The organism is Clostridium sp. (assembly GCF_018372875.1).
GTDB lineage: Bacteria > Bacillota > Clostridia > Clostridiales > Clostridiaceae > Clostridium.
This window is the reverse complement of the sequence record NZ_JAHAIF010000025.1, coordinates 1-57,671: the sequence shown is the minus strand read 5'-3', so window position 1 is coordinate 57,671 and position 57,671 is coordinate 1. Positions and strand designations below refer to the sequence as shown.

63 protein-coding genes (1 of these 63 running past the window's edge) are annotated in these 57,671 nt (G+C 30.4%); 6 read left to right on the top strand and 57 right to left on the bottom strand.

Annotation, left to right across the window (positions count from 1 at the left end):
* From yqfC to gpr, 19 genes are all read right to left on the bottom strand, one after another.
* Positions 1-202, bottom strand: the 5' portion of a protein-coding gene (yqfC, locus tag KIB46_RS09735) for a sporulation protein YqfC (RefSeq protein WP_156563266.1). The gene continues 86 nt to the left of window position 1, outside the view; 202 of the gene's 288 nt are visible here — the first part of the coding sequence; it begins with the start codon at positions 200-202; its stop codon lies beyond the left edge, outside the window.
* Positions 203-389: 187 nt separating this feature from the next.
* Positions 390-842: a GatB/YqeY domain-containing protein gene (locus tag KIB46_RS09730; RefSeq protein ID WP_049177228.1), complete on the bottom strand. Its 453-nt coding sequence runs from the start codon at positions 840-842 to the stop codon at positions 390-392.
* A gap of 30 nt (positions 843-872) precedes the next feature.
* Positions 873-1,049: a 30S ribosomal protein S21 gene (gene rpsU, locus KIB46_RS09725; RefSeq protein ID WP_027099580.1), complete on the bottom strand. Its 177-nt coding sequence runs from the start codon at positions 1,047-1,049 to the stop codon at positions 873-875.
* Positions 1,050-1,170: 121 nt separating this feature from the next.
* Positions 1,171-1,515 carry a histidine triad nucleotide-binding protein gene (locus KIB46_RS09720; protein WP_049177229.1) on the bottom strand — a complete coding sequence of 115 codons (345 nt, stop codon included), beginning with the start codon at positions 1,513-1,515 and terminating at the stop codon, positions 1,171-1,173.
* A 28-nt stretch (positions 1,516-1,543) separates the two neighbouring features.
* Positions 1,544-2,851, bottom strand: a complete 1,308-nt coding sequence (gene mtaB, locus KIB46_RS09715) for a tRNA (N(6)-L-threonylcarbamoyladenosine(37)-C(2))-methylthiotransferase MtaB (RefSeq protein ID WP_156563267.1) — start codon at positions 2,849-2,851, stop codon at positions 1,544-1,546.
* Positions 2,851-3,612, bottom strand: coding sequence for an RsmE family RNA methyltransferase (locus tag KIB46_RS09710; RefSeq protein ID WP_291671561.1), 762 nt, complete (start codon positions 3,610-3,612; stop codon positions 2,851-2,853). Before KIB46_RS09710 ends, mtaB begins: the two co-directional genes overlap by 1 nt.
* A 16-nt stretch (positions 3,613-3,628) precedes the next feature.
* On the bottom strand, positions 3,629-4,570 hold the full coding sequence (prmA, locus tag KIB46_RS09705) for a 50S ribosomal protein L11 methyltransferase (RefSeq protein ID WP_156563269.1): 942 nt from the start codon (positions 4,568-4,570) through the stop codon (positions 3,629-3,631).
* A gap of 123 nt (positions 4,571-4,693) precedes the next feature.
* A complete protein-coding gene (locus KIB46_RS09700) occupies positions 4,694-6,238 on the bottom strand; it encodes a nitrite/sulfite reductase (RefSeq protein ID WP_291671560.1) in 1,545 nt (514 codons plus the stop codon).
* Between the two features lie 162 nt (positions 6,239-6,400).
* A complete protein-coding gene (gene dnaJ / locus KIB46_RS09695) occupies positions 6,401-7,528 on the bottom strand; it encodes a molecular chaperone DnaJ (RefSeq protein ID WP_156563271.1) in 1,128 nt (375 codons plus the stop codon).
* A gap of 99 nt (positions 7,529-7,627) precedes the next feature.
* Positions 7,628-9,487 carry a molecular chaperone DnaK gene (dnaK, locus tag KIB46_RS09690; RefSeq protein ID WP_156563272.1) on the bottom strand — a complete coding sequence of 620 codons (1,860 nt, stop codon included), beginning with the start codon at positions 9,485-9,487 and terminating at the stop codon, positions 7,628-7,630.
* A gap of 64 nt (positions 9,488-9,551) precedes the next feature.
* Entirely contained in the window at positions 9,552-10,166 is a 615-nt protein-coding gene (grpE, locus tag KIB46_RS09685) for a nucleotide exchange factor GrpE (RefSeq protein ID WP_156563273.1), read from the bottom strand.
* A gap of 29 nt (positions 10,167-10,195) precedes the next feature.
* On the bottom strand, positions 10,196-11,227 hold the full coding sequence (gene hrcA / locus KIB46_RS09680) for a heat-inducible transcriptional repressor HrcA (RefSeq protein ID WP_156563274.1): 1,032 nt from the start codon (positions 11,225-11,227) through the stop codon (positions 10,196-10,198).
* Positions 11,228-11,400: 173 nt separating this feature from the next.
* The gene (hemW, locus tag KIB46_RS09675) at positions 11,401-12,525 is read right to left on the bottom strand and encodes a radical SAM family heme chaperone HemW (protein WP_291671559.1); all 1,125 of its coding nucleotides are present in this window, start codon (positions 12,523-12,525) and stop codon (positions 11,401-11,403) included.
* 55 nt (positions 12,526-12,580) lie between these two features.
* Positions 12,581-13,018 carry a hypothetical protein gene (locus KIB46_RS09670; RefSeq protein WP_156563276.1) on the bottom strand — a complete coding sequence of 146 codons (438 nt, stop codon included), beginning with the start codon at positions 13,016-13,018 and terminating at the stop codon, positions 12,581-12,583.
* 83 nt (positions 13,019-13,101) lie between these two features.
* On the bottom strand, positions 13,102-13,371 hold the full coding sequence (locus KIB46_RS09665; RefSeq protein WP_156563277.1) for a hypothetical protein: 270 nt from the start codon (positions 13,369-13,371) through the stop codon (positions 13,102-13,104).
* Between the two features lie 221 nt (positions 13,372-13,592).
* Positions 13,593-15,398 carry a translation elongation factor 4 gene (gene lepA, locus KIB46_RS09660; protein WP_156563278.1) on the bottom strand — a complete coding sequence of 602 codons (1,806 nt, stop codon included), beginning with the start codon at positions 15,396-15,398 and terminating at the stop codon, positions 13,593-13,595.
* Between the two features lie 127 nt (positions 15,399-15,525).
* The gene (locus KIB46_RS09655; RefSeq protein ID WP_291671558.1) at positions 15,526-15,852 is read right to left on the bottom strand and encodes a hypothetical protein; all 327 of its coding nucleotides are present in this window, start codon (positions 15,850-15,852) and stop codon (positions 15,526-15,528) included.
* A gap of 64 nt (positions 15,853-15,916) precedes the next feature.
* Positions 15,917-16,966: a stage II sporulation protein P gene (locus tag KIB46_RS09650; RefSeq protein WP_156563279.1), complete on the bottom strand. Its 1,050-nt coding sequence runs from the start codon at positions 16,964-16,966 to the stop codon at positions 15,917-15,919.
* 79 nt (positions 16,967-17,045) lie between these two features.
* Positions 17,046-18,020 carry a GPR endopeptidase gene (gene gpr, locus KIB46_RS09645; protein WP_156563280.1) on the bottom strand — a complete coding sequence of 325 codons (975 nt, stop codon included), beginning with the start codon at positions 18,018-18,020 and terminating at the stop codon, positions 17,046-17,048.
* Between the two features lie 173 nt (positions 18,021-18,193).
* On the opposite strand from gpr, the gene rpsT reads away from it, so the two are divergent.
* Positions 18,194-18,457 (top strand): 30S ribosomal protein S20, encoded by a 264-nt coding sequence (gene rpsT / locus KIB46_RS09640; protein ID WP_156563281.1) that lies wholly within the window; start codon positions 18,194-18,196, stop codon positions 18,455-18,457.
* Between the two features lie 76 nt (positions 18,458-18,533).
* Here the strand turns inward: rpsT and holA are convergent, their stop codons facing one another.
* From holA to spoVAC, 6 genes are all read right to left on the bottom strand, one after another.
* Positions 18,534-19,568: a DNA polymerase III subunit delta gene (holA, locus tag KIB46_RS09635; RefSeq protein ID WP_291671557.1), complete on the bottom strand. Its 1,035-nt coding sequence runs from the start codon at positions 19,566-19,568 to the stop codon at positions 18,534-18,536.
* Between the two features lie 26 nt (positions 19,569-19,594).
* Positions 19,595-21,295, bottom strand: a complete 1,701-nt coding sequence (locus KIB46_RS09630; protein WP_291671556.1) for a ComEC/Rec2 family competence protein — start codon at positions 21,293-21,295, stop codon at positions 19,595-19,597.
* A 15-nt stretch (positions 21,296-21,310) separates the two neighbouring features.
* Positions 21,311-23,800: an HAD-IC family P-type ATPase gene (locus KIB46_RS09625; protein ID WP_291671555.1), complete on the bottom strand. Its 2,490-nt coding sequence runs from the start codon at positions 23,798-23,800 to the stop codon at positions 21,311-21,313.
* A gap of 107 nt (positions 23,801-23,907) precedes the next feature.
* The gene (spoVAE, locus tag KIB46_RS09620; RefSeq protein ID WP_291671554.1) at positions 23,908-24,264 is read right to left on the bottom strand and encodes a stage V sporulation protein AE; all 357 of its coding nucleotides are present in this window, start codon (positions 24,262-24,264) and stop codon (positions 23,908-23,910) included.
* 14 nt (positions 24,265-24,278) lie between these two features.
* The gene (gene spoVAD / locus KIB46_RS09615; RefSeq protein WP_156563286.1) at positions 24,279-25,304 is read right to left on the bottom strand and encodes a stage V sporulation protein AD; all 1,026 of its coding nucleotides are present in this window, start codon (positions 25,302-25,304) and stop codon (positions 24,279-24,281) included.
* 15 nt (positions 25,305-25,319) lie between these two features.
* Positions 25,320-25,772, bottom strand: coding sequence for a stage V sporulation protein AC (gene spoVAC, locus KIB46_RS09610; RefSeq protein WP_156563287.1), 453 nt, complete (start codon positions 25,770-25,772; stop codon positions 25,320-25,322).
* Positions 25,773-25,963: 191 nt separating this feature from the next.
* Here spoVAC and KIB46_RS09605 point away from each other — a divergent pair, with 191 nt between their 5' ends.
* Positions 25,964-27,118 carry a 3D domain-containing protein gene (locus KIB46_RS09605; protein WP_291671553.1) on the top strand — a complete coding sequence of 385 codons (1,155 nt, stop codon included), beginning with the start codon at positions 25,964-25,966 and terminating at the stop codon, positions 27,116-27,118.
* 196 nt (positions 27,119-27,314) lie between these two features.
* Here the strand turns inward: KIB46_RS09605 and sigF are convergent, their stop codons facing one another.
* From sigF to KIB46_RS09570, 7 genes are all read right to left on the bottom strand, one after another.
* Positions 27,315-28,070, bottom strand: a complete 756-nt coding sequence (gene sigF / locus KIB46_RS09600) for an RNA polymerase sporulation sigma factor SigF (protein ID WP_027099555.1) — start codon at positions 28,068-28,070, stop codon at positions 27,315-27,317.
* An 11-nt stretch (positions 28,071-28,081) separates the two neighbouring features.
* On the bottom strand, positions 28,082-28,513 hold the full coding sequence (spoIIAB, locus tag KIB46_RS09595) for an anti-sigma F factor (protein WP_027099554.1): 432 nt from the start codon (positions 28,511-28,513) through the stop codon (positions 28,082-28,084).
* A 13-nt stretch (positions 28,514-28,526) separates the two neighbouring features.
* Positions 28,527-28,862 carry an anti-sigma F factor antagonist gene (gene spoIIAA, locus KIB46_RS09590; RefSeq protein ID WP_156563288.1) on the bottom strand — a complete coding sequence of 112 codons (336 nt, stop codon included), beginning with the start codon at positions 28,860-28,862 and terminating at the stop codon, positions 28,527-28,529.
* Positions 28,863-29,180: 318 nt separating this feature from the next.
* Positions 29,181-31,481: an AAA family ATPase gene (locus tag KIB46_RS09585; RefSeq protein WP_291671552.1), complete on the bottom strand. Its 2,301-nt coding sequence runs from the start codon at positions 31,479-31,481 to the stop codon at positions 29,181-29,183.
* Between the two features lie 132 nt (positions 31,482-31,613).
* Entirely contained in the window at positions 31,614-32,780 is a 1,167-nt protein-coding gene (gene trpB / locus KIB46_RS09580; protein ID WP_291671551.1) for a tryptophan synthase subunit beta, read from the bottom strand.
* Between the two features lie 539 nt (positions 32,781-33,319).
* Positions 33,320-34,366, bottom strand: a complete 1,047-nt coding sequence (locus KIB46_RS09575; protein WP_291671550.1) for a DNA polymerase IV — start codon at positions 34,364-34,366, stop codon at positions 33,320-33,322.
* Between the two features lie 9 nt (positions 34,367-34,375).
* Complete coding sequence (locus KIB46_RS09570; protein ID WP_156563292.1) at positions 34,376-35,326, bottom strand: DUF4003 family protein; 951 nt, start codon at positions 35,324-35,326, stop codon at positions 34,376-34,378.
* Between the two features lie 205 nt (positions 35,327-35,531).
* On the opposite strand from KIB46_RS09570, the gene KIB46_RS09565 reads away from it, so the two are divergent.
* Positions 35,532-35,687, top strand: a complete 156-nt coding sequence (locus KIB46_RS09565) for a hypothetical protein (protein WP_291671549.1) — start codon at positions 35,532-35,534, stop codon at positions 35,685-35,687.
* Here KIB46_RS09565 and KIB46_RS09560 read toward each other — a convergent pair.
* The 19 genes from KIB46_RS09560 to KIB46_RS09470 form a co-directional block, all read right to left on the bottom strand.
* Complete coding sequence (locus KIB46_RS09560; RefSeq protein WP_291671548.1) at positions 35,684-36,205, bottom strand: GNAT family protein; 522 nt, start codon at positions 36,203-36,205, stop codon at positions 35,684-35,686. The two genes, KIB46_RS09565 and KIB46_RS09560, sit on opposite strands and share 4 nt — an antisense overlap.
* A 277-nt stretch (positions 36,206-36,482) precedes the next feature.
* Positions 36,483-36,929: a 4Fe-4S binding protein gene (locus tag KIB46_RS09555; RefSeq protein ID WP_291671547.1), complete on the bottom strand. Its 447-nt coding sequence runs from the start codon at positions 36,927-36,929 to the stop codon at positions 36,483-36,485.
* Positions 36,929-37,366 (bottom strand): NADH-quinone oxidoreductase subunit NuoB, encoded by a 438-nt coding sequence (nuoB, locus tag KIB46_RS09550; protein WP_080351778.1) that lies wholly within the window; start codon positions 37,364-37,366, stop codon positions 36,929-36,931. The genes KIB46_RS09555 and nuoB overlap by 1 nt, the downstream gene beginning before the upstream one ends.
* Before the next feature lie 14 nt (positions 37,367-37,380).
* Positions 37,381-38,361, bottom strand: coding sequence for a complex I subunit 1 family protein (locus tag KIB46_RS09545; RefSeq protein WP_291671546.1), 981 nt, complete (start codon positions 38,359-38,361; stop codon positions 37,381-37,383).
* Positions 38,362-38,374: 13 nt separating this feature from the next.
* On the bottom strand, positions 38,375-40,318 hold the full coding sequence (locus KIB46_RS09540) for a proton-conducting transporter membrane subunit (RefSeq protein ID WP_291671545.1): 1,944 nt from the start codon (positions 40,316-40,318) through the stop codon (positions 38,375-38,377).
* Entirely contained in the window at positions 40,315-40,659 is a 345-nt protein-coding gene (locus tag KIB46_RS09535; RefSeq protein WP_291671544.1) for a sodium:proton antiporter, read from the bottom strand. Before KIB46_RS09535 ends, KIB46_RS09540 begins: the two co-directional genes overlap by 4 nt.
* Positions 40,649-41,116: an MnhB domain-containing protein gene (locus tag KIB46_RS09530; RefSeq protein ID WP_291671543.1), complete on the bottom strand. Its 468-nt coding sequence runs from the start codon at positions 41,114-41,116 to the stop codon at positions 40,649-40,651. The genes KIB46_RS09535 and KIB46_RS09530 overlap by 11 nt, the downstream gene beginning before the upstream one ends.
* Positions 41,103-41,393, bottom strand: a complete 291-nt coding sequence (mbhE, locus tag KIB46_RS09525) for a hydrogen gas-evolving membrane-bound hydrogenase subunit E (RefSeq protein ID WP_291671542.1) — start codon at positions 41,391-41,393, stop codon at positions 41,103-41,105. The genes KIB46_RS09530 and mbhE overlap by 14 nt, the downstream gene beginning before the upstream one ends.
* Positions 41,390-41,656, bottom strand: a complete 267-nt coding sequence (locus tag KIB46_RS09520; protein ID WP_291671541.1) for a hydrogenase subunit MbhD domain-containing protein — start codon at positions 41,654-41,656, stop codon at positions 41,390-41,392. Before KIB46_RS09520 ends, mbhE begins: the two co-directional genes overlap by 4 nt.
* Positions 41,649-41,996: a monovalent cation/H(+) antiporter subunit G gene (gene mnhG / locus KIB46_RS09515; protein WP_049177267.1), complete on the bottom strand. Its 348-nt coding sequence runs from the start codon at positions 41,994-41,996 to the stop codon at positions 41,649-41,651. Before mnhG ends, KIB46_RS09520 begins: the two co-directional genes overlap by 8 nt.
* Positions 41,993-42,256, bottom strand: coding sequence for a monovalent cation/H+ antiporter complex subunit F (locus KIB46_RS09510; protein ID WP_156563301.1), 264 nt, complete (start codon positions 42,254-42,256; stop codon positions 41,993-41,995). Before KIB46_RS09510 ends, mnhG begins: the two co-directional genes overlap by 4 nt.
* Positions 42,256-42,786, bottom strand: a complete 531-nt coding sequence (locus KIB46_RS09505) for a Na+/H+ antiporter subunit E (RefSeq protein WP_291671540.1) — start codon at positions 42,784-42,786, stop codon at positions 42,256-42,258. The genes KIB46_RS09510 and KIB46_RS09505 overlap by 1 nt, the downstream gene beginning before the upstream one ends.
* An 11-nt stretch (positions 42,787-42,797) precedes the next feature.
* Positions 42,798-43,448: a hydrogenase nickel incorporation protein HypB gene (gene hypB, locus KIB46_RS09500; RefSeq protein ID WP_291671539.1), complete on the bottom strand. Its 651-nt coding sequence runs from the start codon at positions 43,446-43,448 to the stop codon at positions 42,798-42,800.
* Position 43,449: 1 nt separating this feature from the next.
* Complete coding sequence (gene hypA, locus KIB46_RS09495) at positions 43,450-43,791, bottom strand: hydrogenase maturation nickel metallochaperone HypA (RefSeq protein ID WP_156563303.1); 342 nt, start codon at positions 43,789-43,791, stop codon at positions 43,450-43,452.
* On the bottom strand, positions 43,792-44,874 hold the full coding sequence (locus KIB46_RS09490; RefSeq protein ID WP_156563304.1) for a nickel-dependent hydrogenase large subunit: 1,083 nt from the start codon (positions 44,872-44,874) through the stop codon (positions 43,792-43,794).
* Between the two features lie 14 nt (positions 44,875-44,888).
* Positions 44,889-45,269 (bottom strand): NADH-quinone oxidoreductase subunit C, encoded by a 381-nt coding sequence (locus tag KIB46_RS09485; RefSeq protein ID WP_156563305.1) that lies wholly within the window; start codon positions 45,267-45,269, stop codon positions 44,889-44,891.
* Between the two features lie 16 nt (positions 45,270-45,285).
* Entirely contained in the window at positions 45,286-46,287 is a 1,002-nt protein-coding gene (gene hypE / locus KIB46_RS09480; RefSeq protein WP_291671538.1) for a hydrogenase expression/formation protein HypE, read from the bottom strand.
* A gap of 14 nt (positions 46,288-46,301) precedes the next feature.
* A complete protein-coding gene (gene hypD / locus KIB46_RS09475; protein ID WP_156563307.1) occupies positions 46,302-47,372 on the bottom strand; it encodes a hydrogenase formation protein HypD in 1,071 nt (356 codons plus the stop codon).
* Positions 47,369-47,602, bottom strand: a complete 234-nt coding sequence (locus tag KIB46_RS09470) for a HypC/HybG/HupF family hydrogenase formation chaperone (protein ID WP_156563308.1) — start codon at positions 47,600-47,602, stop codon at positions 47,369-47,371. Before KIB46_RS09470 ends, hypD begins: the two co-directional genes overlap by 4 nt.
* Positions 47,603-47,832: 230 nt before the next feature.
* Between KIB46_RS09470 and KIB46_RS09465 the strand changes: the two genes are divergently transcribed.
* Together KIB46_RS09465 and KIB46_RS09460 are read left to right on the top strand one after the other, a co-directional pair.
* On the top strand, positions 47,833-48,246 hold the full coding sequence (locus tag KIB46_RS09465; protein WP_291671537.1) for a hypothetical protein: 414 nt from the start codon (positions 47,833-47,835) through the stop codon (positions 48,244-48,246).
* A 68-nt stretch (positions 48,247-48,314) separates the two neighbouring features.
* Complete coding sequence (locus KIB46_RS09460; RefSeq protein WP_156563310.1) at positions 48,315-49,589, top strand: DUF4317 domain-containing protein; 1,275 nt, start codon at positions 48,315-48,317, stop codon at positions 49,587-49,589.
* A gap of 84 nt (positions 49,590-49,673) precedes the next feature.
* Here KIB46_RS09460 and KIB46_RS09455 read toward each other — a convergent pair whose 3' ends face one another.
* The gene (locus KIB46_RS09455; protein WP_291671536.1) at positions 49,674-52,223 is read right to left on the bottom strand and encodes a calcium-translocating P-type ATPase, PMCA-type; all 2,550 of its coding nucleotides are present in this window, start codon (positions 52,221-52,223) and stop codon (positions 49,674-49,676) included.
* A gap of 311 nt (positions 52,224-52,534) precedes the next feature.
* Between KIB46_RS09455 and KIB46_RS09450 the strand changes: the two genes are divergently transcribed.
* Positions 52,535-54,178, top strand: coding sequence for a putative manganese-dependent inorganic diphosphatase (locus KIB46_RS09450; RefSeq protein WP_291671535.1), 1,644 nt, complete (start codon positions 52,535-52,537; stop codon positions 54,176-54,178).
* A gap of 228 nt (positions 54,179-54,406) precedes the next feature.
* On the opposite strand, the gene KIB46_RS09445 is transcribed toward KIB46_RS09450, so the two are convergent.
* The 5 genes from KIB46_RS09445 to KIB46_RS09425 are packed head-to-tail and all read right to left on the bottom strand — an operon-like array spanning position 54,407 to position 57,343.
* Positions 54,407-55,177 carry a flagellar hook-basal body complex protein gene (locus KIB46_RS09445; protein ID WP_291671534.1) on the bottom strand — a complete coding sequence of 257 codons (771 nt, stop codon included), beginning with the start codon at positions 55,175-55,177 and terminating at the stop codon, positions 54,407-54,409.
* Positions 55,178-55,189: 12 nt separating this feature from the next.
* Complete coding sequence (locus KIB46_RS09440; protein ID WP_291671533.1) at positions 55,190-55,957, bottom strand: flagellar hook-basal body complex protein; 768 nt, start codon at positions 55,955-55,957, stop codon at positions 55,190-55,192.
* Positions 55,950-56,093 (bottom strand): hypothetical protein, encoded by a 144-nt coding sequence (locus KIB46_RS09435; protein WP_291671532.1) that lies wholly within the window; start codon positions 56,091-56,093, stop codon positions 55,950-55,952. Before KIB46_RS09435 ends, KIB46_RS09440 begins: the two co-directional genes overlap by 8 nt.
* Positions 56,094-56,152: 59 nt before the next feature.
* The gene (locus tag KIB46_RS09430; protein ID WP_156563315.1) at positions 56,153-56,602 is read right to left on the bottom strand and encodes a hypothetical protein; all 450 of its coding nucleotides are present in this window, start codon (positions 56,600-56,602) and stop codon (positions 56,153-56,155) included.
* Positions 56,603-56,617: 15 nt separating this feature from the next.
* On the bottom strand, positions 56,618-57,343 hold the full coding sequence (locus KIB46_RS09425; protein WP_156563316.1) for a FliA/WhiG family RNA polymerase sigma factor: 726 nt from the start codon (positions 57,341-57,343) through the stop codon (positions 56,618-56,620).
* Between the last annotated feature and the right edge of the window lie 328 nt (positions 57,344-57,671).

Sequence of the window (57,671 nt, the reverse complement as noted above, 5' to 3'; positions counted from 1 at the left end):
CACTTCCCTCTATATTTATATTGCCAACTTTAGAATTTACTTTAATTAGATTTTTCTCAAAATTAGATATCCCTTTATGATTTTCTATAATTATTTCTTTGTTCCCTGTAATAATTATCTTAGGAATATCCATTACTATTTCTGCTGGCAAATCAAATTTATCTACTAACATTTCTCTACCTTTATTTATTTTTTCCTCCACCTCTAATCCCCCATTTTTTATATTTCTATCATTGTAATTTATGATTAAAACATAAAAAAAAGAACAATTAGAATATGTAAATCCATATAGGCAGAATAAAAAATAGAGTTTAAAGCTAATATTAGCCTTAAACTCTATTTTAATGACTCATACAAAACAATAAAAAGAACTCGAAGAGTTCTTCTTATTATTTATTAGTTAAATATTCTTTTACTATTTGACTAACAAGCTTGCCATCTGCTCTACCTAATGTCTTAGGTCTAACAATTGACATAACTTTTCCCATGTCTTTAATGCTACTAGCGCCCGCTTCAATAGCTGATTCTTCAATAATTTGCCTTATTTCCCCTTCACTTAACTGCTGAGGAAGGTAATTTAACAAAATTTCTATCTCAGCTTTTGACTGATCAACCAAATCCTGTCTATTTCCCTTTTCAAACTCAAGCATTGCTTCTCTTCTTTGCTTGACTTCTTTAGCTAATATTTCTATAGCTAGCGCATCATCCGCTGTTATTCCATCAGTCTTTTCAACTAATAAAATCGCAGACTTTGCTGTACTTATAACGTTAGCTTTAAATTTATCTTTAGCCTTTAAAGCAGTTTTCCAATCTTCTTGAAGTCTTTCTTTTACTGTTGGCATATACACATACCTTCTTTCAAAAAGAACGTTCTATTTGAACTTTCTCTTTCTAGCAGCTTCTGATTTCTTCTTTTTCTTAACGCTTGGCTTTTCGTAGTGTTCTCTCTTTCTTACTTCTGAAAGAACTCCAGCTCTTGCACATTTTCTCTTAAATCTTCTTAACGCATTTTCAAGAGTTTCGTTTTCTCCAACTTTGATTTCTGACATTAATTATCCCTCCCTCCGCTAGCTAAAATTCTAAATTCAACTCAGCTACGGGCTTAATAACACATGCTATATTATACAATAGTAAGGTTGCTCGTGTCAATAATTCTTAAAAATTTAACTATTAGCCTGGAGGCCAATTTAAACTTCTGCCTCCAAGAACATGAAAATGCATATGATGTACAGTTTGACCTCCATCATTACCTGTATTATTTACAATTCTGTAGCCTTTTTCCGCAATACCTAGCTCACTAACTAGTTTATTAATTACTAAGAAAATATGTGCGACCACAGATGCATTTTCTTCATTTAAGGCATTAGCACTTTCTATATGCTCCTTAGGTATTACTAAGAAGTGTATAGGTGCTTCTGGACTTATATCATAAAAAGCATATACCTTTTCATCTTCATATACTTTTTTACTTGGTATTTCACCCTTTATGATTTTACAAAAAATACAATCTTCCATAAATTCACCCCTTTCTAATAGTAACTTTTTATTTTACAAGAGTAGCTACAGCATAATCTCCTAAAGCTTCTTCTATCTTGCAATTTACTATTTGACCTTTTAAGTTTTCTTCTATACCTTTAACTTCAACCTTAACATAGTTTCTAGTATATCCTTCATATACATCATCTTTCCCTTTTACTGGCTGTTCTATAAGTACATCCATAACTCTACCAACAATAGATTTAGTAAAGTCACCTTCATTTTTATTATTTAATTCTATAAGAGCTTTACTTCTTTTATCCTTAACTGTTCCATCTAATTGATTTGGCATAGTTGCCGCCTTTGTACCTTCTCTTGGGCTATATTTAAACACATGAGTTTTTGTAAGCTTTATTCTCTTTAAGAACTCATAAGTTTCATTAAATTCTTCTTCTGTTTCTCCAGGGAATCCAACTATAACATCAGTTGTAATAGAAACATCTTTAATATTTTCTCTTAAAATATTAACTATTCTTTCATACTCTTCAGCTGTGTACCTTCTATTCATTCTCTTTAACGTAGCATTACATCCACTTTGAAGAGAAAGGTGGAACTGAGGACATAATTTCTTCATATTCTTAATTTTTTCAATTACTTCTGGAGTAAAGAAAGCTGGCTCTATAGACCCTATTCTTACTCTTTCAATACCATCTAGTTTTTCTATCTCTTCTAATAAATCAACTAAAGTGATTTCACCATCTAAATCTAATCCATATGATGCAGTATGAATTCCTGATAATATTATTTCCTTAAATCCATGTTCTGATAACTTATTTATTTCATCAAGAACTTGTCTTGGTTCCTTCGAACATACCGATCCCCTAGAATAAGGTATTATACAGTATGCACAGAATCTATTACATCCATCTTGGATTTTTAGGAATGCTCTTGTCTTATCTTGGTATTCTTCTATGTTTAATTCCTCAAATTTCTTATTTCTTAGTACACTTTCAACATATATTTGTGCTGCTTGTTCATCTCTAGCTTTATTTACGTAATAAACTACATCACCTTTATTTCTAGTTCCAAGAACAACATCAACACCATCTATTGCTGAAACTTCCTTTGGTGCTATTTGTGAATAACACCCTACAACAGCTATTATAGCATCTGGATTAAGTCTTCTAGCTCTACTTATAATTTGTCTAGATTTCTTATCTCCCATATTTGTTACTGTACACGTATTTATAACATAGACATCAGCAACTTCTGTAAACTCTGTCACCTCATATCCTTCTCTTATAAACTTTTCTGCCATAGCTTCTGATTCATAATGATTAACTCTACATCCTAATGTAGAAAATGCAACCTTCATTAAACATTTCCTCCTAAATCACCTAACTCATATTGCACTAAAGCAGTTGCTGTAAATCCAGCTGTTTCCGTTCTTAGAATTCTACTTCCTAGCGTAATAATATAGGCACCTTTTTCTTTTAGTCTTTCAATTTCTTCTTCCTCAAAACCACCTTCTGGTCCAACCATTATACCGATCTTTTTAACATTATCTAATCTTCCACTATCCCTTAAATCCTTTATTACACCTTTAATTCCAAAGTTTTCGGCATTCTCATAAGGAACCAAGAATAAATCTAATTCCTCTAATTCCCCTAAAACATCATCAAATGATATTGGCTCATCTACCGTTGGAATAAGGCTTCTCTTACTTTGCTTTGCAGCTTCAAGAGCTATTCTATTAAGTCTATCAAGCTTCTTAAACTCTCCCTTAAGCTTAACATCTACTCTATCAGTAATAGTTGGTACAAACTTTGATATTCCAAGTTCAGTACCCTTTTGAACTATAAGGTCCATCTTTTGTGACTTAGGAAGACCTTGATATAAATAAATTTCTATAGGACTTTCATTATTTACATCTAACTTTTCTAGTATATCTATAATAACTTCAGTCTTTGAAATACTTTTTATTTTCCCAAGGAATTCATCACCTATGCAGTTATTTAAAACTACTTCTTCCCCCTCACTTAACCTTAAAACCTTATATATATGTTTAACATCATCACCTAATATTTTTCCTTCATTAGAATTAATATTTTCAGCAGGTGTGAAAAACTTATGCATATACTTCTCTCCTTAACTACTTAAGTTTTGCTATTATGCAGTTCCATTCCCCATCCTTGTTAACTTTAATAACTTCAAAACCGCATTCTTCTAACTTATTAGTAACCATTTCTACTCTATCATGGATAATCCCTGATGTTATAAAGTAACCATTTGGCTTAATTACTCTACTTACATCTTCAGTTAATATACAGATAATTTCTGCTATAATATTAGCTACAACTATATCAGCCTTACCATCAATAACTTCAATTAAATTTCCATGTAGAATCTCAATATTATCTATGTTATTGAACCCTACATTTTCTTTTGCTGATTCTACTGCTACTGGATCTAAATCAACCCCCACTGCAAGTTTTGCACCAAGCTTAGCTGCTGCAATGGCAAGTATTCCAGAACCACAACCAACATCAAATACAGTGCTGTCCTTTTGAACATACTTTTCTAAAGCTTGAATACACATTCTTGTAGTTTCATGTTCACCTGTTCCAAATGCCATTCCCGGATCTAATTCAACTACTAATTCTTCATCTTTTGCTTCATATTCTTCCCATATTGGTTTAACAACTATTTTCTCCCCTACCTTTGAAGGCTTATAGTACTTCTTCCAGTTGTTTGCCCAATCTTCTTCATACATTTTTTCAACTTCTACTTTACCTTCACCTACATCAATTCCTAAAGCTTTAATCTCTTCAACCTTTTCATTAATATAAGCTATTATTTCATCTATATTATCTTCTTCTGAAAAATACCCTTTAACAACTGCAAATTTACCCTTGTGTTCTAGTACATTTATATCTGCAAAGTCCCATGTTAATGGTCCTTGTTCTCTACCTAATATATCTTCTGGATCCTCTATAGCAACGCCCTTACAATCTAGTCCGTAGAATATACCAGAAATCGGCTCTAAAGCCTCACTTTTGGTAATTACTCTAACCTCTATCCAAGTTCCTTCCAAAAAAATCAATCCTTTCACTTATACTTTGACTAATATAATATTTTACACTTTACATTTCAGTTATGTCAAGGAATCCCTTATATTAACAAAGGGTTGTATCAACTTGGATACAACCCTTATATTTTATACTAAATATTTATTTACTAAGTTCATAAATTCATCTTCTTTTATGTAATCTTCAAACTTAATATTATCCTCTTCAAGTTTCATAGCTAACTCATATAAGAATTCTGGTATTCTTTCAGGTAACATATCTCCCTTAAATTCACCTAGCCTTACATTTTCCACTGTAAAATCTCCGTTTATAAACAATCCAAAAACCTCTTTTACAGCATCATCTACTCTCTTCTTCTTACCTGTAAAACCTATTTTTCCTATTTCATGCACTCCACATGAATTTGTACAACCAGAAATATATACTCTTGGCATTAAATCTGAAGAATAATCTTTATCTTTAAAGTAGTCCATTATATTAAACAATAACCCTTGGCTATTACCTATTCCTATTTGACATGTTGGAACACCTATACATGCCACGCTATGATATATTTCAGCTTCTCCCCCCATCTTCTTAGTAATATTCAATAAGGTTTCCGCCTCTTTTCCATTTAAGTTTCTAAAGTACACTCCCTCAGTCATGGCAAGTCTTGCTTCTACACCCTCAAAGTTAGCTATAGTATCTAAAATTTCTTTAAGATACTCTAATTTTAATTGTCCTCCTACTGGATGTAAATATACAGTATAAAGACCATCTTGTTTTTGCTCTATTAATCTCTTATCTTTAACTTCTGTTTTTATTCCTTCTTTTTTTATCTCAGTATGATGAAGATTTAATTCTAATCCACCTTTTTCTTTCTCAGCTTTTGTATAAAGCTTAAATTGATTAACAAACTCTTCATCACCCATTCTATCAGCTATATATCTAATTCTAGCTTTAGCTCTATTTTTATAGTCACCTTCTGCTATAAAAAGATTAGTCATTCCTTCAATATAGTAAAGAACATCCTTAGCTTCTATCAATTCATCTACTTCTATAGCTTTTCTTGGATTATTTCCAAGACCTCCACCTATATAAACTTTAAAATATTCTTTTCCATCCTTCTTTACTGCAACAAAACCTAAGTCTTGTACAGTGCAATGAGCTGTATCCTTATAAGAATTAGAAAAAGATACTTTTAACTTTCTAGGCAACTTATATGTATAAATCTTCTTTAAAAAATGATTACCAACAGCTAATGCATATGGAGTTGGATCAAATTCTTCTTCCTTATCAACACCTGCTAATGGTGAAAGAGCTACATTTCTTGGAAAGTTTCCTCCAGCTCCTCTAGTAAATAAATTCACTTCCAAGCCTTCCTTCATTAAATCACAAGCACCATCTAATGTTAATCCATGCAACTGTATCGCTTGACGTGTTGTAAAATGAATCCCACCAAGATTATGTTTTTTAGCATATTCATATATTAACTTCAATTCATCTGAATGAGTTACCCCTGAAGGTATTCTAAATCTTATCATAAACTCTTTTCCACCACGGTGTGCATACATCCCCATACCACCTGATTCATGTTTAAATTGCATAAGATTCAATTCCCCATTTAAAAATTGATGTCCAACCTTTCTAAATTCTTCAATTTCATCTAGGAGTATTTCCTTTAAACTGTTCACTTCTCCACCTCATATCATAATTTTTTCTTATGTTTCTATATAATCTATTCTATATTCATAGTTTTTCCCAGTCCAATAGGAATTATTTATACTACATATAGGAAAATTGTTATAAGAAAAAAAGACTGCGAAAAAAAATATTATTTTTTCACAGTCTTTTCCTTATTTATTAAATAAATTAAATCCTTTTTTGTGAGACTTATGCTCCCCTTCAACAGCTTCACCAGTTGCTTCCATAAAGGCAACTAAAGCCTCTTTTGCTTTATCACTTAAATTCTTAGGAATATCAACTACAACCTTAACATATTGATCCCCTCTACCTGATGAATTAACTCTAGGAACTCCTTTTCCTTTAAGTCTAAATAAAGTTCCTGATTGTGTTCCAGGAGGAACTGTGTACTTAACGTCTCCATCAACAGTTGGAACCTTTATTTCTGTTCCAAGTGCAGCTTTAGCCATAGATATGTGAGTATCTACATATATATCATTACCCTTTCTAGTAAATTGCTTAGAAGGAGCAACTCTTATCTTAATATATAAATCTCCTGGCGAACCACCATTTTGACCATGCTCACCTTGGCCTCTAAGTGGCATTACATTACCTGTATCTACACCTGCTGGTACCTTAACAGTAATCTTTCTATTCTTTCTAACATGACCTTTTCCACGACATGTATGACATGGAGTATCTATAACTTTACCTTTTCCTCCACACTTATCACATGTAGTAGTACTTACAAAACTTCCTAGCGGAGTTTGTCTTTGTACCCTTACTTGACCTGAACCTCCACAAGTTGGACATGTGTTAGCACTTGTTCCAGGTTCAGCTCCTGAACCATGACATTCTTCACAGTTTTCACTTCTTGTAATTGAAATCTCTTTTTCAGTTCCAAATACAGCTTCCTCAAATGTTAAACTTAAGGTATATTCAATGTCATTTCCTCTTACCGGACCATTTCTTCTTCTACCTGATCCACCACCACCAAAGAATGTATCAAATATATCTCCAAAGCCTCCCATCTCAGAGAAGTCAAAGCCACCAAATCCACCTGCACCGAATCCTGCTCCTGGATCAATTGTTCCAAATTGATCATATTGAGCTTTCTTTTCAGGATCAGAAAGCACTTGATAAGCTTCGTTTATTTCTTTAAACTTTTGTTCAGCTTCCGTATCCCCTTGATTTTTGTCAGGATGGTATTTTATAGCTAGCTTTCTAAAGGCTCTTTTTATTTCATCGTCACTAGCACCCTTTTGAAGACCTAGGACTTCGTAGTAGTCTCTACTTGCCATCTATTTTTTCACCCACCTAATTTTTATTAACTTTAGAAAAGGGAAGACGACTTCTGCCTTCCCTCTCCTATTATATAAGATTTATATTAATTGTGACAACTATTTATCTTCGTCTACTTTAAAATCAGCATCTACAACATTGTCATCATGTGGAGCTGCTCCTGCACCTGGGTTTCCTCCCATATTGTTTGGATCAAATCCAGCACCTGCTGCTCCATTTGCATTAGCATCTGCATAAATCTTAGAAGATACAGCATAGAATTCTTGAGTTAATTCATCCATTGCCTTCTTGATAGCTTCTAAATCTTCACCATCTTTAATCTTCTTAACTTCTTCTAATTTAGCTTCAATCTTAGCCTTGTCTTCAGCAGATACCTTATCTCCAAGTTCATTTAATGTCTTTTCAGTTTGGTAAACAACTTGATCTGCATTGTTATGAACTTCTATCTTTTCTTTTCTCTTCTTATCTTCTTCAGCGAACTTTTCAGCTTCCTTAACAGCTCTATCTACTTCATCATCACTTAAATTAGTTGAAGCAGTGATTGTAATGTTAGCTTCCTTACCAGTTCCCTTATCTACAGCTGATACTTTAACAATACCATTTGCATCTATATCAAAAGTAACTTCAATTTGAGGGATTCCTCTTGGAGCTGGAGCAATTCCTGATAGAGTAAATCTACCTAAAGTCTTGTTATCAGCTGCCATTTGTCTTTCACCTTGAACAATGTGAATTTCAACTGAAGTTTGACCATCTGCTGCTGTTGAGAACACTTGGCTCTTTCTCGCAGGGATAGTTGTATTTCTTTCTATTAATGGAGTAGCAACTCCACCTAAAGTCTCAATACCTAAAGTTAATGGAGTAACGTCTAATAATAATACGTCCTTAACTTCACCTGTTAAAACACCTGCTTGAATAGCTGCACCTATAGCAACACATTCATCTGGGTTAACTCCCTTTGAAGGATCTTTTCCTGTAAAGCTCTTAACTGCTTCTTGAACAGCTGGAATTCTTGTAGAACCACCAACTAAAATTACTTTATCAACTTGATTCATTGAAAGACCTGCATCAGATAATGCTTTCTTCATTGGCTCAATTGATCTTTGAACTAGATCATGAGTTAATTCATTGAATTTAGCTCTAGTTAAGTTCATATCTATATGCTTTGGACCAGTTGCATCAGCAGTTATGAATGGTAAGTTAATATTTGTTTGAGTTGAAGATGATAACTCAATCTTAGCCTTTTCAGCTGCTTCTTTTAATCTTTGAAGAGCCATCTTGTCATTTCTTAAATCTATACCATTTTCAGCTTTGAATGTTTCAGCAATGTAGTCCATAACCTTGTTATCAAAGTCATCTCCACCTAGCTTAGTATCACCATTTGTTGATAATACTTCGAATACACCATCACCAAGTTCAAGGATAGATACATCGAAAGTACCTCCACCTAGGTCATATACTAATATCTTTTCATTCTTATCAGTTTTATCTAAACCATATGCTAATGATGCAGCAGTAGGTTCATTTATGATTCTTAAAACTTCAAGACCTGCTATCTTACCAGCATCTTTTGTCGCTTGTCTTTCAGCATCGTTAAAGTAAGCAGGTACTGTAATAACTGCTTGAGAAACAGTTTCTCCTAAATAAGCTTCTGCATCAGCTTTGATTTTTTGAAGAATCATAGCTGAAATTTCTTGTGGTGAATAATCTTTACCATCTATATTAGTTTTATGATTAGTTCCCATTTCTCTCTTAATTGATATTATTGTTTTATCTGGGTTTGTAATCGCCTGTCTTTTAGCTACTTGCCCAACTAATCTTTCTCCATTTGCTTGGAATGAAACTACTGATGGAGTAGTTCTAGCTCCTTCTGAGTTAGCGATAACGACTGGTTCTCCACCTTCCATTACTGCTACACATGAGTTTGTAGTACCTAAGTCAATACCTATAATTTTTCCCATAATTTATTCCTCCTCAAACATAGATAAAATCTAGTTTTTATTTCTTATATATTAAAATTTTTAATTAGTTAGCTACTTTAACTACAGTATGTCTAATTACCTTGTCGCCTCTTTTGTATCCCTTCATAAATACTTCAGCAACTACATTTGTTTCTAAAGATTCATCTTCAATATGCATTACTGCTTGGTGTAAATTAGGATCAAATTCTCCTGAAGCATCTATTTCTTCTACACCTAATTTATCAAATGAACTTTGAAGACCCTTTATTGTCATTTCAATACCTTTTTTAAGATCTTCTACACTTCCATCAGCTGCTAATGCTCTTTCTAAGTTATCAACAACTGGTAATATTTCTTTTATTACATCTGCACAAGAATCTGTATAAATACCTTCTTTTTCTTTAGCAGTTCTTTTTCTATAGTTTTCATATTCAGCAGTAACTCTAAGAAGTCTATCTTTTAAAGCCTCTACTTCATTATTAAGTCTTTTAACTTCATCCTTATTTTTTCTAAGCATAGCTAATTCATCCTCTTCACTTTCTCCATTAGTGCTTTCTTCTTGAGCTACTTCTTCATTTTCTAATATTTCTTCAACAACATCTTCATTAACTACTTCTTCATTTATTTCCTCAGTAGTTTCTTTTAAATCTTCTTGAACATTCTTATTTGTTTCTTCCATTATAAACTCTACACCTCTTCTCGTTATTTTTAATCTAAACTTTGGCCTTTTAACATATCATTAAGTTCTTTCATTACTTGAGCCATTATTGAAATTACCCTTGAATAGTTAATCCTTTGTGGACCTATAAGTCCTATTGTACCAATTGGTCTATCTCCTAAAGAGTATTCTGCTGATATTACACTACAATTTTTTGCTCCTGGTATATAATTTTCATCACCAATTTTTATTGTAATATCGCCTTTTGGTTCAATAAGCTCAACTACATAATCTTTATTATAAAGAAGATTTAATATCTCCTTAGCGTTTTCTATATCATTGTATTCTTGATAGTTAAATATATTTGTTGTCCCTTCCATAAATATTTCAGATGAATTTTCTTCTTTTAAACTATCATATAAGGCTGTTACTATTGCATTAAATAAATCATCATATCCAACAAAATCCTTTTTTAAGTTATTTATTACCTCTAAGTTAATTTCATCTATTGTAAGATTTTGTAATCTTGAATTTATGACTTTATTTATGGTTTGCAACTCTTCAACTGAAGGAACTTTAGCTACTTTTATTCTATGATTTTTAATTACTCCACTATCAGTTACAATAACAGAAACTAAATTAAACTCATCTACCATTAATAATTGAACTGACTTAATATAGCTTTGTCTAACGGATGGTGTTTGTACTACACAGGTAAGATTAGTTAATTCAGAAAGTAAAGTACTTGCTTGTTTTACAATTTTGTCTACTTCTAGCATTGCACAATCAATAAGATATTTTTTAATCCTTAACTCTTCATCAATGGAAAGCTTTGACCTTTGCATTAAGTTATCAACATATAATCTATAACCTTTGCTAGATGGTACTCTTCCTGCTGATGTATGAGGTTGCTCTAAATATCCCATATCCTCTAAATCTGACATTTCATTTCTTATTGTTGCTGAACCAACACCTAAATCATACCTTTTTGCTATTGTTCTAGATCCCACTGGCTCACCAGTATTAATATAATCATTTATAATGGCTTCTAAAATTCTAATCTTTCTATCATCAATAGCCATAACCTCACCTCGTATTGTTAGCACTCACTAAGTTTGAGTGCTAATGACTATATTTAAAATATATTATTTCTTTATTCCTTTGTCAATTTTAAATACTTCTCACCTTTCTCTATTTTCTTGAAAAAACCATGATTATTTCACTTTATTTCTATTTTTCTTTAGTTTTCTAAATATTACAATATCATATCACTCATAACCATATTAGAAAGTTCTATACCTTTATCAGTCAAATATATTCTTCCTCTTTTTCTTTCTAATAATCCCTTGTTTATATTACCTTCAATAACATCTTTATAGATATCATCTACATTTGTATTAAATCTTCTTTTAAACTCTTCCTCTTCAATACCACAATTCATTCTTAATCCCATAAACATAAATTCTTCTATGTCATCATTTTTAGTATTTATAATCTCTTCATCTACTATACTTTCACCATTACCTATTCTTTTTATATACTCTCGCAAATCATCTATATTCTTTATTCTCTTTCCATCTATATACGAACTAGAAGATGCTCCCACTCCAATATATTCATCACACATCCAATACACTTCATTATGTAAACATTCCTTACCTTCTTTTGCATAATTAGAAATTTCATATTGATGATACCCATTCTCTATAAGGATATCTTTGCATTTCTTATACATCTCTCTCTCTTCTTCCTCTGAGGGAAGCTTTAACTTATCTTCGTTATATAATTTATAAAAAGGTGTTCCTTCTTCAATAATTAAACTGTAGGCTGATATGTGTTCTGGGTTTAACTTTGCCACTTCTTCTAAACTCTCTGTCCAATCCTTAACACTTTGATTTGGCAATCCAAACATCATATCTATATTTATATTATTAAAGCCTACACTTCTAGCTAATTTATAATTATCTTTAAAAGCTTCAAAAGTATGTATTCTTCCAATTCCTTTTAACAAATTATTTTTTGTAGTTTGTAACCCAAAACTTAATCTATTAATTCCTCCATCCTTCATAATATTAAACTTTTCTTCTGATACAGTGCCTGGATTACATTCTATTGTTTTTTCTGCATTTTCAACAAAATTTATATTTTTTATCACCTTCATTAATTCACGTAAATTTTCTTCATTTAAATATGAAGGCGTTCCTCCTCCAATAAATAAACTTCTTACTTTGTAGCCTTTTATTTTCTCTTTTAATTCAATTAATAAAGCCTCTATATAATCACTCATTAAATCATCTTTTCTTGCATATGATGGAAAGTCACAATAAAAGCACTTTTGCTTGCAAAAAGGTATATGAATATATAATGCTACTTCTTTCATAAATTAATTCCTCCCAAAACAAAAAGGGGCACTTTAATAGCACCCCTTGAATTTATTATAGTAACGCTTCTGCTTCCTCTTTTAACAATTTTATTTTGCTTTCAGCTTCTACAACCGAAAAATCATAAATTTCTTTGAAGTTAAAGAAATAATTTGCAAAGGCTATTTTTTTATCTCTTCTAATATCTAAACTAACAGCTATCTTATCAAGAAAATCTATTTCCTTATCTCCATATTCTCCATCAACTAATGCTAGCCCAACTAATTCAAAATAAATTATAGATTTAATTCTATTTTTAGATTTTTTTAATACATTGATAATTTCCTCATAAGATAAATTTTTAATATCTTCTTCTTTTAAATTTAATTCATCTAAGTATTCATCTATTAATCTTTTTTCTTCCTTAGCAAATGTTTCATCCACTTTAGCAAATTGAGTTACTAAGCTTAAAAAAGCATTAGATTCTTCTGTATTTAATTCACTTAAAAACATAATAATCCTCCTATTAACTTCCCATTATTATCTTAAATCTATTTTATATGATAATTACTTTATTTGCAAAAATAATTATAGTCTTATTTTTCTTTTAGGTCTATATCTATAGTATTGTGTATCAAAACATCTCTATAAACATTTATTATTTCAGTATTTATTTCTTCATCTCCTAATCTAATATACATACATGAATGATCACCATGAATTGCTAAATAACTATCAACTACTCTGCCAGTTAAAGTTACAGGTATAATCTCTCCATTTTTTCTTCTTAAAGTTCCTGTAGTATAACCTTCTCTTCTTAACTTCTTTGGTTTTATCTTAGTGTCTCTCATTAAAGCATCTAACATTATCATCCCTCCAATAAATTTTATTTCTTTAAATTATATTGAGAAGATAATATTTTAATTACAAAAGCAATCCAGCCATAATTAAATTATTTTTTTCTAACATCCCATTATATTATTTATATTATTTTTATTATTTTTATTTTAAAAGAATATATATTCTTTTAAAAAATATATTCCGGTAAAGAAAAAAACTCAAGCTTAGATCGCTTGAGTTTTCATTATTAATCAACTTTTAATACAGCCATGAATGCTTCTTGTGGAACTTCAACAGATCCAACCTGTCTCATTCTCTTCTTACCTTCTTTTTGCTTTTCAAGAAGCTTCTTCTTTCTTGAGATATCTCCACCATAACACTTAGCTAATACGTCTTTTCTCATTGCCTTTACAGTTTCTCTAGCAATAATCTTAGAACCTACAGCTGCTTGTATTGGAACCTCAAACATTTGTCTTGGAATTATTTCTTTAAGCTTTTCTGCAATTCCTCTTCCCTTATGATAAGCTCTTTCCTTTGGAACTATCATTGATAAGGCATCAACAACATCTCCATTTAATAATATATCAAGCTTAACAAGTTCTGTTTGAACATATCCCTTAAATTCATAATCAAGAGAAGCATAACCTCTTGTTCTTGATTTTAATGTATCAAAGAAATCATACACAATTTCATTTAAAGGCATGTCATAAGTTATTACGGCTCTTGTTTCCTCCATATATTGCATATCAATATATGTTCCTCTTCTTTCTTGACAAAGTTCCATAACTGCACCTACATAATCTGTTGGTGTAATAATAGAAGCCTTTACTACTGGTTCTTCCATATAATCAATTTCAGTTGGTTCAGGAAGATTTGTAGGGTTTGTAATATCTAAAACTTCTCCGTCAGTTTTTATTACCTTATAAATAACTGATGGTGCTGTTGTAATAATATCTAAATTAAATTCTCTTTCTATTCTTTCTTGGATTATTTCCATGTGTAGTAATCCAAGAAAACCACATCTAAAACCAAATCCAAGTGCTATAGAAGTTTCTGGTTCAAAATTTAATGCAGCATCATTTATTTGAAGCTTTTCTAATGCTTCCTTTAATTCATCATACTTAGCTCCATCAACAGGGTATATTCCTGAGTAAACCATTGGAACTGCTGGCTTATATCCTGGTAATGCTTCAGCTGTTGGTCTATCTGCATAAGTTATAGTGTCACCAACTCTAGCGTCTCTAACATTTTTAATAGAAGCTGTAACATATCCAACATCACCAGCTTTCAATTCTCCAATTGGGAATAGTCTTGGAGTGAATACCCCCACCTCAACTACATCATACACCTTATCTGTAGCCATTAACTTAATTTTAGTTCCAGGCTTAACAACTCCATCAAGAATTCTTACATAACAAACTACACCTTTATAGCTATCATAGTAAGAATCAAATATAAGTGCTTTTAAAGGAGCATCTTCATCCCCTTCTGGTGCTGGTAATCTTTCAACAATTTCTTCTAAAACCTTATCGATATTTAATCCAGTTTTAGCTGATATCATCGGAGCATTTTCTGCTTCAATTCCTATTACATCTTCAATTTCTTGTTTAACTTCATCAGCTCTTGATGAAGGTAAATCTATCTTATTAATTACTGGTGCTATTTCTAAATCATTATCTAATGCTAAATAGCAGTTAGCTAATGTTTGTGCTTGTATCCCTTGGGTTGCATCTACCACTAGCAAAGCACCTTCACAGGCTGCTAAACTTCTAGATACTTCGTATGTAAAGTCTACGTGACCTGGAGTATCTATAAGATTTAGGATATACTCATTCCCATCATCTCTTCTATAAACAAGTCTAGCTGCTTGTGATTTAATTGTAATTCCTCTTTCTCTTTCAAGTTCCATATTATCAAGAACTTGAGCTTCCATCTCCCTTTGTGTAAGAGTTCCTGTAGCTTCTAAAAGTCTATCTGCTAAAGTAGACTTACCATGGTCTATATGGGCTACTATTGAAAAGTTTCTTATATATTGTTTTCTATCATTATTCATATATTAAAACTGTCTTATATAGACAGTTACTTCACCCCCATTATAAGAATCAGCTAAATTATAACATAAACCACTTACTGTATGTCAATAAAAATAGAATTTATGGGGTTTATCCATTATTTGCTTACTAATTAAACAAATCTTCTACTTTAGAAAAAACTCCCTTAGCAAAGTTTATTAAATTTGATTCTGATTTTATAATGAAATCCTTTTCTCCCAATCTAACCATTGTTTCTTCATCTTCTTCAATATATATTTTTACAGGTGATTTATCTTGAATGAAATTAGAAAAATCCTCACCAAATTCTTCACTAACTAATTTATAATTATCGTTTGTATTTCCTAAAGGAGATAAAGCTTTTGTGTTTAATATATTAATCTTTATTAAAGCAATTAAAGTAACACAAAATAATACTATTAAAAATATTGTTCTAAACACTTTCTTTTTACGCAAAAAGAGCACCCCCAAAGATAATTTTATATCTTTAATGATGCTCATTAAGAATATTTTTATACATCTATTTCCTATTTAAATGTTCAGCTATTAATCTCGCAATATACTTAGCTGTGTTCATTGCCTCTTGTGTAGTATTTACATTAGCTCCACATTCTATTAATAAAGAACCATCTGATAATCCAAGATTAGGACCACATTTTGCTTTTTTATAATCTGTCCTTTGTCTTAACAAACCAGGAAATAGCTCGTTAGCTTTTGCTTCAAACTCATCCACTAATGCTTTATTAGCAGCATATCTACCACTATTTTGACCTAGTACAAACATTATTTTAGCAACATCTTCATTATTAATATTTGCAGTTACTGTCTTTTTTTGTGGACCACCATCTCTATGCAAATCTATAATCAAATCAAAATCTCCATACTTTTGTAAGTAAGACTTAACTGTATTTCCTGCCACCTCATAGCAGGTAGTAAAAGATAGATAATGATTAGTCTTATCATGTATTACTGAAATTCCATAATCATTTTCTAAAATCCTAGTTAATTCTTCACCAACACCTACTACGTTCTTACTGTTATCTACTGTATCACTAGGTCCATCTGAATACCCTTCAGTTGTATGAGTATGGTATATTAAAACTCTAGGTTTTGAATGATCTATATTTGTTTTTAAACTTTCATCATAAACTCCACTTACCTTTGACTCAGTTGGCTCTACCTTTGAAACTGATTCATCATTTAATAAAAATGGATTTACTGTTATAGATGCAATACTGGCATCTTGTTCACTAAAACCTTGCTTAAAAAAGCTTATTTCATTGTTTATTATTCCAAAATGGCTTAAATTGTTTAGTCCTAAAGCTTCCAAGCATACATTTTTTAAAGTCATACTGCTTTCATGATAATCAGATTCGTCGTAAGCCTGTTCCTCAAGCAGAGGTAATCCAAAATTTAGCATTTGCACATATGCATAGCCCCCTCTTTCACTACTAGATATTAGAACCTTATATACTCTAAATGCAAATAAGGTAATACAAGCTAATAAAACTACTATACCAATATTTATTTTAGGCCCTATCCCTGGTTTCTTTATTCCTTTTTTATACATCTCTTTCTAACCCCCTAGCCTTAAATATTATTACTTTAATATTTATATGAGGGTTTTACATAATTATTATTGTTTTATTCTAATTTAAAAATTTATTTATATCTTCCACTGTCATATTAGGTTGCAGTGCTATATTAATTCCATTCGATATAATTTTTGATAAAGAATCTATCATTAAATCAATCTCTTTTGGTGTAACTACTAAATCTCCCACAAAAGGTTCTAACACCTCTCTTATTAATGCCCCTTTTTCATTTCTATCAATATTTTTAAGCATATTAAAGAACTCTTTTCCTTCTTCTGCTTGACTTATAAAGTTATCTAATACTAAATCTATAGTATCATTAGCTATAGTTGATGCATGCACTACTGTAGGAACACCTATTGCTATCACCTTAACACCTAAAGTTTCTTCATTTATTTTCATTCTATTATTTCCAACCCCAGCTCCTGGAGATATTCCTGCATCACTTATTTGTATGGTCTTATTTACTCTTTCTACCTTTCTAGAGGCTAGTGCATCAATACAAAGTACCAAATCTGGCTTTATCTTTTCCACCAAAGACTTAATTATTTCTCCTGTTTCAATCCCTGTCACTCCTAACACACCAGGTGCTATAGCTGCTACAGGAATAACACTATCATCAATAGCCTCTGGCATAACTGTCTTTAAATGCCTTGTTACCATAATTCCTTCTACAACCTTTGGCCCTAAAGCATCAGGTGTTACCTGCCAATTTCCAAGTCCTACAACTAATGCTGTTTCATTCTCCTTTATTCCTGCTAGATTTTTCAAAGTTACTCCAAGTACCTTTGAAACACCATCCATAAGCTCTCCATCATAAGCTGTATACTCTGGAATATCTAAAGTTATATAAGTTCCTATAGGTTTTCCCATTTTGTTTGATCCATCTTCATTGGTAATTTTCACCGTAGTCACTATAGTTCCTTCCATATCTTCTTCTGTTACAATAACACCATCAATATCCGATTTATTCTGCTCTTTATAAAAATCTCTAGATTCAATAGCTAAGTCTGTTCTTACATTTAACATTACTCCACCTCATCACAATAATAGTCTCATTTGTATTTTTCCGTTTTACATAAATTTAATACTTGAATATAGAAACTTTCAATGCTATAATATGGTGTGTTGAATATGACTCGTACGCAGATTTCCCCAAAAACTGCAGAGGCCCTATAAAATTTAGAGGGGGTGAATTAAGAATGGCAAACATTAAATCAGCAAAGAAGAGAATTAAAGTTACTCAAACTAAGACTTTACAAAACAGAATGGTTAAGTCAGCGTTAAAGACTACTATAAAGAAGTTCGAAGCTGCTGTTCAAGCTAACAATGTTGAAGAAGCTAAAACTTCATTTGTAGGTGTTACTAAGGCTATAGATATGGCTGCTCAAAAGGGAGTTATCCATAAGAACATGGCTGCTAGAAAGAAGTCAAGATTAGCTGCAAAGTTAAACGCTATGGCGTAATTGTATAAACCGACCTAATTAGGTCGGTTATTTACTTTTTATAAGAAAAAAGTATTGTATAAATCCTACAATACTTTTATTTTTTTACCATTAATGTATTTAATAATAACAGTTCAAGTTCCATAGTTTTATCTATTCCACTACTTTTTAATCTGTTTTCAGTTTCTATACACAATTTAAGTAGTCCTTCTAACTGTCTTATTGAGAACTTAGAACTCAAATTAATAAGCTTCTCACATACAAATGCAGGAACTCTTAGTTCAGACATAAAATCTTCAACTCTTTTTCCTTGAGATAACCCAACCTTTATTCCATATAGTTTTTTAAACTGTAATTCAATGGATGTTATAATAAGCATATGTTGATCCGCCTTAAACAAAAGCTCATCCATAATATCTATGGCTCTTTCTATTTTTCTTTGGGATATTAAATCTACAAGATCAAATATATCCTCTTCACTTTTTGAAGGAAGTAGTTTATCTATATCTTCCTTTTTTATATCTCTTCCATTTGTATAATTAACTAGCTTATCTACTTCTCTTTTTATTATATCGAAGTTATTTTGTACCTTTTCAGCAAAATATCTTACTTCAACCTTTCCAATCTTTGCTCCAGACTCTATAAATATATCTTCTATTTTCTTATAGTATCTATCCTTTTTTAACTTATCAAATTGAACTATTGTAGTTATTTTATCTAAAGCCATTAACTTTTTATTTTTTTTAGGAGTTTCTCTCTTATCTCCAAAAACATAGTACATTACTAATAAAGTATGAGGAGGAACATCCTTCAAGTAATCTTTAATGGCATTATACATCTTTGTACCACTACTATCTGTCTTATCCTTTAAAAAATTAGCTCTATAAACTAATACAACTTTCTTTTCACTCATGAAAGGCATTGTTTCACAGGCATTTAAAATATCATCCATTGTGGTTGTTAAACCATCTAGCTTTATATAATTAAGATCTCCAAATCCATCCTCTAAAAAAGGTTTAGTTAATAAATTCACTCCATCTTTTATTAACTCTTCATCTAAGCCACAAAATACATAAGAATTTTTAATGGAGTTTTGTTTAACTTCCTTTTCAAATATATCATAAGTAATCAAAGTAATCCGCCTTTCCGACTTATATCTTAATATGTAAATATTTTATTATCAAAAATAATAAACCCTCGTACATTTCCTTCTACGAAATCTATTATATCACAATTTTCTTTTACCTTTGACCTATTATTAATCCTAAGTAAATACTCACTCCTATTAAGTTTAAGAATAAAATTCTTGTTATTACTTTTTAACTTTATATTATCAGATATTCTTATATTCTTTCCTTCTAAAATACTACTTTGAGCCAAGTTTTCTTTTTTAAGCTTTCCTATATCTATGTTTCTTTTATTAGTTACTATTGTCCTCTCTCCTCTATAAGACAATAATAAACCACCCTCCCTTAAATACTCGAACTTTAAAAATGGACTATATATGAAAATTGAAACACAGAAAAAAGAAACAATAGGAAATATAAAAAACTTTTTATATCCTTTACATATAAAATAAAAACTTATTAACATTGACATATAAATAATTGCTAAACTTTTATGAGAAATAAAACTTGTATTACTGAAAGCATATAACTCTTCTATAAGATAATCTAATAAATCTATACTCTTTAACAAAATAAAACTTAAAAAATCAAATATAAGTGGAATAAAAGAAATAATCATCCCTAGATTTCCTAATATTATTATAAAGTTTAATATAGGTATAACTAAAATATTTCCTATTAAAAACCACATAGAAAATTCTCTAAAAGCTATAATCATTACAGGTAAAGTAAAGGCTTGTGCACCAATTGATATAGCTATAGTGCTAGAAATGTATTTAGGTAACTTATATAAATATCTACTTATTTTATTAGAAAATAATATTATTCCTAAAGTTGCTCCAAAGGATAAAATAAATCCTAACTGAAATATTGCATAAGGTTTTAATAGAATTATAATTAATGCACTTAAGGATAATCCACCTAAAGGATTATAGCTTTTCCTTAAAGATATTGCTGAAGATGAACATACTATCATTATTAATGCTCTTAAAGAAGAAAATGGGATACCAGTTAAAATAACATAAAGACAACTTAAAACTATAGCAAATTTATTACCAAAAAGCTTTTTTAGAGATAAGAATATAATACTAACATGAAGACCTGAAACGCTTATTGCATGGATTATCCCTAAATTCCTCATATCATCCTTATCCTCACTATCTAAAAACTCAGAATATCCAAAAGATAAAGATGATACTAAAGCAGCTTTTCTTTGCCCTAAATTTTCTTTAAGTTTGTTGTAAACTGTTTTTCTTATAGAATAGATATTTCCTAAAATATCTTTATTAAATATTTTTTGATTCTCTATTTCTATAGTTCCAACTGTACCATCTTCTTTATTTATATCCTTCTTAAAAACTCCAGAAATATTAGCTCTATCTCCTAATTCTAAACTTTCTTTACTGTTTATTTTAACCCTCTTCCCATTGTATTCTACAATATTATAGTAGCTTTTTTCCTCTACAACCCTTACAGTTCCTATAAACTTCTCTTCTAGATTCACCCTATAATAATTAGAATTAATAACTATACCAATAATAAATAAAACAAATATTATTACAGAAAATTCTTTATTAGTATTTAGAAAAATGAATATAAAAAAGAGGCTAGCCGAAAAAAATGCTAACCATATATATTCATTAAAAATTCCATAAAAAACAGAACTCATCATAAATGATAGAGTTATATAAACAATGGGGCTTTTTACTTTTTCTATATTTTCAATAAACATAGACTTTTCACCTCATTAATTTATACTTGCCACCTTTTTTACAATTAATTCAATTATTAAATATATAACTAATATAATTACTAAGCTTATCATTTCATATAAGGTAAATGAAACACCATTAAATACTCCAAATATACCAATTGATAAAATCCATATAAAAATAGCAAAGTAAAGTAAAATATTACTTATATTAATATGAAATAATTTTGTTTTTAAATTTATAATAATATTTATTAATAAGCTACCTGTAAAGACTATTAAAAATACAATCTCACATTGATCTTTTATAATATAAGCTGCCAAAAATGTTAGCACACTACATGCTAATATTTTAAATATACTAAGACCTATCCCCTCACTCTTAAGACCAGAATTTAAAACTCCAACTGTTAAAATCGAAAAAATAACCAAATTAGTAATGAGTACAGGAATGAAATTATTCCCAACTTTATAATCAATTAATGATATAAGATTTAATGATATTAGCTGAGACAATAAAAAAATTAATGTTATTTTTTCACATGAATATAGGTTTTTCATAAAACTTTGTGATACATCAAAAAGATTTAAAAATTTATTCAAGTAATTATCTTTTATAAATAAGTCCGAAACTTTTTTTACTATCTCTGGTGCTTTCCCCTTGCTTATCCCTACTTTAGCTATACCTAAAAAAGATAAATCTCCTAAGGTTTCACCTGCAACCCCTACCTTATAACCATCCTGATTAAATAACCCTACTATTTTACTTTTTATTTCAGGATTTACCCTGGAAAATATTTTAGCTTTAGACAGAACTCCAATTAGCTCTTCTTTAGATAAGGAGTCTAATTCTATTCCTGAAATAACCAAGGATGGGTCTGATATTAGTCTAGTTTTTTGTCCTATAGCAGTTGCTGCTATTTTATTGTCATCTGTAAACAGTATAGGTATTATTCCTCTTTGTTTTATACTAAGAATTTGTTTGTCCACATCCTCAATAATAGGATTTTCTAATGCAACTATTCCAACAAACACCAAATTACTTTCAACATTCTCTGAAATGGAAGGTTGATAATTAAAACTTCTATAGGCAACTCCCTGTGTTTTAAGACCTTCTACAGAATAATTAAAATCCAAGGCTTTTATCATATTGATATCTTCATTTGTAATTTCTTTTTCTAAACCATCTATCATTATATGCGTACATCTCTCAAGTACCTTGTCTACATCTCCCTTTATATTTGCTCTATACCCCTTTTTAGATTTATTTAAAGTTGTTAACATTCTTTTATCAGAATCCATAGGTACTTCAAATATTCTTTTATTCTTACTATCTAATAAAGATTTATATATTCTATTATTAGAAGCAAAACGTATGTATGCAATTTCACTTAAATCACCACTACCATCATCTGCTTCAATATTATAAGTAGAGTTATTACATAATAAAAGAATATCCATAAGTCTATTAATATTAATATCTTTTTTATAATCTATTTTATCAATATCATATAACTTATTATTTGATACTATTCCCTTAACAACCATCTTGTTTAAAGTTATTGAACCTACCTTATCTAAAAATAATATTTCTAAATCTTTTACCAACTCTAAGGTAGATGTATTAATAAGCTCAATACCCTCATTATTAAGATCTTTTTTCAATATATAAATATATGTATTTAATATTAATTCTATAGGTATAATTCCTAATAAAAATAATAAAACAGATATAATTTCTTTATTTAATAGATAGATCACAAGAGTTACAAAGGATATTAATAGGTATAATTTATTAATATTCTTATCTAACATAGATTTAAGAGTGTTCTTATTACTATTAGCATAATTCATTGCAGTTAAAAGTTTACCAAGCTGAGTGTTATTCCCTGTAGATATTACTATACCTGCACCTTCACCTTCTTTTATAACTGTTCCCTTAAACAGGATATTTTTCATCTCACTAATAGATGATACTTCTCCACCTATCTTACTCTCATACTTGTCCTTTAAAAAGTTCTCTCCAGTTACATTCTTCTCATCAACTTTAATATTATGAGCTCTAATGACTCTCATATCAGCTGCTATAAGTGATCCTTTTCTTACATAAACTATATCTCCAACAACCAACTCTTCTGCTTTAACAACTTTTTCAACACCATCTCTAAGTACAGAAACAGTTGTATAATTTATATTTTGTAAAAATTCAACTTGCTTTTTCTTCTGGTAAATATTTAACCACCTTAAGAAAATATTTGTGAACAATATAATAGTAACAAATAATGCTAGTACATAATTTTTATTCACTAAAAGAAATATATCTATAAATAAACAAATAAATAAATATATACTTATTAGTTCTTTTATGTATGAAAAAATCCCACTGCTTCCAAGTGGTAACTTTATTTCATTATCTCCATATACTTGTCTTCTTTTAGGAACTAATTCCTCTAATAGTCCTTTATGTATATCACTACTTAATTTTTCAATAATAAACTTCCATGTATTGTTATAATAGAAATGCAAATTTCCTCCCCCAATCCCTAGAAAATTAATTTCTTTAGTAAGCTATAATATAACTATACACATAAATAAAAGACGAGGATAGTCTTTTTTCCTCATCTCTTGTCATTTTACTTTTTAGTTTTAGGATTAAATATAACTGCCATTATATATCCAAAAAAGATTGCAGCTGTTATTCCTCCTGCAGTGCCTGTTATGCCTCCAATAAACGCTCCTAATAATCCTGATTCATCTACTGCTTTCATAGCAGACTTTGCTAAGGTATTTCCAAACCCAGGTAATGGAATAGTTGCCCCTGCTCCCCCAAAATCAACTATCTTATCATATATTCCAAAGGCACCAAGTATAGTACCTAAAGTTACAAATATAACTAAAATTCTAGCTGGAGTAAGCTTGGTAGTGTCCATTAATATCTGAGCTACAACACATATTAATCCTCCAACAACAAACGCCTTAATAAATTCCAAAGAAAACCATCTCCTTATTGATTCATTTCAATAGCAACAGCATGAGCAATTCCTGGAATACTCTCTCCTTGAAGAGAAGAAGTTGTACTCATTAACGCTCCTGTTGATACTAATAAAACACTCTTTATTTCTTTTCTCATTAATTTCTTATATAAGTATCCTGAAGCAACTACAGCAGAACATCCACATCCACTTCCACCTGCATCAGTATTTTGTGCTTCACTATTAAATATAATATCTCCACAATCAATATGGTTATCTCTCATATCATATCCATATTCTAACAAAAGCTTATCAGTCATTTGTTTTCCTACTCTGCCAAGGTCACCAGTTGCAATGATATCATAATCCTTGGGTGTTTTCCCCGTATCTTTAAAGTGTTTATAAATTGTATCTACTGCTGCTGGTGTCATTGCTGCTCCCATATTGTTAGCATCCATAACACCATAATCTTTTACAAGACCTGTTGTAACATATCTTACCTCTGGAAAATCTCCTTCTTTTCCTAAAACCATAGCTCCTGCACCTGTTACAGTCCATTGAGCTGTTTGAGATCTTTGAGCTCCATACTCTAAAGGAAATCTAAATTGTCTTTCAGCTGCACTAAAATGTGAAGATGTTGCTGCTACAACGTAATCTGCAAAGCCTCCATCCATAATTAATGATGCCAAACTTAAAGATTCTGACATTGTTGAACAGGCTCCATAAAGGCCAAAGAAAGGTATTTCAAATTCTCTTGCGGCAAAGCTTGATGATATTATTTGATTTAATAAATCTCCTGCAAATAAATAATTTATATCACTCTGTTGTAATCCTGCCCTTTTTATAGATTCTTTTATTGCATTAAACATCATATCGCTTTCTGCTTTTTCATAACTATCTTTTCCACATGTATCATCATTTAATACTTCATCAAAGTATGTCTTTAATGGTCCTTGCCCTTCCTTAGGACCTACCACAGAATAAGTTGAAATTATTTTAGGAGGATGAGATAACTCTATAGTTTGTGTCCCTCTTCTTTTAATTGATTGCATGCCCATTTCAATACCTCCTCTTTAAAGTTTAGTAATTATATAATAAACAATTCCTACAATAACTGATGATCCAATTCCATAAACCAAAACTGGTCCAGCAATGGTAAACATTTTTGCAGCAACTCCAAAAACAAAACCTTCCTTTTTGAATTCAATGGCCGGTGCTACTATAGCATTAGAAAATCCAGTTATAGGCACTACTGTTCCCGCACCAGCATAAGCTGCAATTTTATCGTATATTCCAACACCTGTAAGTAATGCTCCTAAGAAAACCATACAAATTGATGTTATAGCTCCTATCTCATCCTTTGAAAAATCATAATTCTTTAAAACAGTCATTATAATTTGACCTAAATCACATATTAATCCTCCAACTAAAAATGCTCTTATACAATTTTTTACTATCTGTGGTTTAGGTTCTACTTCCTTCTCTAAGGTCTGAAACCTTTGAATAATACTTCTTTCTCTCACCATAAATTGTCACACTCCTTTTAGAATTGCTACTCATAGTATTTGTAAAAAATCCATTCTAAATCAGAAAGTTTATGGTAAAATAACCACTATTACTAACCTTTGTCCTTTTTTTGTGAATATGTTATCATAAAAATAATAGAATAAGCTTATTTGCTTTAATATTGAAAATCTAAATTTTAAAGGAGGTAGTTATGAAGAAAAAAGTCTTCACTTTATTTTTGAGTATATTTTTTGTATTTAATATATCCTCAAGAGCTTTTGCTACAAAAGAATTAGATCAAAACAGAAGTGATTTTAATGAAATTTCATCCTCTCTAAAAGATATAGATAATGAAATTTCAAAACTAAATGATGAAATATATAGCATTGAAAAAGATATAAAGAATAACGAACTTGAAATACAAAAAACAAAAAAAGAAATACAAACTATCGAAAATAAAATAGAGAGTTTAAAAATAGAAATATCAGAAAATGAGGAGATTCTTTCTCATAGAATAAGAGAAATGTATAAGAACGGTAGTACTGCGAATATTACAGTTTTACTATCATTACTAGAATCTAATAGTTTTTCTGAAATGTCAGACAGGCTTTACGCCTATCAATCTATAATTAAAATGGATAAAAAACTTATAGAAGATAATAAAACAAAAATGTCAGAACTTGAAAAATCTTCAGAATCTATTAAGCATAAACAAGAAAATCTTCAAGCTATAAATGAAGATATTAATAAAAAACTTTCTTTAACTAACGAAAAGAAATCTGAAGTTGATAAAAAAAGGGCAGACTTATTAAATGAAAAAGAGAAGATTGCTAATAAGATAAAAGAAAATGAAGAAAAGTTAATCTCTCATCAATTATCTGTAGTTTATTCAGATAATCCTACTTATAGCCAACTTAATGACGCAATTGTTAATTTAAAAGGATTATTACCACAGATATCTACCGCTTCTGTAAAATCAAAAATAAATTCCGCTATATCAGAAGCACAATATAAATTATCATTAATGAACAATAATTCTAATTCATCAAACGATGATAACAATACTTCTTATAAAGCAACTTATGAAATGGAAGCAACTGCTTATTATGGTCACGGAATTACTGCTATGGGTACAAAACCTGTTAGAGACCCTAATGGACTAAGTACAGTAGCTGTAGATAAGACTGTTATTCCCTTAGGTAGTAAATTATATATTCCTGGGTATGGCTATGCTATAGCAGCAGATACTGGTGGAGCAATTAAACAAATGAAAATAGACTTGTTTATGAATACAAGAGAAGAATGTTATGCCTTTGGAAGAAGAAAGGTTACCGTTCATGTAATTGCTTATCCAGGAGAGTGGTAAAAAGTTGTAGCGGAGTCACATCAAAACAAATATCCACCCCACCCGTACTAAAGGTAAGGAAAATATAAAATTACTATCCTTTATTTTATATTTTTTAATATGAAAATGTAATAATACCTTTGATTTATAGCTAATACAATTTTTATAACTTGTCTAGACAGTAAAAAAAGGTTGTCGCTTTTAGCAACAACCTTTTTTAATCCTGTAACTTATCTCTCATTACATTTAAAACTTTCTTTTCAATTCTAGATACCTGAACTTGGCTTATTCCTAGCATTTTTGCTACTTGCACTTGAGTTTTATCTTTAAAATATCTAAGCATAATTATTTGTCTAGACTTCTCATCTAGAGACCTTAATGCTTCCTTAAGTGCAATTTTATCAATCATATCGTTATCTTCCACACCTTTTTCACTTAACTTATCTATAAGCAATACAGGTGCTCCATCATCTTGGTGTATCGTATCATATAAGTATTGTAAACTAGATGCTGATTCAACAGCAAAAACTAAATCTTCTTTTTCTATACCTGAATACTCAGATAATTCCTCAATTGTTGGTTCTCTGTCTAGCTGTTTTGTTAATTCTTCCTTATCGAAATGAATCTTTCTTGCAAGACTTTTAATATTTCTACTTACTTTTATCATCCCGTCATCTCTTAGAAATCTTTTAATTTCTCCTACAATCATTGGAACTGCATAAGTAGAAAATTTCACATTAAATGATGCATCAAAGTTTTTTATTGCTTTGACTAACCCTATAGAGCCAATTTGAAATATATCTTCATAATCATATCCTCTATTTAAAAACTTTTTACTTAATGAAGATACAAGCGGAAGGTTCATTTCTATAAGTCTATTCATAGCTACTTCATCTCCAGCCTTAGCTAATGGAAGTAGCTGAGAGTTATCATCATAATTGTATTCCTCTCGTTTAAAATTCCCTTTCTCCATCTTTTTTTCACCTAACTTACTGAATCAAATTTCTTCTTTAATACCACCCTTGTACCTCTTCCTTCTTGACTTTCAACTTGAAGGCTATCCATAAATGTTTCCATTACGGTGAAACCCATCCCTGATCTTTCCAAATCTGGTCTAGATGTAAATAATGGTTCTCTAGCTTGACTTACATCCTTAATTCCTTTACCATTATCTGAAATAATTATAGTTATGTCATTACCTGACAACATTGCTTCTATAACAACTATTCCATCCTTTTTATTTTCATATCCATGAATTATAGAGTTTGTAACAGCTTCTGATACTGCTGTTTTTACATCTGTAATTTCTTCTATTGTTGGATCTAGTTGAGAAACAAATGCTGCTATTGCTACTCTTGCAAAGCCCTCATTTTGGGACTTACTTTCAAATTCAATTTTTATTTTATTATCATACATGAAAACCCCTCCATCAAATGCACTTCAATGCTTCATCAACATCTCTATAGTGATTGATAATTTTAAATAACCCAGACAATTCAAATACTCTGTTAACTCCTCTACTTACATCAACAACGCACAGAGCACCACCTCTAGACGTCATCTTTTTAAATCTTCCAACAACTACTCCTATACCGGAACTATCCATGAATGTTACTCCACCAAAGTTTAAAATTAATCTTTGAGCATTTTCTCTTTCTATTCTATCATCTATCTTTGCTCTTACTTCTTCTGCACTATGATGATCTAATTCTCCAATTAAGCTTGCTATTAGCGTATTATTACTTTTTTCAAACTTTAGATACATATATAATTTACTCTAAAGATTTCCTTAGAGTACTTCACCTCCTCCTCAGGCCCTTTTTCCATATTTTAGCATATATAATTATGTTAAGTCAATGTTTACATGTAATTTTATTCCTATTTTCTGTAATATAATATATTTTAATAATAAAATCTTTATTTTTCACATTGTTATACCATTATATCCCTACAGATGTTTCGACTTTCTCTATTTCTATTGTCACATTTATTATTTAACATATATATATATACTAACATTTCTTATTAAAAAGGATTGTATCAAAAACAAAGAACATTTTTAATACAATCCCTTTAAATGTTTCTATTTAGATTTCCCCTTATACTTCTCAACTTCTTTTTCTATTATCTTAAATAAATCCTTATATGATGTTTTATTGTCTAACATCATAACTTCTATAGCATCCTGTAAATTCTCCATTGTATAAATATGGAACTCACCTTTTTCTATAGCTTCTTCAACTTCCTTGTTAAGAACTAAATCCTCACTATTAGCTGCAGGAATTAATACCCCCTTATCTTTGGTATTATCTAATAGTTTGCAAACCTTGTAGAATCCCTCTATCTTTTCATTTACTCCACCTATAGCTTGAACCTCTCCAAATTGATTTATAGACCCTGTAACTGCAATATTTTGCTTTATTCCAACCTTACTTAACGATGAAAGTATACAAAGTATTTCTGCAACTGAGGCACTATCGCCATCTATTTGTCCATAGGTTTGCTCAAAGCTTAAATGAAAATCTACAGGCAACTTTTCATAAGGAATTATTAAATTACTTAGCAATCCACTTAAGATATTTATAGATTTTTCATGGATACTTCCTGACATGTTACTTTCCTTTTGAATATCTAATATCTTACCTTCACCTTTACATGCTACACAGGTAAGTCTCATAGGTTTTCCAAAAGTAAAATATCCAGAACTTAATACAGCAAGTCCATTTATAGCTCCAACTTTCTCGCCACTTAGTGTTAAAATTATCTTACTATCTTCATACATCTCTAGTATCTCATCTTCAATTAAGGACTTTTCATATGCAACATTTCTTATGTCCTTATCAGATATAATTTCTCTACCATCTAGTTCAACAATATTATTTGCTAATATAAGAAGTCTATCTATATTTTTATCTTCAATACATATCTTTCCTCTACACTCTGCCACCCTAGATAAATATTTTATTATTTCTTTTATTGCATCATCACTTACTTTGTTTATATAATACTTTTTTCCTCTATCCAAAATATAATCTTTTAAAACTTTTCCTTTTATAGGTTGATTCTTCACATAATTAGAAAACTCAACTCTTATTGGAAATAATGATTTAAAATCATCATCTGCATTATATAAAATATCATAGCTCTCATAGTCGCCAATTAAAATCACCTTTACATTTACAGGCACAGCTTTAGGTTTAACTCCATTAATGGAGATAATGTCTAGATATCCTCTAGATGAATCTATATTTACCTTTCCAGACATTAAGGTCTTTTTCAAATAATAATAACTATAATTATTCATTGCCAATTGATTTAATCTAATTATGATACATCCTTCGTTAGCTTGAAGCATTGAGCCAGGACTTATTAAAGATAAATCAGTTGAGTAAAGTCCATTATGATTCTCATATTCTATATTTCCAAATAAATTAGTCACATTTGGATCTTCTTCATAAATAACTCTAGGATTCTTATTATTTGTGTTATCTACCAATACTGATATATCATACTTATCTAATACTTCATTAATATCCGACTCATCATCCTCTACATTCATAGTATAGCAATCAACTAGTTCTTTCTCTATACTATAAAATACCTTTTCAAGATATTCATAAGCATCATCATCATCTATGAAATTCAATAAGCAATCTTCTTTTTCATCTTCCATTTCTATATCCATGAATTCAGCATATATACCTTTTAGCTTCTTCATAGAAGTAATCTCTATATCCTTAAGTTTCTCCAAAACAACTTCTGCCTTTTTCTTTAAATTAGATGCCTTTAAAACTATAGAATCCTTATCTTCTTCTGATAATTCGTCATATTCCTTTTCTGTCATTGCTTCTCCTTCTTTTAAAGGAATAAAAGCAAAGCCTCCATTAGTGGCCTTAACATCGAAGCCGTCTATTTTAGCCATCTCCATTAATTCACCAATATAGTTTGTTCTTTTGCTATGAACTTCATCTATAATTCTATCTTTTTCTGATTCAGAAGATGTATTATAAAACTCCATAGCCACCTCATAATAACTATTCTTAATATTCTCTATAGTTTCTTTTAATTTAGCACCCTTTCCATTAGTTAAAAAAATAGGCTCTGGTCTCTTAGGATCATTTATAGTAACGTAACAAATATCCTTTGGTGCTTCTGCACTTTTGTACAATTTTTCTATAAACTTAGTTAAATTTTCCAACTTATCCTTAGAGAAGGAGTCTATTATATATAAGTTATAACCTTCTTCATCAATACTGATAGCTCTCTTTATTTTTTCATAAGCAGAGGTTATTTCGGGAATATCCTTGAGTCTAATTTTATTATCATCACCCTCATTTAAGTCCACTTTAAATAGTACCTCATTTGGAGTTAACTCTCTCTTCATTTTAATTGCCCACTTTAGAAACTGCTATATTCTACAGTATTACTCAAGTAGTTCCCTCCTTTATTTAGTAGTCTACTATATTAGTATTCTTAATGAGGTAATTTAGATATCAATTTATCAAATATTTTTATATCATTTTATTTTACTCATCAATTCTTGAACGTCTTTATCTCCTCTTCCTGATAAATTAACTATTATATAATCCTCTTTATTTTTATTATTAGCATACTTTAAAGCATATGATACTGCATGTGAACTTTCAATTGCAGGTATGATTCCCTCAAGTCTTGATAGTATTTTAAATACTTCTAAAGCTTCTTCATCTGTACATGGTACATATTTTGCTCTTCCAATATCTTTAAGATATGCATGCTCTGGCCCTACCCCTGGGTAATCTAGCCCTGCAGATATAGAATATACTTCTCTTGCTTCACCTTTTTCGTCAACTATACATTTTGTTTTCATTCCATGTACTACTGCATCTTTTCCATTTCTCATAGTTGCTGCACTTAAATCAGTATCTACGCCTTTACCAGCTGCTTCAACTCCTATTAACTCTACATTTTCTTCTTCTATAAACTCTGCAAAAGCTCCTATTGCATTACTTCCTCCACCAACACAAGCTATAACAGCTACTGGTAACTTTCCTTCTGCATCAAGTCCTTGCCTTTTAGCTTCAATACTTATAATCTTTTGAAATTCTTTTACCATTGCTGGATATGGATGTGGCCCAACAGCTGATCCTAAAACATAAAATGTATTATCTACATCTTTAACCCATTCCTCTATTGCTAAATCAACAGCTTCCTTTAAAGTTCTTGTGCCTTTTGTAGCAGCTACTACTTTTGCTCCTAAAAGCTCCATTCTAAATACATTAAGAGCTTGTCTTCTCATATCCTCTTCACCCATGTAAATAGTACAATCCATACCCATTAATGCTGCAACTGTAGCTGTTGCAACACCATGCTGACCTGCCCCAGTTTCAGCTATTACTTTTTTCTTTCCCATTCTTTTTGCTAATAACATTTGCCCCAAAACATTATTTATTTTATGAGCCCCTGTATGGTTTAAATCTTCTCTTTTTAAATAAATTTTACAGCCCCCAACATAATCTGTAAGCCTTTGTGCAAAATATAAAGGATTTTCTCTACCAACATATTGTTTTAAATAATAATTGTATTCTTCCTTAAAATTAGGATCATCCTTATATTTTATAAATGCCTCCTCTAAAGAATCTAATGCCTTCAATGCATTTTCTGGGACATATTGTCCGCCATACTTTCCATAGTATTTTTCCATTTTTCTTTCCTCCCCAAATTTATTGCATATAATAAAAAAATCGCCAAGGCGACTGTGGAGCCGTCGATTTTTTTCAGCCATACCACAGGTTCCAAAACTTGCTTTTGGCGTTCTGCGGTGGCACTATAATTTTTAACGTCTTAACATATTCTCACCACTGAAACCCTGTATCCATAAAGATTTGCTACTAAGAATTCTTTATACTTTTCCTAGACGTTAAAAAGAGCCTATCATCCTGTTGGGACGATAGACTCGTGGTGCCACCCATATTTAGAAACAATTTTATTGTTTCCCTCTTTTTAGATACAACTTAATATTTTATATCCTATCAATGTAACGTTTGAAAACGGCTAAGCTACTCTTATAAAATAATTTCACATCGCATCTACCAAAGCCCATTCCTTAAAAGCTCCTGCTCCGTACCTTTCACCAAACGACGGCTCGCTTAACCATTTACCTATAAGTACTTTCTTCGGTTGCTGATTTTTACTTTATTTTCTATTATTATATTAATTTAACAAAAATTTTGCAACTACTTTTTAAAATAATGATAATTGCTCTATTTCTGTCTCTCTAAATGAAGATATACTTACCCCTATTAATCTTAGCTCATCTTTTAAATCTTCTAGCTCCAAAAGTTCTCTACATACAGAATAAATATCTTCACTTTTATAAATATATTTATTTAAAGTTTTACTTCTTGTATGATTTTCAAATTCTCCAGTTTTATATTTTAAAGTTATAGTCTTTCCCATCATATTTTTACTAGCTAATATTCTACTAACTTCTTCTGAAAAGTCTTTTAAGTAAACTAATAACTCATCTTTATCTGATGTGTTAAACTTTAAAGTTCTTTCTTTTCCTACAGATTTTCTTTCCCTAGTTACTTTTACTTCCCTGTCATCTAACCCTCTAATTCTATTATAAATTTCTATACCTGACTTTCCTAAATAGCTATGGAAAAACTCTCTAGGAAGTAAATATAAATCCTGAACAGTAAATATCCCCATATTATTTAGTTTTCCAACTGATTTTTTTCCTAAGCCATGTATTTTAGAAATAGATAAAGGTAGTAAAATATCTGGAATCATATCTTTCCTTATTTCCATAATTCCGTTTGGTTTATTCCAATCAGATGCAAGCTTTGCTAAAAATTTGTTATATGAAATACCTATAGACAGATTTAATCCTATTTCCTTTTTTACCCTATCCTTTATGTATAACGCTACTCTTTTTCCATCCTTAAAATCAGTATCTGTTATATCCAGAAAAGCCTCATCTATAGATAAAGGTTCTATAACTGGTGTTATTTCTTTAAAAATATCAAAAATTTTATTAGAAATCTCTTTATATCTGCCATATCTTACGGGTAAAAATATCCCCATTGGACATTTGCTTCTAGCCATAAATCCAGGCATAGCTGAATGTACACCATATTTTCTTGCCTCATAAGAGCATGTAGAAACTACACCTCTCTCACTTACTCCTCCTACAATTACAGGCTTTCCTCTTAGGCTTGGGTTATCTAATTGTTCTACAGATGCAAAGAATGCATCCATATCAACATGCAAAATTATTCTATCCATAAGTTAAACTTAGGCTAATACCTCCGAGAATACTCCTTGATTTTTACTTACTAAAAAAGAATATACTCCCATAGATAATAGTTCCTCTAGATATCTCCCCTCTTCTACTTCTTTTGAGAATTCTATAAGCATAATAGCTATAAAGGCTCTAAAGCTTCTATCCATATAAAACTCATACTGTGATTCTACCTCACATAAATAATCTATAACCATTTCTACTTTGTCCACATATCTTTGAACGCCATCTTCTACATTAATCATACCTATTATAGATAAAAATTGATGACTAATTTTTATATCCCTATTTTCAAATTCTTTCAATAAGTTATATATAATATTCAAATCTTCTACTTTTTTATTTAATAAAACTGTCATGGCAAGTCCTTGTACACTATTTCTTGAAAACATATCGAAGTCTGAAATTAATTCAAATACGCCTTTCATTTTCAAATATAACTCACCAGTATTAATATCATTTAATGCTAATAAGGCACATTGAAGGTGATCCTCTTCATTGGTAACGTTATCATATTTTTGCTTCATGTCCTCATATATATAATGTGTTTTATTAATTATATAGTTAACGTCTTTTCCTTTAGAATACTTTACTATTGCATAAGATGTTAACACCAAATAATGACTTTCTTTAAATCCTTTTTCTATCAATTCTTCATATATTAAAATTATTTTTTCAGTAATGTTTTTCCAATTTTCTTCATTAGCTATTAAAAATGATAATATATATAGAATATCTCCTCTAAAATAAGACATTCTTGATGTATTATTTTTTATAAATGATCTTATCTCTTTTATTCTTTTTGTAGGTACTTCCTGATTTCTATTTCCATAAACTAATGATGCAAAATGATTTATATATTCACCATCATATCTAAAATCTTCTTTTGATTTCTTATAATTATCTATTACTCTATTACATAACTCTATAAGTGATTCTTTCATAGCATTTCCTCTCTTTATAAGTTAAATTTCATATTAACCCACTACTATTATACTATATTTATCTAGTTAAATTTATAAGAAAATCTTAATTTCCTTTATATTTATTATAACTACTAAATATTTCAACTTAATGACATATATACTTTTGTTTAAAAAAACTTTTTCTTCACATACTAATACAGAATAAGATTAAGAGGTGATTATTTTGAATAATAACAATAACAGAGATTATGATAAAAAAAATTATTTAAGAAATGGAGTTAAATCTCAAGGTCAATATGGAAAAAGTAGCTTTAATACTACTGTAGAAAAACCAGGACTAAATGAAAGTGGAGCTGAAGCAAAAAAGAGAGGATTTTAACTAATCCTCTCTTTACTATATCCACTTATATAATCATCAAATGTTAAAGAATACAAATTTTCAACTTCTAATGTATCTTCAATTGTAAATCCAGCTTTTCTAAATATTTTTTTTGACCTAATGTTATTATGATGAATTTTTGCTACTATCTCATTTGCTCTATAACTTAAAAAAGCTTCTGAAATACCTTTCTTTAAAGCAATGCTTCCTATTCCTTGTCCCCACTTTTCTCTATTTCCTATAGCTATAACTATTTCTACTATCTTACCTTTTGGAACCAATTTAAGATATCCTACAGAATCTTTCTTATATTCTATTATATAGAAAGGTCCTCCTTGATTAAAATATGGTGTTAGTATAGGAAGTGTTGAAGCTCTTAGTAAATAATCTAATGAATTTATTATTCCCTTTTCTTCATTTAAATAACGACTTACTTCCTCATCTCTTAACCAATCCATTAATTTGTATACATCTTGTCTATAAACCTCCTGCTGAAGATTTATATCCTTATATATCATTTTATCCCTCCATGATTTCATAATCATATAGGATTATACTTACAATTTAATCTTTAGTAAAATTTTGTATCTTATTCAAATCATATCCACGGAGGTTTATCTCATTTTATCTCTCTTTTGGTGTATTTATGTACCTTTTACTATATGATGTTATTAAATTACTTTTATTAACATTTAATTCAACTTAATTACATTTAATTCCAAAAAGAAGAGTGCCAAAATAGCACTCTTCTAACAAGTAAAATAAATATTCCTCCACCTTCTTTACCTTATAAACTTAATTTTCTAAAGCTTTCTTTTCTGCAGCTGCTTTTTTAGCTTCTGCTATTTTCTTTAATTGCTCTGGTGTTGGTTTCGGTGGAGCTTTCTTAATAAAAGAGCCGCTAACTTTAAAATTATTCTTATCTAATTCTACCATTTGAGAATCTCCAGTAAGTGTAATTGTCTTTTTAGGACAAAAATCACTACACATACCACAAAAAGTACAGGAGCTTAAATCAAACTCCATTGTTATTTCTTGTCCACCTTCCACTGGCTTTTGAGTTTTAGTTATGGCACCTGGTGAGCAAACTCTTATACACATTCCACATCCAATACACTGGTCTGCATTAAAACTTATTCTTCCTCTATAATTCTTAGGAGTTTCTACAGGTTTCTCTGGAAACTTAGATGTTACTGAAGGTTTAAATAAATTTCCTATTGCCTCCTTTAAATAAGGTATCATTATTTATCCCCTCCTCTTTTATCTTTTAATATCTTAACAGCTTCAACTAACCCCTGAATAATTGCTTCTGGCTTTGGTGCACACCCACCTACAGCTACATCAACTTTTGTCCATTTATCTAAAGGACCATCTACTGAGTAACTTCCCTTAAATACATTGCAAGACATTGGACAAGATCCTATAGACATAACCACCTTAGGCTCTGGAACCTGTGATAAAACTCTTAGCATTCTTTCTCTAGACTGTGTTGTAACTGGTCCTGTTACTATAACGATATCTGCATGCTTTGGACTTCCTGTAAGCTTTACTCCAAACCTTTCCACATCATATCTTGGCCCTAAAAGTGCTACTAACTCTATATCACACCCATTACATGAACCTGTGTTTAAATGATATATCCAAGGAGACTTCTCTTTACTTAAACTCATTAACCCCATTTAAATCCCTCCAATCACATAGCTAATGTAATAGCCAAGAAGCTTATTAAAGATAAAACAGCTGGTACTGTCCAAAAGAACTTTAACCCTTGATTTATTTTAAATCTTCCAGCTATAGCTCTAACTAAAGTTATAGATATAAACATAACAACAAGTGTTAAAATCAAGAATAGTATTATATTCAGTATTATATTTAAAGTAGCATTTCCAGTGACTCCTATACCTTTTCCACCTAAGAATAGTGCTACAAATAATCCTGACATAATAAATGCCTTAATCTGGCTTGTTAGTTTATATAAAGCTAAGTATAATCCACTATACTCTACTAAAGGTCCTTCACAAATTTCTGTTTCAGCCTCAGCCATATCAAATGGTACAACACCTACTTCTGCTGGAATAACCATTAAAAAAGCTATGGCTGCTGGTATTAATGTTATATGAAATAATCCCATTCCATCAGCTACCTGAAATCCTTGTATACCTAATAGTGAAAAACTTACGTTAGTTCCCATAAATGCTCCTGCTTTTTTACAAACGGCAAGTATAGACATAACCATAGGCAATTCATAAGCAAGCATTGTTACAACTTCTCTTGAAGCTCCTATCCCAGCTAATGGAGAAGATGAAGAACTTCCTCCTACTACTAACATTACTGCTGGTATTGTTAAAAGATATATTATAACTATGATATCAGCTGTACTATTTATAAAAGCCTCTTGGTACATAGGAATAAATATAGGTATTATTAACACACTAGTTAGTCCAACTATAGGAGCCAAAAGAAAGGCTTTTCTAAGTGCATTTCTTGGAACTATTACATCCTTACCTAATAGCTTTATAAAATCATAAAATGGTTGAAGTAGTGGAGGTCCTTGTCTTAATTGCATTTTAGCAACAAGCTTTCTATCTATTCCAGACATAAGTAATGCCATAGCTATTGCAAATAATCCTCCTGGAAAAATTAATACATGAAATATAAATTTAACTATTTCCATATCTACTCACCCCCTATAATGTTATAAAGCAATAGATTATTATAACTGCCATGGTTACAACTACCCAAAGTGCATAATCATTAACAACTCCTGAATGGGCATTGCTTAATCTATTGAAATATCCTTTAAAATCATGTTTCATACCCCAGAACAAATCATGAGGTCCAACCTTTGAGAATTCTTCTTTTTCTCCACCTGTAAAGACTTCATATTTTGTATCCATTGCTCCTTCTAAAGAACTACTTTCAACTCTACATTTACCAATCTTATGAATTCCTAAGGTCATTGCTACAATTATAGCTATTACTCCAATAAAGAAAAGTATTAAAAATGACTCTGGATTATATTCTCCTCTAAAGGCAAACTCCAAATCACTCTTTGTATAATTCTCAAGATGTAATATCGATAAATCTCCTAATAGCATATTATCTATATATTTAGGAACATTTCTTATAGCATCAACAATAGGCACCAATATTCCTTTAATAACATAATTAGAACATATACCAAAAACAAAGCATATTAATGCTAATATTCCCATTGGTAACTTCATAGTAAATGGAACTTCTTTTACTTCTTTTAGTTCCTCTCTTTCAGCTCCAAAGAAAACAGAATGTCCAACTTTAATAAATGAAGCTAATGTAAGAACAGAAACTATAAGTTCTACAATTGTTATTATTGGTATTTGAGTTTCTGAAGTAGATTGATACAATATCCATTTAGATGCAAATCCATTAAATGGAGGTATACCACTAATTGCTGCTGCTCCTATAAAAAACATTACTGCTGTAAAAGGCATCTTTTTCCCAAGTCCTGAAACCTTATTTAAATCTGTAGTTCCTACGCGGTAAAGCACTGCCCCTGCACACAGGAACAATAAACACTTAAAGGAGGCATGATTAACCATATGATATAATCCACCCATAAGTCCTAGATTTGCAATACCATCTGCTGCAGTTAAACCTACACCTATACCAGTAATTACATAACCTAATTGAGATACTGAGTGGAATGCAAGAAGTCTCTTAAAGTCTGTTTGTAAAAGTGCCATAGAAACTCCTACTACCATGGTTATAGCTCCCCATATCATTACTAGGTATGCTAACGCCTTATTGCCACTTACCATAAATATCATAAATAATATTCTTATTAACCCATAAACACCAGTTTTACTCATTACTCCTGAAAGTAACATAGAAATTGAAGATGGTGCTGACATATGGGCATCAGGTGGCCATGTATGACATGGAACCATAAAGGATTTAACTGCATATCCAACTAGTAATAATGCTAAAGCTAGAATTGTTACTGGAGTAAATTTCTCTCCTCTACTATTTAGCTCTAGAGCTATTTGTGCAATATTTAAAGTATGAGTTTGAGCATACATTAATGCTGTTCCCATAAGAATTAGGGAAGAACCTAGTCCCCCAATTACTAAATATTTAAATCCAGCTTCTAAAGCCTTATCCTTCTGAGTTCTAAATGCTGTTAGTGCAATGGCTGCAAATGTCATTATTTCAAGCATTACATACATATTAAATAAATCACCAGTAAATACAAAACCTATCATACTACCTGCTAAAAGTAAAAATAGTGTATAGTACTTACCTAGTCCATCATCCTTGCTCATATATTTAATTGAATATATAGAACTTAATGCACAAGCTGCTGTTATTATTAAACCTACAAATAGAGATAGAGCATCTACCTCCATTCCTATACCTATAGCAATATTATCTACAGGCTTCCAATTTCCTAGCCAATAAGTTATTATTTTTCCATCTAAAAATACAGGCTTTATTAATAGCACCGTTATAATAAATGATGCTATACATCCCAATACAACAATAGCTTTCTTTATCTTTATATATTTTTCCTTAAATAGACCTATTATAAATGCTAATACAAAAGGTGTAAGTATAGCTATTAAAGGATATCCTGAATAATCATTACTCATCCTTTAAGCCTCCTTACCTTGTCAGATTCTATGGTTCCATACCTTTCCTTTATCTTTATTATCAAAGATAATGCTAAAGCTGTAACACAAGCTCCAATTACTATAGAGGTAAGTGTTAATGCTTGAGGAATAGGATCAACAAAGAAAGCACCCTCTTTTAAATCACTTATAAATATAGGTGCAGTACCACCAGTTCTAAATCCAATTGTAATTAGCAATAGATTTATTCCTGAATCCATAACTCCCATACCTATAACTATTTTTATAAGATTCTTCTTAAAAATAATTAAAGCTAGTCCAATTATAATAAGTAGAGAAGCTCCTATATAATTAATTATCATTCTCTAGCCCCTCCTCATCATCATCTTTTAAAGTACCTATCATTATAAGAAGAAGAACTCCAATTCCTGCAAGAACTTTATATCCTACAGCAAAATTCATTAAGAATATTGTTCCTGAAGAAAATAATTTACCTAAAGTTCCTTTCCAAACTACGTTGCCAAAGAAGGCAGCTCCATATATAACACCTAAAGTTGCTACTAAAACAAATGCTAAGGCACCTAAATCCTCTGATGTCTTTAACCTATTTAAATGAAATGTTTTTAATACCTTATCTCTTCCATATGCTATAAAAAATATGGCAATAGCACCTGTAAGTAAAACTCCTCCTTGGAATCCACCTCCTGGACTTAAGTGTCCATGAAGTATAATATATGCTCCAAGAACAAGAGTTATAGGTATAACTAAATCTGCACAAGAAGGGATTATTATATCCTTTTGCTTTCTATTCTTCTTCATGATTTCCTACCCCCTTAGCTCTTCTTTTTCTTAGAACAGCTGTGGCTCCACAAACTGCTGTAAATAGAACAAATGATTCTCCAAGAGTATCATATCCTCTGAAATCAAATACTATTGATGTAACAGAGTTTATAGCTCCTGTTTTCTCTTGAGTTTCATTTACTATAATTTCTGCTGCTCCATTATAAGTGGAGGGCATATTCACCATCTTAAATCCCACAAAAATGAATGCAGCTGTTATTACTAAAAGAGAAAGAATTCCTATTGATTTCTTCATTTTTCTTCCTCCTTATTATCTTTCTTATCTTTTACCTTCTTTAAGGTAACTATAAAGATTATTGGAGTAAGTATTGCTCCTACTGCTGCCTCTGCCAAAGCTACATCTGGCGCCTTTAATAGTAAAAACTCTAATGCTAAAAAACTTCCCATAATTGACATAGCTATTATTGATGGTAATAAATCCTCAATAAATAAAAGGGATGCAGCTGCAATAATCATTCCAAGGATAATAATTGTATTTAATATAGTAAAACTATTCATCCTCTTCATCCCTCCCATAGTGATCACACTTATTCTTCTCAAATAATTTGGCCTTTGTTTTATACGCAGCTCTTGTCATAGCATGTGATGCCACTGGGTTAGTTATAATTAAAAAGAACATAATAACTAAAGCCTTTATTCCTAAAGAAGAATTACCAATAGCAAACCCATATATAGCACATCCAAGAGCAATTGGTAAGGCTCCCATAGTTGCAATATTAGTTGATGATTGTAGTCTACAATAGGTATCTGGCATTCTAATCATTCCTACGATTCCAGCTATGGTAAAGAATATTCCAACTGCAAATAGTAAATCTATTAAAATTCTTACCACTATCATATTTTCCCCTCCAAATACTTAGAAATAAGCACAGTACCAATAAAGCCAAGTAATGTCATTATAAGACCAAGGTCCACAAACAAACTTCTCTCTTCAATACAACCAAATAATATTAATACAACACCTAAGATAATATCTATACAGTCTGCTGCCACTACTCTATCTATAATATGAGGGCCCCTAAATACTCTATATAAAAGTACTAATGATAAGAGAGAGAGGATTATTGCAACTATCATTAAATCATTAACCATATCCATTATTTAAAAATCCCCCTTATTCTATTCTCAAAGTCTCCCTTGATTATTTCTCCTGCTTTATCTTCTTCTTCAGTTTCAACGTCTATCCAATGAACATATAAATAATTTTTTCCGTCCTCTTCTATAATGTCCATAACAATTGTTCCAGGTGTTAAAGTTATAGAATTTGCTAGCATTGATAACCCATAATCTGATACTAACTCTGTTGGAATTTTAACTATACCTGGATTTATCTTTACGTTTTTATATAAAGCTCTTTTTGCCACATCAATATTCGCTTTCATTAAGGCTACTGTATAAAAAGGTATATAAGCTATTAATTTAAAGAATCTATTTTCTTTGAATAGCCAAGTTCCATCTTCCTTGATAAAAAGTGGACATGTAAAATACCCAATTATTACAGATACTATTAATCCAACAATTACTTCTTGGATATCAATTTTGAATATATTTATATCTTGTAACACAAATAAAATCCAAAATACAAAAGCAAAAAGGGAAGTTGCAAAAATACCCTTTTTATTTCTCATATCCTTTCCCCCTATTCCTCAATTTTAGAAATAAGCCAATTTTTAAATTCCTTTATATCCTCTTCATTCTTAGAATTCACCTTAAATAACTTAAGCTCATCATTTCTCATTAATGCATTCTTCTCTACTCTTTCCTTATTAAATTCAAAATAATTTATTAAGTCATACTTTGTTAATACTAAGGCATCTGCTCTTGTAAACATTAATGGATACTTTTCAACCTTGTCGTCACCTTCTGGAATACTTAGTAAAGCTACCTTAAGGCTTTCCCCTATATCAAACTCTGCTGGGCAAACAAGATTTCCTATATTTTCAATAATGATAAGATCTAAATGGTCTAAATCAAATTGTGGAAGTATGTTTTTTATGGACATAGCTTCTATATGACAAGCTCCATCTGTATTTAATTGAACTACTGGTATGCCTCTTTCAGCCATTTTTTCTGCATCTATTTTACCTGCAATATCACCTTCAATAACCCCTACTTTAATTCCTGATTTTTTAAGTTCATCTATTAAACCTAATATAAATGTTGTTTTTCCTGCTCCTGGAGAACCCATTATGTTAATCATAAATACCTTCTTTTCTTTCAATTCATCTTGAAGTTCTTTATGACAATTTTCATTCCACTCCATAATTTGTTTAACAACCTTAATCTCCATATTACTCAACCTCCAAACTGTCTACATAAAATTCCTTGCCATTCTTTATTTTTATCTTATAAGAATTACATTTAGGACAAGTATAATTTCCCTTAGATATTTCCCCTTTATATAAGCATTCTCTACACTCTATTTTTATTGGAAGCTTTTCTACAATTAACTTTGCACCTTCTGCTACTGTATCCTTACTTATTACATTAAAATAGTAATCTATACAGCTAGGTACTAACCCTGTTAATTCTCCAACCTTTATTCTTATTTCTTTTATACTTTTAAAATTATTCTTTTTTTCTTCCTCTTTGCATATTTTTAAGATACCTTCAGTAACTGACAATTCATGCATCTATCTATCCAAACAAGAGAAACAAGGGTCTATACTTGCAACTATTAAACCTGCATCTGCTATAGTATTATCCTTAAGCATAACTGGTACAGTAGCTGCATTTTTAAAGGTTGGTACATGTATATTTACTCTTCCATTAGTTTGTCCACCATTAGAAACAACATAGTATGATACCTCACCTCTAGGTGCTTCAATTCTAGAGAAATACTCTCCCTTTGGAACCTTTGGCATTTTCATACCTAAGTTAATTGGTGTATCAGGCATATTATCTAAGGCTTGTTCAATTATTTTTATACTCTCTTCTATTTCTAGTAATCTAACAACAGCTCTTGAGAATACATCTCCTTCTGCTTGAACTATAGCTTTAAAATCAAAATCATCATAAGAACAATATGGATCAACCTTTCTAACATCATCCTTCATTCCTGATGCTCTTCCGTGTGGGCCACAGGCTCCATATATAAAAGCCTCTTCGTTTGTTAAAACTCCAACTCCTTTAGTTCTTAGTGCTACAGTTTTATCGTTAGCATAAATATCAAATATAGCTTTAAAATCTTCTTTTAAAATGTTAAGCTTCTCTCTTAAATCCTTTTCAATTTCTTCATTAATATCTCTTCTTGCACCACCTATAATATTCATTGCATAGTTAACTCTATTTCCTGATAGTGCTTCTAACATGTCCATTATCTTCTCTCTCTTTTCAAAACACATCATAAACAATGAATCAAACCCTATTATATGGGCCGCTAAACCTAACCATAAAAAATGAGAATGTAGTCTTTCAAGCTCACAGGTAATTACCCTTAAGTAATCTCCTCTTTTAGGAACTTCCATTCCTGCTATTTTTTCTACAGCTAAACAATAAGCTAAAGTATGAGAATGAGAACATATACCACAAACTCTTTCAACAAGTGTAATTGTTTGAATATGATTTCTTTCTTCACATAACTTTTCAATTCCTCTATGGTTATATCCTATATAAACCTTTGCATCCTTAATTTCTTCCCCCTCAGTAAAAAGCTTTACATGAACAGGCTCTTCTAGTGCTGGATGATAAGGTCCTAAAGGTACAACATAACTCATTTACCTCACCCCTTTTATTTATCCTTATATTTCTTTAATTCACTTAATGGCATAACTAATATTTGTCCTTCACCATCTTTAAATTCTTCTGGTAAAAATAATCTACCAGACCTATCTAACCCCTCAAACTTCATATTCATCATTTCCTCTATTTCCTCTTCTGCCCACCTTGCTGAAGCTGAATAAATTGGAGTTATAGATGGAAGTACTTCTTCCCCTTTTACTAAGTAAGTTGTTATATCGCCATTAACATCAAAGTTATACGCAACTACATTTTCCTTATTTTCATTAATGTAACCATTAATCATAACTAACCTTCGTTTTTCCTTATACATAGATTTAACACTATCTAGTAGGTCTTCTTTTTTAATTTCAATCCCATTAAAGTCATGCATTCTTCTCACCTCTTTCTTAACATATTCTTGGGAATAAATCTGAAGCCAATTTGTTTAAAATTCTCCTCCCTCCTAAAGATCCTTTAAGTAATACCTTTTCCTTTTCATAAGAGACAACCTCTCCTATAATAGAAGCTTCCTTACCTAAATCCACCTTTCTTAGCTTTTCTACAAGTTCCTCTGCAATGCTTTCATCTACAACTATTAAAGCCTTCCCCTCATTTGCTGCGTATAATAAATCTATACCTAATATCTCACTAGCTCCTAAAGCTCCCTCACTAAAAGGTAATCTTTCTTCTTGAATTTCAATAGAATAATTAGTTCCATCTACAAATTCATTTAATGTCGTTGCCACTCCTCCCCTTGTTGGATCTCTTAAAATCTTAATTTTGTCACCATATTCAAATATTATAGAAGCTAATGGATATAAATAAGCGCAATCTGATTTTACTGCTCCTTGAAAAAAGTTATTTCTTTCACACATAATGGATATGCCATGATCACCTATATTTCCTGTTACTATCACCTTATCTCCAGGCTTAATTCTTTCTTTTCCTAACCTTAAGTTTTCCACTTTAATACCTATTCCAGAAGTATTAATAAATATTCCATCTCCATGTCCCTTCTCAACTACCTTAGTGTCTCCAGTTACTATTTCTACTCCTGCTATCTTCGCAGTTTCACTTAAAGATTCTATTATCCTATTTAAATTTTCTATACTTAATCCCTCTTCAATTATTAATGCCAAACTTAAATATTTAGGAATGCTTCCACACATTAATAAATCATTACAGGTTCCACAAACCGCAAGCTTTCCTATATCTCCACCCACGAAAAAAAGGGGATTAATAACAAAACTATCTGTTGAAAAGGCAATTTCTCCTCCCAAATTCAAGCTTGCACCATCCCCTAGTATATTCAATTTACTATTACCAACCTTAGGTAATATTACATTCTTTATTAAATTTTCACTTTGCTCTCCACCACTTCCATGAGAAAGAGTAATTACATCTTCCATAAATTTCACCTCTATTATCCTTCATACTTGTAATATGCTGCGCAAGTTCCCTCACTTGATACCATACATGGCCCTATGGGGAATGCTGGAGTACACACCCTTTTAAAAGAGCTACATTCACAAGGTAATATTTTTCCCTTTAGTACTTCTCCACATCTACATACATACTTTTCTTTACTCCTAGTAATTAGCTTTAATTCTTCATCTAAAGGAAATTTATTTAGTATATCCTTTTCTTTATATTCATCCCTTAAAACTAATCCACTTTTATCTATATTTCCAATCCCTCTCCATAATGATTGTGATTCCTTGAAATATTTGTTAATTAACTCTTTTGCTACAATATTTCCCTCTCTATTTACAAAACTTTTATAACAATTAATTATTTTTTTACTTCCCTTATTCTTTATAAGCTCTATAATAGCTTCTATAATTTCATCATCTTTAAATCCTGCTATTACACCTAATTGTCCATATTCTTTAATGAATTCAAAATCTCTTTCTCCTAATATAACTGCAACATTACCTGGACAAAGGAATCCATCTAATTTAAGCTCTTTATCCTCCATAAGTTTCTCCATTACAGGTTCAACTCTCTTATGCATTGACAAAATAAATAGATTACTAATACCTTTATTTATTATCTCCTCTAATAAGATACAGGTAGATGGTACTGTAGTTTCAAAACCAATACCTAAAAACACAAAATTCTTATTTTTTTCCTCTTTAGCTATTTCTATGGCATCCACTGATGAATATACTAATCTTATATCTCCACCTAAAGCTCTTGCCTTTTCTAGTGATATCAAAGGACTTGTCCCAGGAACCCTTAACATATCGCCATAAGTTATTATTGATATATTTTTATTCAAAGCTAATGAATATATGTAATCTATGTACAAACTTGGAGTTACACATACAGGACATCCTGGACCAGAAATTAATTTAACCTTATTTCCCAGGAAATTTCTTAAAGACATTTTCCCAATTTCCATAGTGTGGGTTCCACATACCTCCATAAATGTTGTAGTGCTTTCTATCTTATCTAGCTCCTCCTTAAGTTCCAAAATTAATTTCTTATTCATTTTCTTATTTCTCCAATCTTTTCTTCAAGTTCCCTAAAAATATTTAAACGTTCCTCTCCTTCTTCCTTATTTAGCTTGCTTATTGCAAAACCAGCATGAACTAGCAAGTAATCTCCTAATACTACATCTTTTATTACATCAATTCTTATCTTTCTTCTATTTCCTAAATAATCACATAAAGCTTCTTTATCATCTATACTTATTACTTTCATAACTAAACCTAAGCACATTTCCATATCCCCTCTGTATATTTTTTACATATTTTCATAATATCATATTTTTTGCCTTTCTAAAAGTTTTTGTGTGAATTTTTAAAATATTCTCTATTTACTATACAATTGTTATTTTGAATTTTGTTAAAACGATTACTGATTTATTATTTTACAAAAAATAAATGTATGGTATAATACAGATATATTTATAGGAATTATTCATAATTATTTATAAAAGGAGATTAGTCATGGGTTTTAAAGATAAGTTCAATAAGTATTTTCAAGATTCATATTTTGAAAAATATGGGGATAGAATAGCAAGTGCGAGTGGTACAGTTGTATCTGTAAAAGTTGAAGAAAAAAACTTTATTTTTATTCATAAATTAGTTTGTGATTTAGTTGTAAAGCCAGAAGTAGGAAAATCAGTTATAAAAGCTAGATACAAAAAATGGCGTTGGTTTAAAAAGGTTGATTTCATTCCTTTATCCATGGGACATAAGATTATGATTATGGGACTTAAGGGAGTTAAAGGTAAGAAGGATGCTGACATACTTCAAATTCAAAACATACTTAACTTAACAGCTAAAAAGGATCTAATTCCAATAGACCATTCTCAAATAAAGAAGTCTAGACAACAAGTTAACAAAATGAGATATAAGTAAAAGAGCACTTAATGGTGCTCTTTTTTACTCAAAAAATCAATATAAATAGTAAAACGAGGGGTTTGTAGATGAGAAAAAAAGATATACTTGAATTAAAAAAGCGTTTAAAGAAGGATTATTGCACTTTTACTAAAATGTGTGGTTGTTATGTTAATGGAGAAAAAAATGTAATTCTAAAATTTAGAGAAACATTTTTAAATTTAGAAGAAGATGATTACTTTAAATTCTTAGAAATAGCTAGAAAAGTTCTATCTGGAACTATTGGAAATAACATTTTAGAATTAAACTTTCCACTTAATGAAGATCTTATAAATGAAAAACAAGTTTCCCTTTTGCAACTTAAGAATAGTAAATTAAAAGATGACTCTATTCTTGATGATTTTTATAACTCTATCATAGATAGTTATGATTACACTGGCAATTTTTTAATACTTGTTTTCCACGATGCTTATGATGTTATAACTAAAACCAAAGATAATTTAAAATTAGATGAATCTGAAGAAGTATATGAATATGTACTTTGTGCAATCTGTCCAGTTTCACTTTCTGAACCTGGCCTTAGATACTATGAGGATGAGCACAAAATTAAAGCACGTATTAGAGATTGGGTTGTTAACCCTCCAACTAATGGGTTTGTTTTCCCTGCTTTCATTGACCGTAGCACAGATGTTAACTCTATAATGTACTACACAAAAAATGCTAAGGATCCACATCCTGAATTAATGGAGAATGCTTTAGGTTGCTCCTCAAAGCAAACTGCTACTATACAAAAAGAAACTTTCCAATCAATTATTAAAGATTCACTTGATGCTGATGAAGAAAAAGCTGATAAAATTTTTATGGAAGTACAAGATAATCTAAACGCTATGATTGAAGAACATAATGCCATATATGAGGATACAGATAGCGAGCCAAAAACTCTAACCAATAAAGACATTCAAAACCTTTTAATAGAAAGTGGAGTTCCTGAGGAAGCAACTACAAAAATTGAAGAATCTTATGTTGAAAGCTTTGGTGATGACCTTCCTTTAGCAGAAAATTTAATTGATGCAAAAGTACTTAAAGCAAATGAACAAAGAAAAAAGGAAGAGCATCTTGAAAAACAAGTAGCTATTCTTCAAACTAGACTTGAAGAAGTTAAGAAAGAAGTTGCTGCTGATAATAATGATGAAGAATATGTTAACTTAGAAGAAGATAATCCTGAGTATGATGTTATACTTCAAGTAAAACCTGAAAAAGTACCTCAAATAAAATCTGAAATAATAGATGGACAAAAGTGCATAATTATTCCTATCAATGAAAATGAACAAGCTACAGTTAATGGAGTGGATGATTTAATTTAGGTTATCTAAATATAAAAGCAAATCTTAAAAATAAGATTTGCTTTTATATTTATAAGTTCTTAATTATCTTCAACCTAATTGCAATTATTTTGTTTTTATAAACAAATAAATACTATTTATAAATGCTATTATTCCAGAGAAGAATAATACAATCATCCATTGGTTAAGCATTAATGGTACTGTATGGAATATTCCTTGTAAAAAAGGTACATATAATATTGCCGATAACATTATTATAGAAAAAGATACTGCACCAACTAAATATAAATTAGTAAATAACTTTATTTCAAATATTGAATGTCTTTCAGATCTACATTCAAATACATGGAATAATTGTGACATTACTAATGTAGCCAAGGTTAAAGTTCTACAAGTCTCTAAATTCATTCCATAATATCTTCCAACCATAAATGATAATAAAGTACAAATTCCAATTAAGGAACCACGTACTAAAATCTTTTCAGTTAATCCTCTAGCAAATATTCCTTCTTTTCTATCTCTAGGAGCTTGCCTCATTATATCCTTATCTGCAGGATCTACCCCTAAAGCTATAGCTGGTAAACCATCAGTTGCTAGGTTTACAAATAAAATCTGAATTGGCGAAAGAGGATTAGGTAATGTAAGTAACGATGCTAAGAACATTGTTAATACTTCCCCTAAGTTACATGATAATAAGTACCTTATGAACTTTCTAATATTATCATATATAACTCTTCCCTCTTCTACTGCCGATACAATGGTTGCAAAATTATCATCCATAAGTATCATAGATGATGCTTCCTTAGTTACATCTGTTCCTGAAATTCCCATGGATATTCCAATATCAGCTTCCTTAATAGCTGGAGCATCATTAACACCATCACCAGTCATTGCTACAACATTACTATTTCGTTTAAATGCCCTAACAATTCTAAGTTTATGATCAGGTGATACCCTAGCAAAAACTCTTATCTTTTCAACCTTTTTCTTCAACTCATCATCTGTCATGGTTTCTATATCTTCACCAGTTACAACTTGATCATCATTATTACATATGTTTAAAGACTTTGCTATTGCAAGAGCAGTATTTTTATGATCACCAGTAATCATAACAGGCTTAATACCTGCAAGTTTACATCTAAGAACAGCATCTCTAGCCTCAGCTCTTGGTGGATCTATACTACCTGCAACACCTATGAATATCAATCCATCTTCTAACTTTTCACTCCTAGTTAAGTTTTCATCCTTATATGCACCTGCAATACATCTTAATGCTCTGGAAGACATTGCCTCAATAAATGAAGCTACTTGCTTCTTCTTTTGATATGTTAGAGGCTTAACCTTATTATTTTCTAATACATAAGAGCATTTTTCGATAACTCTTTCCGGTGCCCCCTTAACATAACAACATTCTTTTCCATTTTCCCTCATAATAACAGACATCATCTTTCTTGTTGAATCAAAAGGTATGTCATATACACGCTCAGATTTTTCAATAAAAGCTTTAAGAATATTTGTATCCTTAAAGAATAGTTTTACTAATGCTGTTTCTGTTGGATCACCATGTAATGCTTTATCTATATTTTTAACATTAAAATCATAATTACAATCATTACATAATACTAACGACTTCATTAACATTGTATAATCTGTAAGCTTTTCCTTATCAAGTTCACATACTTTTCCATTTAGATATACTTCCTTAACTGTCATTTTATTTTGTGTTAATGTACCTGTCTTATCAGAGCAAATAACAGATGTACATCCTAATGTTTCTACAGCTGGAAGCTTTCTAACTAATGCGTTTCTCTTAAGCATTCTAGAAACTCCAAGAGCTAATGAAACTGTTACTATAGCTGCTAATCCTTCTGGAATTGCTGCTACAGCTAAACTTACTCCAAGTAAGAACATCTCTGTTATATCATTTCCTCTAATAATTCCCAAGATAGTAACAACTGCACAAATTACAAGACATAAAACAACTAATATTTTTCCTAATGATTCTAATCGTTCTTTTAAAGGAGATTTTTCTTCTTTTATATTATCTAAAAGATTTGCTATCTTACCCATTTCAGTATCCATTCCAATGCTAGTTACTGTAAATAATCCTTTTCCCTTTAGCATTGTTGTTCCCATGTATCCACTGCGCTTTTCTTTCTTATTTGTATCCTTAGAAACTCCAACTGATTCTCCTGTTAATAAGGATTCATCTACCATTATTGATGAACCTTCTAGAAATTCTCCATCTGCTGGAATTCTATCTCCAGCTTCAAGTACAACAACATCTCCTATTGTTAGATAAGCAGAATTAATAACCTTTAATCCTCCATCTCTAAACACCTTACAAGTTGGTGCCGCTAAATTCTTCAAAGCTTCTAAAGACTTTTCAGTTCTAAATTCCTGTACAAATCCTAAAATTGCATTTACTATAACAATTATTATAATTGTAATAGCATCTGCTGTATCTCCCATAATACCTGAAATAATGGTGGCACCTAATAATACCCATACCATAAAATCGTTAAATTGAGATAAAAAAATCATTATTGGTGAAGCTTTCTTTTTATGCTGTATTTCATTTAATCCAAAGTTCTTCATTCTCTTCTCTGCTTCTCGTGTTGTTAACCCCGGAACTATTGTCTTTTCCTGTATCACCCTTTTTCCTCCTTAAACAAAACTCTATATTATATATATTTTGCTTTACTAAAGTTAGAACACAAGAAAACATAATAAAGTTAAAGGTTGTTATGAACTTTCTTTTAATAAAACGTCTATCATAATAATTCACTATTCTCTTATATGATTAAGGTCACATATCTTAAATGTACTATATTTTTTATATTGTTAAATATTTCATTATAAATATGTTTTTCTACTATACTTCTCTATTTTCTTCTTTTCTTTACTTTTTTCGTGTTTAGCCTTAAAATATAATAGTAAAATTTTAAGCTAAAGGAGGAATAGTTTTGAGAAACGTAATTTATGTAACTGGACATAAAAATCCTGATTCAGATTCAATTTGTGCAGCTTACGCATATGCTGAATTTAAGAACAAAACTGGAGAAATTCCTGCTGTACCTGTTAGATTAGGTAATGTTAGCAGAGAAACTCAGTTCATCTTAGATTACTTTGGTGCAGAAGCTCCTGAGTATTTAGAAACTGTAAAGTTAAAAGTTGAAGATTTAAAGATAGATAATATCAACCCTGTTACACCTGAAATATCATTAAAGATGGCTTGGAACATTATGAGAGATAAGAACATCCAATCTCTTCCTGTTGCTGATTCAAATGATCATTTATTAGGTATGCTATCTGTATCTAACTTAACTTCTTCATATATGGATATATGGGATAATGTTATCCTAGCTAAAAGTAATACTTCTATAGACAATATAGTTGATACTTTATCTGCAAAGGAATTATACATCCATGGTAATAAGCCAAAATTCCCTGGAAAGATTTGTGTTGCTGCTATGCAACCAGAAAGCATGAAGGGATTAATTGAAGAGGGTGATATTGCTATAGTTGGTGATAGACCTGAAGTTCAAGAAGCTTTAGTTGACCTTAAGGTTTCTTTAGTTATAATAACAGGTTCTCATAATGTATCTGATGAATTACTTGAAAAAGCTAAGAATAATGGAGTATGTATCATAAGCACTCCTCATGATTCATTCACAGCTTCAAGACTAATAGTTCAAAGTATACCTGTAGGATATGTTATGGCTATAGAAAACATAGTATCTTTCTCAACTGATGATTTAGTTGAAGATATTAGAAAGGAAATGAGTGAAACTAGATATAGAAGCTACCCTGTTACTGATTCAGATGGTAAAGTAGTAGGTTTAATTTCTAGATATCATTTAATTTCTAATCATAAGAAGAAAGTAATTCAAGTTGACCATAATGAAAGAGGTCAATCTGTAGATGGATTAGATGAAGCAGAAATCTTAGAAATCATCGACCACCACAGAGTTGCTGATATTCAAACAAACAACCCAATTTACTTCAGAAATGAACCTCTTGGAAGTACTTCAAGTATAGTTGCTAAGTGCTTCTTTGAAAATGGTATAAGACCTTCTAAGAAGGCTGCTGGTCTATTAATGGGTGCTTTAATTTCTGATACATTATTATTCAGAAGCCCAACTTGTACTGAACAAGATAAGCACATCTGCAAGAGATTAGCTGAAATTGCTGGAGTAAGTGATGTTGAAGCTTTTGCTAAAGAAATGTTCAAAGCTGGTACTTCATTACAAGGAAAGACAGTTGAACAAATCTTCAATCAAGACTTCAAGCCATTTACAATTGGTGAAGTAAAAATCGGTGTTGCTCAAGTTAACACTATGGATATAGAAGGATTTATGCCTTTAAAAGAAGATATGCTAAAGTATATGGAAAGAAAAGCTGAAGAAAATTCCTTCAGCATGGTAATGCTTCTTCTAACTGACATATTAAATGAAGGTTCTCAAATTTTAGTAGCTGGTAAGGCTCCTGAAATAGTTGAAAAGACTTTCAGTGTTACTTTAGAAGCATCAACTGCCTTCTTACCTGGAGTTCTTTCAAGAAAGAAGCAAGTTATACCACCATTAACAAACGTAATATCTACAATGTAAAAAACTGCCTCTGGGCAGTTTTTTAATTATTTGAAATAAAACTTTCTTTTAAAATTTCTTCAAACCCGCATTTTTACTATATATTTATATATTTATATGTTTATTTCTTTATGTATTTAAAACAATATTTAAATATTTCTTTTCAAACTAAAATTATCATAATTCTTTTGAACAGATCTTTATGTTTAAAAAACAAAAAGAAACTTTAGCATAACTAAAGTTTCAATCTTATCTTCTCATATTATTAATCATTCCCCACATCTCATCAGCACTTTCCATTGCTTTAGTGCTTAATTGAAATGCTCTTTGAGTAACAATCATATCTGTAAATTCTGTAACAATATCTACATTAGAACCTTCCAAGAATCCTTGATACATTTCTGCATTAGTTGATACTTGAATGTTCACATCTTCTCCTGGAAGGAATAAATTATCTCCTACTGATTGAAAAGCATTTGTTCCTACTGCTGTATATAAAGGAATATTTCCAATCTTTATAAAAGTATCTCCCTCTCTATTATATACTCCACCTTTTGTATCAATTAAAAGATTTCTTGCATTTAATGTAGTGTTTTGCTCATTTCTACCATTTATGTATTCTATATAAACTTTATTTCCTCTAGTATCAACAAGTCTTCCCATACTATCCACTTGGAATGCACCATCCCTAGTATAAATATATGATCCATCTGGTTGAACTAATCTAAAATATCCTTCTCCATCTATACTTAAATCTGTTGAAAGTCCTGTATCTGTTAAGAATCCTTGAGCATTATCTCTATATAACTCTGTAGTTTTTACTCCTGTCCCCATAGATGCATCTTTATCATTTACTGGATATCCTTTTCTGTCTAAAGATTCATTAAGTAAATCTTTAAACCCTACATCTACTCTCTTATATCCCATTGTGCCAGAGTTAGCTAGGTTATTACTTATTGTATCTAATTTAACTTGTTGAGCATTTAACCCTGTTTTACTTGTCCAAATTGTTCTAAGCATTCCCTAGTCCTCCTATACTCTTCCAATATCATTTGCTGCTTTATTTAAAGTTTCATCTAGCATTGATACAAACTTCTGATTTGTTTCAAAACTTCTTTGATTTGTAATAATATTTACCATTTCATTTGTAATATTAACATTAGATGCTTCAACAAATCCTTGGCTTACAGTAACTACTGTATTATACATTGGGTTTTCTCCTCTGAAGTAGTTATCTCCCATCCTTTGTAAATTTCCATAGTCCTGAAAATCAGCTAGCGCTAATGAATGAGTAGCAACTCCACCTACTGAAATATTATTATTTCTATCAAGAGAAAAATTATCATTTCCAACATATATAGGTTCCATATTTCCTGTATACTTATTTACACCTAAAACTTTATCACCTGTAGTAGTTGTTAAAAACCCATCGTTTCCAACTAAAAAGTTACCATCTCTAGTATAAAGTCTTTCATTACCTCTTTGAACTGTAAAAAACCCTCTTCCACTTATTGCAAAATCAGTAACCTTTCCAGTATCTTTAAGTGCACCTTGAGTAAATACAGTTTCTACAGTATCAATTTCTGCTCCTAAACTTAATGATCCTAATCTTTGAGGAACATTTTTACCTGCAGCAATCTTATCTTTATTTTGTATGTATACTTCATCAAAGCTTTTTATAGATAGGTTTTCAGATTTATAACCTATTGTGTTGGCATTAGCCATATTGTTAGTGATTGTACTTTGCTTGTTCTCTAATGATATCATTCCGGAAACAGCTGTATATAAACTTCTAATCATTTTTCTCATCCCCTTTAAAAAACACCTTACACTCATCCTCTGTGTGCATACCTAGACCTCTAGCTTTTTCCTCTATCTTAGCATCAGTCATTGAATTACTATATTCATATGTAAGCATAAGGCTTGTACCTAACACTAATCCTATTCCAATTCCTATAAGGATTTTTTTATCACATAGGAAGTTAAATACTTCCTTTATTTTTTGTATAAATTCCTTACTAATAATACTTCCCCCTTACCTAAAGAAAGTTTTTCACAAATCTCCTCATCACTAAGTCCTAGACTAATTAATTCTCTTATAACCGCTGTTTTATTCTTATTATCTATTTCATTTATTACGTCTACTTCCTCATCTATAGACGTTAAATTATTGCTAATTAATTCTTCGTCTATTTCTAAGTTTTCTTTAATATCTTCTATATTATTATTTAAATTAATATATTGTTTAATATCTAAAATTTCTTTTTGAAGCTCTGTTAAGCTTTCAGCTATATCTCTTCTTATAGCTCCTATCTCTACTTCCACTTCTGTCATATCTTTCTGCTTGTATTTTAACATATCACAAAAGGAAGTTTCGTCCTTTTTTAGAGCTTTATAGTTTAAAACCACCAAAATAACTCCTATAACTATTAATATAAATGGCATATTTCCACACCCTCATTACAAATAATTAATTTTTTGCATTTTTTCTCTTAAGTTTCTTATAGCTCTACTATGTAATTGACACACTCTTGACTCAGAAACTCCTAAAACAGCTCCAATTTCTTTTAATGTAAGCTTTTCATAGTAATATAAATTTAAAACTGTTCTATCTTTTTCATTAAGAGATTCTATTGCTTTTGATAAAATCTCTATCTGTTCCTTCTCTTCATAACTTTGCTCAGGGCTTGGACTATTTTTATCCTCAATAATTCCCATAATAGTCATATCTTCATCGTCAGAATATACTATTTCTTCTAATGAAACAACTGATATATAGTTTATGTAATTTTCTATTTCTCCAACTTCACATATTAATAAATTCATATGTTTTGCAATTTCATCAATTGACGGTTCCCTACAAAGTGTTTTTTGTAGAGCTTCTACAGCTTCATTATATCTATTTAGCTTATCCATAGCTCCTTTAGATATAGGCCTATTCTTTCTTATTTCGTCAATTATTGCTCCCCTTATTCTTATAGATGCATATGATGAAAACTTCATACCTTTAGTTTCATCATATTTAGAAATAGCATCTATTAATCCAATCATTCCATAGCCAACTAAATCTTCATATTCCATATTTTTGTTTTTTCCTAAACTGATACGTGAAGCTATGTACTTAACTAATGGTATGCATTCCTCAATAATTTGTTCTTTTCCCTCTAATAGATTTAAGGTAGTCATAAATCCCCCTCCTTTTATACAAGGTTAGTATAAAGTTTTTTTACACTACTTTTCTTTTTAAATCTTTATATATCAAGGTTTCGAAAGTTTTTTAGCATAAAAAAACAACGACCCCCTAATTCTATGTTAAAATTGAATCTCTTACCAAACAAAATCAACAATGAAAGGTTGTCGTTATCATGGATTCAATTATAACTTATTTACTTATATATAATCAATATTTAATTAGCATTATCGGTAAATTACTATTATTTATTTCAAAACATATTCCACTTAAACAAGTGGTATTTGATGACTCGAATAGTCCTAAATATCAGAAATTTAAAGT

Bases quoted from the DNA above. Each gene is read 5' to 3' on its own strand.
- rpsT (WP_156563281.1), top strand. From the start codon at position 18,194: ATGGCAAACATTAAATCAGCAAAGAAGAGAATTAAAGTTACTCAAACT.
- KIB46_RS09440 (WP_291671533.1), bottom strand. From the start codon at position 55,957: ATGATTAGAAGTTTATATACAGCTGTTTCCGGAATGATATCATTAGAG.
- mtaB (WP_156563267.1), bottom strand. From the start codon at position 2,851: ATGAAGGTTGCATTTTCTACATTAGGATGTAGAGTTAATCATTATGAA.
- hrcA (WP_156563274.1), bottom strand. From the start codon at position 11,227: ATGGCTATTGATGATAGAAAGATTAGAATTTTAGAAGCCATTATAAAT.
- KIB46_RS09570 (WP_156563292.1), bottom strand. From the start codon at position 35,326: ATGAAAGAATCACTTATAGAGTTATGTAATAGAGTAATAGATAATTAT.
- hypB (WP_291671539.1), bottom strand. From the start codon at position 43,448: ATGGAGATTAAGGTTGTTAAACAAATTATGGAGTGGAATGAAAATTGT.
- spoVAD (WP_156563286.1), bottom strand. From the start codon at position 25,304: ATGGGCATGCAATCAATTAAAAGAAGAGGGACACAAACTATAGAGTTA.
- KIB46_RS09710 (WP_291671561.1), bottom strand. From the start codon at position 3,612: ATGCATAAGTTTTTCACACCTGCTGAAAATATTAATTCTAATGAAGGA.
- KIB46_RS09560 (WP_291671548.1), bottom strand. From the start codon at position 36,205: ATGATATATAAGGATATAAATCTTCAGCAGGAGGTTTATAGACAAGAT.
- KIB46_RS09720 (WP_049177229.1), bottom strand. From the start codon at position 1,515: ATGGAAGATTGTATTTTTTGTAAAATCATAAAGGGTGAAATACCAAGT.
- KIB46_RS09465 (WP_291671537.1), top strand. From the start codon at position 47,833: ATGGGTTTTAAAGATAAGTTCAATAAGTATTTTCAAGATTCATATTTT.
- KIB46_RS09470 (WP_156563308.1), bottom strand. From the start codon at position 47,602: ATGTGCTTAGGTTTAGTTATGAAAGTAATAAGTATAGATGATAAAGAA.
- KIB46_RS09520 (WP_291671541.1), bottom strand. From the start codon at position 41,656: ATGAATAGTTTTACTATATTAAATACAATTATTATCCTTGGAATGATT.
- KIB46_RS09730 (WP_049177228.1), bottom strand. From the start codon at position 842: ATGCCAACAGTAAAAGAAAGACTTCAAGAAGATTGGAAAACTGCTTTA.
- spoIIAB (WP_027099554.1), bottom strand. From the start codon at position 28,513: ATGTATGATAATAAAATAAAAATTGAATTTGAAAGTAAGTCCCAAAAT.
- KIB46_RS09575 (WP_291671550.1), bottom strand. From the start codon at position 34,366: ATGGATAGAATAATTTTGCATGTTGATATGGATGCATTCTTTGCATCT.
- spoIIAA (WP_156563288.1), bottom strand. From the start codon at position 28,862: ATGTATCTAAAGTTTGAAAAAAGTAATAATACGCTAATAGCAAGCTTA.
- KIB46_RS09510 (WP_156563301.1), bottom strand. From the start codon at position 42,256: ATGGATATGGTTAATGATTTAATGATAGTTGCAATAATCCTCTCTCTC.
- dnaJ (WP_156563271.1), bottom strand. From the start codon at position 7,528: ATGGCAAGTAGAGACTACTACGAAGTCCTAGGTCTTCAAAAGGGTGCT.
- KIB46_RS09530 (WP_291671543.1), bottom strand. From the start codon at position 41,116: ATGAAGAAGAATAGAAAGCAAAAGGATATAATAATCCCTTCTTGTGCA.
- hypE (WP_291671538.1), bottom strand. From the start codon at position 46,287: ATGGAAGATGTAATTACTCTTTCTCATGGAAGTGGTGGAGAGCAAAGT.
- lepA (WP_156563278.1), bottom strand. From the start codon at position 15,398: ATGAATAATGATAGAAAACAATATATAAGAAACTTTTCAATAGTAGCC.
- hemW (WP_291671559.1), bottom strand. From the start codon at position 12,525: ATGAAAGAAGTAGCATTATATATTCATATACCTTTTTGCAAGCAAAAG.
- dnaK (WP_156563272.1), bottom strand. From the start codon at position 9,487: ATGGGAAAAATTATAGGTATTGACTTAGGTACTACAAACTCATGTGTA.
- KIB46_RS09535 (WP_291671544.1), bottom strand. From the start codon at position 40,659: ATGATAATTAATTATATAGGAGCTTCTCTACTTATTATAATTGGACTA.
- hypA (WP_156563303.1), bottom strand. From the start codon at position 43,791: ATGCATGAATTGTCAGTTACTGAAGGTATCTTAAAAATATGCAAAGAG.
- KIB46_RS09460 (WP_156563310.1), top strand. From the start codon at position 48,315: ATGAGAAAAAAAGATATACTTGAATTAAAAAAGCGTTTAAAGAAGGAT.
- KIB46_RS09545 (WP_291671546.1), bottom strand. From the start codon at position 38,361: ATGGAAATAGTTAAATTTATATTTCATGTATTAATTTTTCCAGGAGGA.
- rpsU (WP_027099580.1), bottom strand. From the start codon at position 1,049: ATGTCAGAAATCAAAGTTGGAGAAAACGAAACTCTTGAAAATGCGTTA.
- KIB46_RS09485 (WP_156563305.1), bottom strand. From the start codon at position 45,269: ATGCATGACTTTAATGGGATTGAAATTAAAAAAGAAGACCTACTAGAT.
- mnhG (WP_049177267.1), bottom strand. From the start codon at position 41,996: ATGATAGTGGTAAGAATTTTAATAGATTTACTATTTGCAGTTGGAATA.
- KIB46_RS09490 (WP_156563304.1), bottom strand. From the start codon at position 44,874: ATGAGTTATGTTGTACCTTTAGGACCTTATCATCCAGCACTAGAAGAG.
- KIB46_RS09445 (WP_291671534.1), bottom strand. From the start codon at position 55,177: ATGCTTAGAACAATTTGGACAAGTAAAACAGGGTTAAATGCTCAACAA.
- gpr (WP_156563280.1), bottom strand. From the start codon at position 18,020: ATGTTAAATGTAAGAACAGACTTAGCTATTGAATCTAGAGATTTTTAT.
- KIB46_RS09555 (WP_291671547.1), bottom strand. From the start codon at position 36,929: ATGATACCTTATTTAAAGGAGGCAATAGGAAATTTATTTAAACCTTCA.
- hypD (WP_156563307.1), bottom strand. From the start codon at position 47,372: ATGAATAAGAAATTAATTTTGGAACTTAAGGAGGAGCTAGATAAGATA.
- KIB46_RS09430 (WP_156563315.1), bottom strand. From the start codon at position 56,602: ATGCCATTTATATTAATAGTTATAGGAGTTATTTTGGTGGTTTTAAAC.
- KIB46_RS09650 (WP_156563279.1), bottom strand. From the start codon at position 16,966: ATGTATAAAAAAGGAATAAAGAAACCAGGGATAGGGCCTAAAATAAAT.
- nuoB (WP_080351778.1), bottom strand. From the start codon at position 37,366: ATGGGGTTAATGAGTTTAAGTAAAGAGAAGTCTCCTTGGATATATCAT.
- KIB46_RS09540 (WP_291671545.1), bottom strand. From the start codon at position 40,318: ATGAGTAATGATTATTCAGGATATCCTTTAATAGCTATACTTACACCT.
- KIB46_RS09670 (WP_156563276.1), bottom strand. From the start codon at position 13,018: ATGTTTTTAAGTGAATTAAATACAGAAGAATCTAATGCTTTTTTAAGC.
- KIB46_RS09425 (WP_156563316.1), bottom strand. From the start codon at position 57,343: ATGACTACCTTAAATCTATTAGAGGGAAAAGAACAAATTATTGAGGAA.
- grpE (WP_156563273.1), bottom strand. From the start codon at position 10,166: ATGGAAGAAACAAATAAGAATGTTCAAGAAGATTTAAAAGAAACTACT.
- mbhE (WP_291671542.1), bottom strand. From the start codon at position 41,393: ATGAAGAAATCAATAGGAATTCTTTCTCTTTTAGTAATAACAGCTGCA.
- trpB (WP_291671551.1), bottom strand. From the start codon at position 32,780: ATGGAAAAATACTATGGAAAGTATGGCGGACAATATGTCCCAGAAAAT.
- spoVAC (WP_156563287.1), bottom strand. From the start codon at position 25,772: ATGGTGAGAGAAAGAAGTATTATTCAAAGGTTTCAGACCTTAGAGAAG.
- KIB46_RS09585 (WP_291671552.1), bottom strand. From the start codon at position 31,481: ATGAAGAGAGAGTTAACTCCAAATGAGGTACTATTTAAAGTGGACTTA.
- KIB46_RS09665 (WP_156563277.1), bottom strand. From the start codon at position 13,371: ATGTTAGATGCTTTAATGAGAGACACTAAGATAAAACCAAAGAAGTTA.
- sigF (WP_027099555.1), bottom strand. From the start codon at position 28,070: ATGGAGAAAGGGAATTTTAAACGAGAGGAATACAATTATGATGATAAC.
- KIB46_RS09630 (WP_291671556.1), bottom strand. From the start codon at position 21,295: ATGTTTATTGAAAATATAGAAAAAGTAAAAAGCCCCATTGTTTATATA.
- KIB46_RS09505 (WP_291671540.1), bottom strand. From the start codon at position 42,786: ATGAGAAATAAAAAGGGTATTTTTGCAACTTCCCTTTTTGCTTTTGTA.
- KIB46_RS09605 (WP_291671553.1), top strand. From the start codon at position 25,964: ATGAAGAAAAAAGTCTTCACTTTATTTTTGAGTATATTTTTTGTATTT.